Source organism: Vibrio kasasachensis, assembly GCF_050337565.1.
In the GTDB taxonomy this organism is placed as follows: Bacteria; Pseudomonadota; Gammaproteobacteria; order Enterobacterales; family Vibrionaceae; genus Vibrio; species Vibrio kasasachensis.
Map to the genome: position 1 here is coordinate 1 of NZ_JAKJTB010000025.1, position 57,671 is coordinate 57,671.

General features: G+C 43.9%; 55 protein-coding genes (1 of these 55 running past the window's edge). 33 read left to right on the forward strand and 22 right to left on the reverse strand.

Going from position 1 to position 57,671, the window contains the following annotated elements; genetic code table 11:
- The first annotated feature begins 636 nt into the window (after window positions 1-636).
- On the forward strand, window positions 637-1,188 hold the full coding sequence (locus L4C38_RS18590; protein WP_428799047.1) for a gamma carbonic anhydrase family protein: 552 nt from the start codon (window positions 637-639) through the stop codon (window positions 1,186-1,188).
- Here L4C38_RS18590 and L4C38_RS18595 read toward each other — a convergent pair.
- The 4 genes from L4C38_RS18595 to tsaC all read right to left on the reverse strand — a co-directional run bounded on the left by L4C38_RS18595 (window position 1,178) and on the right by tsaC (window position 3,843).
- Complete coding sequence (locus tag L4C38_RS18595; RefSeq protein WP_428799048.1) at window positions 1,178-1,444, reverse strand: DUF1488 family protein; 267 nt, start codon at window positions 1,442-1,444, stop codon at window positions 1,178-1,180. The genes L4C38_RS18590 and L4C38_RS18595 overlap by 11 nt on opposite strands.
- Window positions 1,444-2,277 carry a shikimate dehydrogenase gene (aroE, locus tag L4C38_RS18600; RefSeq protein WP_428799049.1) on the reverse strand — a complete coding sequence of 278 codons (834 nt, stop codon included), beginning with the start codon at window positions 2,275-2,277 and terminating at the stop codon, window positions 1,444-1,446. Before aroE ends, L4C38_RS18595 begins: the two co-directional genes overlap by 1 nt.
- A gap of 68 nt (window positions 2,278-2,345) precedes the next feature.
- Window positions 2,346-3,266 carry an oxygen-dependent coproporphyrinogen oxidase gene (gene hemF, locus L4C38_RS18605; protein WP_428799050.1) on the reverse strand — a complete coding sequence of 307 codons (921 nt, stop codon included), beginning with the start codon at window positions 3,264-3,266 and terminating at the stop codon, window positions 2,346-2,348.
- A 19-nt stretch (window positions 3,267-3,285) separates the two neighbouring features.
- On the reverse strand, window positions 3,286-3,843 hold the full coding sequence (gene tsaC / locus L4C38_RS18610) for an L-threonylcarbamoyladenylate synthase type 1 TsaC (protein WP_428799051.1): 558 nt from the start codon (window positions 3,841-3,843) through the stop codon (window positions 3,286-3,288).
- A 196-nt stretch (window positions 3,844-4,039) separates the two neighbouring features.
- Between tsaC and purE the strand changes: the two genes are divergently transcribed.
- The gene (gene purE / locus L4C38_RS18615; RefSeq protein WP_428799052.1) at window positions 4,040-4,525 is read left to right on the forward strand and encodes a 5-(carboxyamino)imidazole ribonucleotide mutase; all 486 of its coding nucleotides are present in this window, start codon (window positions 4,040-4,042) and stop codon (window positions 4,523-4,525) included.
- A 3-nt stretch (window positions 4,526-4,528) separates the two neighbouring features.
- Complete coding sequence (locus L4C38_RS18620) at window positions 4,529-5,662, forward strand: 5-(carboxyamino)imidazole ribonucleotide synthase (protein ID WP_428799053.1); 1,134 nt, start codon at window positions 4,529-4,531, stop codon at window positions 5,660-5,662.
- Window positions 5,663-5,727: 65 nt separating this feature from the next.
- On the opposite strand, the gene L4C38_RS18625 is transcribed toward L4C38_RS18620, so the two are convergent.
- Genes L4C38_RS18625 through L4C38_RS18640 form a run of 4 tightly spaced genes read right to left on the reverse strand, consistent with a single transcriptional unit; the run spans window position 5,728 to window position 8,766 of the window.
- Entirely contained in the window at window positions 5,728-6,306 is a 579-nt protein-coding gene (locus L4C38_RS18625; protein WP_428799054.1) for a DNA topoisomerase family protein, read from the reverse strand.
- 14 nt (window positions 6,307-6,320) lie between these two features.
- Window positions 6,321-6,797: a DUF494 family protein gene (locus L4C38_RS18630; protein WP_428799055.1), complete on the reverse strand. Its 477-nt coding sequence runs from the start codon at window positions 6,795-6,797 to the stop codon at window positions 6,321-6,323.
- 2 nt (window positions 6,798-6,799) lie between these two features.
- A complete protein-coding gene (gene dprA, locus L4C38_RS18635; protein ID WP_428799056.1) occupies window positions 6,800-7,909 on the reverse strand; it encodes a DNA-processing protein DprA in 1,110 nt (369 codons plus the stop codon).
- Window positions 7,906-8,766: a LysM peptidoglycan-binding domain-containing protein gene (locus L4C38_RS18640; RefSeq protein WP_428799057.1), complete on the reverse strand. Its 861-nt coding sequence runs from the start codon at window positions 8,764-8,766 to the stop codon at window positions 7,906-7,908. Before L4C38_RS18640 ends, dprA begins: the two co-directional genes overlap by 4 nt.
- Before the next feature lie 172 nt (window positions 8,767-8,938).
- On the opposite strand from L4C38_RS18640, the gene def reads away from it, so the two are divergent.
- From def to L4C38_RS18665, 5 genes are all read left to right on the forward strand, one after another.
- Window positions 8,939-9,448 (forward strand): peptide deformylase, encoded by a 510-nt coding sequence (gene def / locus L4C38_RS18645; protein ID WP_428799058.1) that lies wholly within the window; start codon window positions 8,939-8,941, stop codon window positions 9,446-9,448.
- Window positions 9,449-9,465: 17 nt separating this feature from the next.
- On the forward strand, window positions 9,466-10,413 hold the full coding sequence (fmt, locus tag L4C38_RS18650) for a methionyl-tRNA formyltransferase (RefSeq protein WP_428799059.1): 948 nt from the start codon (window positions 9,466-9,468) through the stop codon (window positions 10,411-10,413).
- Between the two features lie 104 nt (window positions 10,414-10,517).
- Complete coding sequence (rsmB, locus tag L4C38_RS18655; RefSeq protein ID WP_428799060.1) at window positions 10,518-11,798, forward strand: 16S rRNA (cytosine(967)-C(5))-methyltransferase RsmB; 1,281 nt, start codon at window positions 10,518-10,520, stop codon at window positions 11,796-11,798.
- A 150-nt stretch (window positions 11,799-11,948) separates the two neighbouring features.
- Window positions 11,949-13,325, forward strand: a complete 1,377-nt coding sequence (gene trkA, locus L4C38_RS18660; protein ID WP_428799061.1) for a Trk system potassium transporter TrkA — start codon at window positions 11,949-11,951, stop codon at window positions 13,323-13,325.
- A 12-nt stretch (window positions 13,326-13,337) separates the two neighbouring features.
- Complete coding sequence (locus tag L4C38_RS18665; protein WP_428799062.1) at window positions 13,338-14,783, forward strand: TrkH family potassium uptake protein; 1,446 nt, start codon at window positions 13,338-13,340, stop codon at window positions 14,781-14,783.
- Window positions 14,784-14,804: 21 nt separating this feature from the next.
- Here the strand turns inward: L4C38_RS18665 and trhA are convergent, their stop codons facing one another.
- On the reverse strand, window positions 14,805-15,461 hold the full coding sequence (gene trhA / locus L4C38_RS18670; RefSeq protein ID WP_428799063.1) for a PAQR family membrane homeostasis protein TrhA: 657 nt from the start codon (window positions 15,459-15,461) through the stop codon (window positions 14,805-14,807).
- A gap of 87 nt (window positions 15,462-15,548) precedes the next feature.
- On the reverse strand, window positions 15,549-16,346 hold the full coding sequence (locus L4C38_RS18675) for a sporulation protein (protein WP_428799064.1): 798 nt from the start codon (window positions 16,344-16,346) through the stop codon (window positions 15,549-15,551).
- Window positions 16,347-16,758: 412 nt separating this feature from the next.
- Between L4C38_RS18675 and L4C38_RS18680 the strand changes: the two genes are divergently transcribed.
- The 6 genes from L4C38_RS18680 (at window position 16,759) to L4C38_RS18705 (ending at window position 22,121) form a co-directional block, all read left to right on the forward strand.
- A complete protein-coding gene (locus L4C38_RS18680; protein WP_428799065.1) occupies window positions 16,759-16,926 on the forward strand; it encodes a hypothetical protein in 168 nt (55 codons plus the stop codon).
- 141 nt (window positions 16,927-17,067) lie between these two features.
- The gene (locus L4C38_RS18685; RefSeq protein WP_428799066.1) at window positions 17,068-17,334 is read left to right on the forward strand and encodes a YihD family protein; all 267 of its coding nucleotides are present in this window, start codon (window positions 17,068-17,070) and stop codon (window positions 17,332-17,334) included.
- A 303-nt stretch (window positions 17,335-17,637) separates the two neighbouring features.
- Window positions 17,638-19,056: a cytochrome c oxidase accessory protein CcoG gene (gene ccoG, locus L4C38_RS18690; RefSeq protein ID WP_428799067.1), complete on the forward strand. Its 1,419-nt coding sequence runs from the start codon at window positions 17,638-17,640 to the stop codon at window positions 19,054-19,056.
- A 56-nt stretch (window positions 19,057-19,112) separates the two neighbouring features.
- Entirely contained in the window at window positions 19,113-20,099 is a 987-nt protein-coding gene (locus L4C38_RS18695) for a serine/threonine protein kinase (RefSeq protein ID WP_428799113.1), read from the forward strand.
- Window positions 20,100-20,128: 29 nt separating this feature from the next.
- Entirely contained in the window at window positions 20,129-20,731 is a 603-nt protein-coding gene (locus L4C38_RS18700; RefSeq protein WP_428799068.1) for a thiol:disulfide interchange protein DsbA/DsbL, read from the forward strand.
- Window positions 20,732-21,149: 418 nt separating this feature from the next.
- Window positions 21,150-22,121, forward strand: coding sequence for a DUF2860 domain-containing protein (locus L4C38_RS18705; protein WP_428799069.1), 972 nt, complete (start codon window positions 21,150-21,152; stop codon window positions 22,119-22,121).
- 45 nt (window positions 22,122-22,166) lie between these two features.
- On the opposite strand, the gene L4C38_RS18710 is transcribed toward L4C38_RS18705, so the two are convergent.
- The gene (locus L4C38_RS18710; RefSeq protein WP_428799070.1) at window positions 22,167-23,690 is read right to left on the reverse strand and encodes a YifB family Mg chelatase-like AAA ATPase; all 1,524 of its coding nucleotides are present in this window, start codon (window positions 23,688-23,690) and stop codon (window positions 22,167-22,169) included.
- 489 nt (window positions 23,691-24,179) lie between these two features.
- Between L4C38_RS18710 and ilvG the strand changes: the two genes are divergently transcribed.
- The 6 genes from ilvG (at window position 24,180) to acuI (ending at window position 31,695) form a co-directional block, all read left to right on the forward strand.
- Window positions 24,180-25,826, forward strand: a complete 1,647-nt coding sequence (gene ilvG / locus L4C38_RS18715) for an acetolactate synthase 2 catalytic subunit (protein WP_428799071.1) — start codon at window positions 24,180-24,182, stop codon at window positions 25,824-25,826.
- A 1-nt stretch (window position 25,827) separates the two neighbouring features.
- Window positions 25,828-26,112 (forward strand): acetolactate synthase 2 small subunit, encoded by a 285-nt coding sequence (gene ilvM, locus L4C38_RS18720; protein WP_428799072.1) that lies wholly within the window; start codon window positions 25,828-25,830, stop codon window positions 26,110-26,112.
- 12 nt (window positions 26,113-26,124) lie between these two features.
- The gene (locus tag L4C38_RS18725) at window positions 26,125-27,069 is read left to right on the forward strand and encodes a branched-chain amino acid transaminase (protein ID WP_428799073.1); all 945 of its coding nucleotides are present in this window, start codon (window positions 26,125-26,127) and stop codon (window positions 27,067-27,069) included.
- 14 nt (window positions 27,070-27,083) lie between these two features.
- Window positions 27,084-28,925, forward strand: a complete 1,842-nt coding sequence (ilvD, locus tag L4C38_RS18730) for a dihydroxy-acid dehydratase (protein ID WP_428799074.1) — start codon at window positions 27,084-27,086, stop codon at window positions 28,923-28,925.
- A gap of 2 nt (window positions 28,926-28,927) precedes the next feature.
- Window positions 28,928-30,505: a threonine ammonia-lyase, biosynthetic gene (gene ilvA, locus L4C38_RS18735; protein ID WP_428799075.1), complete on the forward strand. Its 1,578-nt coding sequence runs from the start codon at window positions 28,928-28,930 to the stop codon at window positions 30,503-30,505.
- Between the two features lie 209 nt (window positions 30,506-30,714).
- Complete coding sequence (acuI, locus tag L4C38_RS18740) at window positions 30,715-31,695, forward strand: acrylyl-CoA reductase (NADPH) (RefSeq protein WP_428799076.1); 981 nt, start codon at window positions 30,715-30,717, stop codon at window positions 31,693-31,695.
- An 84-nt stretch (window positions 31,696-31,779) separates the two neighbouring features.
- Here the strand turns inward: acuI and L4C38_RS18745 are convergent, their stop codons facing one another.
- Entirely contained in the window at window positions 31,780-32,721 is a 942-nt protein-coding gene (locus L4C38_RS18745) for a LysR family transcriptional regulator (RefSeq protein WP_428799077.1), read from the reverse strand.
- A gap of 555 nt (window positions 32,722-33,276) precedes the next feature.
- On the opposite strand from L4C38_RS18745, the gene tusA reads away from it, so the two are divergent.
- Window positions 33,277-33,525, forward strand: a complete 249-nt coding sequence (gene tusA, locus L4C38_RS18750) for a sulfurtransferase TusA (RefSeq protein ID WP_428799078.1) — start codon at window positions 33,277-33,279, stop codon at window positions 33,523-33,525.
- Between the two features lie 76 nt (window positions 33,526-33,601).
- Here the strand turns inward: tusA and L4C38_RS18755 are convergent, their stop codons facing one another.
- The 3 genes from L4C38_RS18755 to L4C38_RS18765 all read right to left on the reverse strand — a co-directional run bounded on the left by L4C38_RS18755 (window position 33,602) and on the right by L4C38_RS18765 (window position 36,629).
- On the reverse strand, window positions 33,602-33,862 hold the full coding sequence (locus L4C38_RS18755; RefSeq protein WP_428799079.1) for a hypothetical protein: 261 nt from the start codon (window positions 33,860-33,862) through the stop codon (window positions 33,602-33,604).
- Window positions 33,863-34,085: 223 nt separating this feature from the next.
- A complete protein-coding gene (locus L4C38_RS18760) occupies window positions 34,086-35,759 on the reverse strand; it encodes an ABC transporter substrate-binding protein (RefSeq protein ID WP_428799080.1) in 1,674 nt (557 codons plus the stop codon).
- 315 nt (window positions 35,760-36,074) lie between these two features.
- A complete protein-coding gene (locus L4C38_RS18765; protein ID WP_428799081.1) occupies window positions 36,075-36,629 on the reverse strand; it encodes a TMEM165/GDT1 family protein in 555 nt (184 codons plus the stop codon).
- 433 nt (window positions 36,630-37,062) lie between these two features.
- Between L4C38_RS18765 and glyQ the strand changes: the two genes are divergently transcribed.
- Complete coding sequence (gene glyQ, locus L4C38_RS18770) at window positions 37,063-37,986, forward strand: glycine--tRNA ligase subunit alpha (RefSeq protein WP_428799082.1); 924 nt, start codon at window positions 37,063-37,065, stop codon at window positions 37,984-37,986.
- 2 nt (window positions 37,987-37,988) lie between these two features.
- Window positions 37,989-40,055, forward strand: coding sequence for a glycine--tRNA ligase subunit beta (gene glyS, locus L4C38_RS18775; protein WP_428799083.1), 2,067 nt, complete (start codon window positions 37,989-37,991; stop codon window positions 40,053-40,055).
- A gap of 58 nt (window positions 40,056-40,113) precedes the next feature.
- On the opposite strand, the gene L4C38_RS18780 is transcribed toward glyS, so the two are convergent.
- The gene (locus tag L4C38_RS18780) at window positions 40,114-40,473 is read right to left on the reverse strand and encodes a hypothetical protein (protein WP_428799084.1); all 360 of its coding nucleotides are present in this window, start codon (window positions 40,471-40,473) and stop codon (window positions 40,114-40,116) included.
- 321 nt (window positions 40,474-40,794) lie between these two features.
- On the opposite strand from L4C38_RS18780, the gene L4C38_RS18785 reads away from it, so the two are divergent.
- Window positions 40,795-42,042 (forward strand): valine--pyruvate transaminase, encoded by a 1,248-nt coding sequence (locus L4C38_RS18785; RefSeq protein ID WP_428799085.1) that lies wholly within the window; start codon window positions 40,795-40,797, stop codon window positions 42,040-42,042.
- 78 nt (window positions 42,043-42,120) lie between these two features.
- Here the strand turns inward: L4C38_RS18785 and L4C38_RS18790 are convergent, their stop codons facing one another.
- The 6 genes from L4C38_RS18790 to dnaA form a co-directional block, all read right to left on the reverse strand.
- On the reverse strand, window positions 42,121-43,410 hold the full coding sequence (locus L4C38_RS18790) for a carbohydrate-binding protein (protein ID WP_428799086.1): 1,290 nt from the start codon (window positions 43,408-43,410) through the stop codon (window positions 42,121-42,123).
- Between the two features lie 352 nt (window positions 43,411-43,762).
- A complete protein-coding gene (locus L4C38_RS18795) occupies window positions 43,763-44,197 on the reverse strand; it encodes an Hsp20 family protein (RefSeq protein WP_428799087.1) in 435 nt (144 codons plus the stop codon).
- 488 nt (window positions 44,198-44,685) lie between these two features.
- Window positions 44,686-47,103, reverse strand: coding sequence for a DNA topoisomerase (ATP-hydrolyzing) subunit B (gene gyrB / locus L4C38_RS18800; RefSeq protein ID WP_428799088.1), 2,418 nt, complete (start codon window positions 47,101-47,103; stop codon window positions 44,686-44,688).
- A 17-nt stretch (window positions 47,104-47,120) separates the two neighbouring features.
- A complete protein-coding gene (recF, locus tag L4C38_RS18805; RefSeq protein ID WP_428799089.1) occupies window positions 47,121-48,200 on the reverse strand; it encodes a DNA replication/repair protein RecF in 1,080 nt (359 codons plus the stop codon).
- 1 nt (window position 48,201) lies between these two features.
- Window positions 48,202-49,302 carry a DNA polymerase III subunit beta gene (gene dnaN / locus L4C38_RS18810; protein ID WP_428799090.1) on the reverse strand — a complete coding sequence of 367 codons (1,101 nt, stop codon included), beginning with the start codon at window positions 49,300-49,302 and terminating at the stop codon, window positions 48,202-48,204.
- Window positions 49,303-49,377: 75 nt separating this feature from the next.
- Window positions 49,378-50,784, reverse strand: coding sequence for a chromosomal replication initiator protein DnaA (gene dnaA, locus L4C38_RS18815; RefSeq protein WP_428799091.1), 1,407 nt, complete (start codon window positions 50,782-50,784; stop codon window positions 49,378-49,380).
- A 402-nt stretch (window positions 50,785-51,186) separates the two neighbouring features.
- Here dnaA and L4C38_RS18820 point away from each other — a divergent pair, with 402 nt between their 5' ends.
- The 9 genes from L4C38_RS18820 to mioC all read left to right on the forward strand — a co-directional run.
- Window positions 51,187-51,948, forward strand: a complete 762-nt coding sequence (locus L4C38_RS18820; protein WP_428799092.1) for an amino acid ABC transporter substrate-binding protein — start codon at window positions 51,187-51,189, stop codon at window positions 51,946-51,948.
- Window positions 51,949-52,019: 71 nt separating this feature from the next.
- The gene (locus tag L4C38_RS18825; RefSeq protein WP_428799093.1) at window positions 52,020-52,691 is read left to right on the forward strand and encodes an amino acid ABC transporter permease; all 672 of its coding nucleotides are present in this window, start codon (window positions 52,020-52,022) and stop codon (window positions 52,689-52,691) included.
- Entirely contained in the window at window positions 52,688-53,425 is a 738-nt protein-coding gene (locus tag L4C38_RS18830; RefSeq protein ID WP_428799094.1) for an amino acid ABC transporter ATP-binding protein, read from the forward strand. Before L4C38_RS18825 ends, L4C38_RS18830 begins: the two co-directional genes overlap by 4 nt.
- Before the next feature lie 228 nt (window positions 53,426-53,653).
- Window positions 53,654-53,788, forward strand: a complete 135-nt coding sequence (gene rpmH, locus L4C38_RS18835; protein WP_005378825.1) for a 50S ribosomal protein L34 — start codon at window positions 53,654-53,656, stop codon at window positions 53,786-53,788.
- Window positions 53,789-53,834: 46 nt separating this feature from the next.
- Window positions 53,835-54,158 (forward strand): ribonuclease P protein component, encoded by a 324-nt coding sequence (rnpA, locus tag L4C38_RS18840; protein WP_428799095.1) that lies wholly within the window; start codon window positions 53,835-53,837, stop codon window positions 54,156-54,158.
- Window positions 54,125-54,382, forward strand: coding sequence for a membrane protein insertion efficiency factor YidD (gene yidD / locus L4C38_RS18845; RefSeq protein WP_428799096.1), 258 nt, complete (start codon window positions 54,125-54,127; stop codon window positions 54,380-54,382). Before rnpA ends, yidD begins: the two co-directional genes overlap by 34 nt.
- Before the next feature lie 2 nt (window positions 54,383-54,384).
- Window positions 54,385-56,004 (forward strand): membrane protein insertase YidC, encoded by a 1,620-nt coding sequence (yidC, locus tag L4C38_RS18850; protein WP_428799097.1) that lies wholly within the window; start codon window positions 54,385-54,387, stop codon window positions 56,002-56,004.
- A 116-nt stretch (window positions 56,005-56,120) separates the two neighbouring features.
- A complete protein-coding gene (mnmE, locus tag L4C38_RS18855) occupies window positions 56,121-57,482 on the forward strand; it encodes a tRNA uridine-5-carboxymethylaminomethyl(34) synthesis GTPase MnmE (RefSeq protein ID WP_428799098.1) in 1,362 nt (453 codons plus the stop codon).
- An 87-nt stretch (window positions 57,483-57,569) separates the two neighbouring features.
- A protein-coding gene (gene mioC / locus L4C38_RS18860; protein WP_428799099.1) for an FMN-binding protein MioC crosses the window boundary here: on the forward strand, window positions 57,570-57,671 show its 5' portion. It continues 333 nt past the right edge of the window; 102 of the gene's 435 nt are visible here — the first part of the coding sequence; its start codon is at window positions 57,570-57,572; the stop codon falls past the right edge of the window.

Here is a 57,671-nt window from a genome sequence, read left to right on the forward strand (position 1 = left end):
CGTTCAATCTGAGCCATGATCAAACTCTTCAATTTAAAGTTTTTTCGGCTCAATGAATACTGACTTCAAAACTAATATTTATCCGAAGATAAACATGTAATTCTAAAGCTATTATCATTCCAACAGAATGATAATGAATTGACTGTGCCAAATAATTCCTTTCTACAAGAGAAAGTAGCTATTCGTATTGGTCACTCAGTTCATTGAACCCAATGTGTTTCCGAAGAAACAGTCATTGCCTAAGCAATAACTTATTGGATTATCATCAACGAGTGCCCACACAGATTGATAGGTTTATATTGTTAAAGAGCGTTCTTCTTTGTGACTCACATCACTTCGGAAGAGGCGGTCATTTTAGCGATTTCAAGTTTAGTGTCAACCACTTTTTTCAAACTTTTTTCAAGCAATTTGCTTGGCTAAAAAACCTTACTGACTCTGCTCTGGACTCTTTCGAATCGTTGCCGTGTCAGTGAGGTCGCATTATAGAGATCGACATCACATTGGCAAGCCCTTTTTGTTCTTTTTTTTGATTTTTCTATCGTTTGGGTATTTTCTAATCACTAACGCCTATTTCTTAAACTCTTCTTGGCAAAAGCAAGGCTATATTAGGCGGAAAACATCAATTAAGGAGTAACAATGTCTTCATTACGTAGCTACAAGGGTATTGCCCCATCCATTGGCGAACGCGTCTATATAGATAGCAGTTCTGTATTGGTTGGCGAAATTACTATTGGCGATGATTCTAGTATTTGGCCTTTAGTTGCCGCGCGTGGTGATGTTAACCACATATACATCGGCAAACGCTCTAACGTTCAAGATGGCTCTGTTTTGCATGTTACGCATAAAAACCAACAAAACCCTGAGGGGTATCCGCTTATCATTGGTAATGATGTGACTGTCGGTCATAAGGTCATGCTGCATGGCTGCATTATCAAAGATCGTGTTTTAGTCGGAATGGGCGCGATCGTTCTTGACGGTGTAATAATAGAAGAAGAAGTAATGATTGGCGCAGGAAGTTTAGTTCCGCCAGGGAAAGTACTAGAAAGTGGTTACCTCTATGTTGGTAGCCCAGTCAAACAAGCACGTCCTTTAAATGATAAAGAGCGTGCCTTTTTACTGCAGTCCGCAGCTAATTACGTACAGAATAAAGAAGACTACTTACATCAAGTAGCAGATATCACGCGATAAGCTCTATCATTCCTTGAGCGTTATACTCTTCATCTTCTATTAGTTGCTCAGCCTGCTCTTCTATTTCAAATCGATTCTGATCGAATACATCAAGGGCTTGCTGAGCACCATTAATCGTTTGGTCACTCAATTGACTTAAATAACTCACGCTAGCGACGCACTCAATTAAAGCACCAGACTGTTGAGCCGGAAACGTCACTGCATTAAGTTCTTCATTCCAAGTTTGGATATCGGGAAAGAGAATCGACTGATTCATTACATACCTTCTAAATTTTTTCTAAGCTCACGGAGGATCTGCTTTGTACCTGGTCTTAATCCACGCCACAACATAAAACTCTCAGACGCTTGCCCAACGAGCATACCTAAACCATCAAATGCTTGAATGACACCTTGTTCTAGTGCCCATAGGTTAAAGGTTGTTTTTCCTTTGCCATACATCATGTCATACACGCAAGTATGTGAAGCAAACACGCTAGATGATATTTCCGGTAGCTCACCACTTAGACTTGCCGACGTAGAATTGATGATAACGTCAAACGGACCTTCAACATCTGCTAAGGCAACCGCTTTGATTGGACCAAACGGCTGAAACATCGTTTCTAGTTGCTGAGCTTTGCTCAATGTTCGGTTGGTGATAATCAGTTGTTGCGGTTTTTGATCAAGCAATGGCTTGAGTACACCACGTGCTGCACCACCAGCACCAATCACTAGAATACGAGCTTCTTCTAATGGCACTTGATATTGCAGAAGATCTTGAACTAGACCAGCACCATCGGTGTTATCTCCCAAGATAATACCATCATCAAGCTTTTTCAGTGTATTGACCGCCCCTGCCAGTTCAGCTCGCTCAGTTAAGCGATCGGCAAATTGATAAGCATCTTCTTTAAAAGGTACGGTGACATTGCAGCCTCGCCCACCATGGGAAAAAAAATCGGCGGCAGTTTGGTTGAAGCCATCAACGGGTGCCAGTTCAGCGGTATAGCTCATTGATTGATTGGTTTGACGAGCAAACAGAGTATGAATAAATGGAGATTTGCTGTGATCAATTGGATTACCGAAAACAGCATAACGATCAATTTGTTGTGTCATATCCTTATCACCAAAAACAAAATAGGGTCTGTATTGACCCTATCACTATCTATATAAGGAGGAAAGCGTTACCACTCTCTTGGTTTGAGGTAGTTTTCATAGAGTTTTGCTTCCGCTGATCCCGGCTCAGGCTGATAACCATACTCCCAACGCGCCATCGGTGGCATTGACATTAAAATCGACTCGGTGCGCCCACCACTTTGCAAACCAAACAAGGTGCCTCGGTCGAATACCAAATTAAATTCAACATAGCGCCCGCGTCGGTATAGTTGGAATTGTCTTTCACGTACACCATATGAAGTGGTTTTACGGCGCTCAACAATCGGTAAATACGCTTGTGTGTACCCTTCACCGACTGCTTTTATATAAGCGAAGCATTTATCGAACTCCCATTGGTTTAAGTCATCAAAGAACAAACCACCCACACCACGAGTTTCATCGCGATGCGGCAAGTAAAAGTATTTATCGCACCAAGCTTTATGCTCGCTATATACCTCTTCGCCAAATGGGCCGCAGATTTCTTTAGCCGTGTTGTGCCAATAGGTACAATCTTCTTCAAATGGATAAAACGGTGTGAGATCGAAACCACCTCCAAACCACCAAATAGGCTCTTCGCCCTCTTTTTCGGCAATAAAGAAACGAACATTGGCATGAGATGTTGGTACGTAAGGATTATGAGGATGCATAACCAATGAAACCCCCATAGCCTCAAAACTACGCCCTGCCAACTCTGGACGATGTGCCGTTGCTGAGGCTGGCATCTCTTGCCCACTCACATGAGAAAAATTTACACCGCCTTGCTCAAACACCGCACCATTTGTCATTACACGTGTTCTTCCGCCACCAGCCAAACGCTCACCGGGTTGACGCTGCCAAGCATCTTGCTCAAAATTGGTTTTTCCATCAGAACGTTCTAGCTGAGCACAGATATCATCTTGTAATGACATTAAAAATTGCTTTACGGCTTGTTTATCAATTGCAGCTGGCATGTTGGCTTCCTTTTACTTGTTATCCTTGCCTAAGCACTTTTAGCGTTTTCGCATCACGAATTTCACTTGGCTTATCTCGCCCACTGGTTTCACCATGTAAAATCACCAATAGCCGATCGCCTAGCTGCGCTTGAACTTCTTGAGTGGTTAAGCATGGTGGGAAACCAGAAAGGTTGGCGCTGGTCGAAGTGAGTGGTTTCCCAAGTGCTAAGCACATTTTCTGCACCAAGGGATGATCAGTGACGCGCACCGCAATAGTATCAAACTGACCAGACACCCAATGAGAGACTCTATCACTGGCAGGCATAATCCAAGTGTATGGTCCTGGCCATGATGCTTTCACGGTTTCAAGCTGTTCTTGGCTGAGTTGAGATTCATCAATATAAGGCAGCAGCTGTTGGTAACTTGCGGCAATAAGAATCAATCCTTTTTCTACCGGTCGCTGCTTAAGCATCAATAATTTTTGAATAGCTTGCGGGCTATCTGGATCGCATCCAACACCGAACACCCCTTCCGTCGGGTAGGCAATCACTTCACCTTGTTGTAATGCACTCAGAGCTTGCTCAAAGTTATTCACTCACATTTCCTTTCTAATTTCTGTTAACATTTTTTCTCAGTGTACTAACAATCAAGCGCACAGCCTAAAGCAATTTTTTTATAAATTGTATCAATTCAATTTTTCCCTCGCGCAAACGTTTGCTTGGGGTGAAAATACTCGTATAATGCGGTCAAATTTACTTGCTCACCCCATAGGCAGCTTGAAGGAGTTTGAGATGAAAGTCGGAATTATCATGGGTTCAAAATCAGATTGGCCAACCATGAAACTTGCAGCAGAAATGCTCGACACATTTGGCGTAAGTTACGAAACCAAAGTGGTTTCTGCACACCGAACCCCTCAACTACTTGCTGACTATGCAACTAGCGCTAAAGATCGTGGCTTAAAAGTCATCATTGCAGGCGCAGGCGGGGCGGCCCATCTACCCGGAATGGCAGCGGCTTTCACTAGTTTGCCAGTGTTGGGGGTTCCTGTTCAATCTCGTGCATTAAAAGGTATGGATTCACTACTTTCGATTGTACAGATGCCAAAAGGAATCGCCGTTGGCACGCTCGCAATTGGTGAAGCAGGTGCAGCAAATGCGGGGATCTTAGCTGCACAGATCATCGGCACACACGATGAAGAAGTGATGGCAAAAGTTGAAGCATTCCGCGCTCAACAAACAGAAACCGTACTGGCAAATTCAAACCCAGCAGAGGAGTAATCCATGCATGTTTTGGTGTTAGGTTCAGGGCAACTGGCGCGTATGATGTCACTTGCCGGAGCGCCACTTAATATTAAGATTTCAGCTTATGATATTGGTAGTGGCAACATTGTTCATCCGTTGACTCAAACGGTGCTAGGTCGAGGCTTGGGCAGCGCCATTGCTCAAGCGGATGTGGTCACGGCCGAGTTTGAGCATATACCTCATGACATTCTCGATACCTGTCAACAAAGCGGCAAATTCCTTCCATCAACTGACGCAATAAAAGCTGGGGGTGATCGTCGCATTGAGAAGGCTCTCCTCGACAAAGCAAAAGTACGCAACGCAAACTATGCGGTGATCAATACCCGTGAAGATTTTGAGCTGGCGGTAGAAAAAGTCGGTATCCCAATGGTACTGAAGAGTGCTCTAGGTGGTTATGATGGCAAAGGTCAATGGCGTTTAAAGAATACCGCAGATATAGCGACCATTTGGCAAGAAATGTCTGAATGCCTTACCAGCAGCGACAATCAAGCAATTGTTGCGGAGGAGTTCGTGCCATTCCAACGTGAAGTTTCATTGGTTGGTGCACGAGGCAAAGACGGTTCAATTGCCGTTTACCCACTTGCAGAAAACGTTCATACCGATGGTGTACTTAGCCTATCCAGCGCGATCGCCGATCAAGCGCTACAAGATCAAGCACTACAGATGTTTACCGCTATCGCGGAAAGTTTAGATTATGTCGGTGTATTAGCGCTTGAATTTTTCGATGTCGACGGTGCTCTATTGGTCAACGAAATTGCACCACGAGTACATAACTCAGGACATTGGACGCAGCAAGGTGCTGAAATCTGTCAGTTTGAGAACCACTTGCGCGCGGTATGTGGTTTGCCACTGGGTAGTACAAAACTGGTTCGTGAAACCTCAATGATCAACATCCTCGGTGAGGACAGTTTACCCAACGAGATATTGGAAATGGCGGGTTGCCATATCCATTGGTACGGCAAAGAGAAACGCGCTGGTCGTAAAATGGGACACATTAATGTCTGTGGTGATTACCGTGGTGAGTTACAAAAGCGACTTTGCGCGCTTGCAAAAGTGTTGGATCAGCGAGCATTTCCAGCAGTACATGATTTTGCTAAAAGCTTTTCGAACTAATTTTACAAATTAGTGCCGCCTTATCAGCAGATAGAGAGTAAAAAGCGGCGATATACGCCGCTTTTTTATTCCGATTGAATGTGATTGCATTTTCTATCTGCGCACTGATATTTCGTACCACTCGCCAGCGTTTTTTCAACCAAAAGAGGGTAGCGACAAATAGCGCACTCTCCCATCACAGGTGGCTGATTAACAGCAAACTTGCACTTAGGGTAATTGTCACAAGCGTAGAACAACTTACCAAATCGAGTTTTCCGCTCTACCAAATGACCGTTTCGACATTCAGGGCAAGTAACCTGATCATTTTGTTGGGGTTCGTTTTGCTCAAGTGATTCAATATGATGACACTCTGGATAATGGCTACAGCCAATAAACATGCCATAACGACCTTGGCGAAGAACTAGTTCATTGCTGCACTGTGGGCAAGGTACACCCAACTCTTTGATTATATGCCCATCATTTTGATGTAATGGCTTAATATAATCACATTCCGGATAAAGGCTGCACCCTAGAAACGGACCATGCTTGCCATGACGAAGCTGTAACTCCCCCTCACGCTGCTCAGTCTGACATTTCGGACAGACCTGATGTTCAAGAGCGTGTTCATGGGCAGAAAATAATTGCTGATCTATTTTACTACTCATATACCTACAAAAATTTAATGGAGAAGACCTTGCTCATGGGTGTATAACAGCTCTTCCATAAGCGTGTATGCATTTTCATTGCCGGGCACGTTAAACAGCACCATCAATACAATCCATTTTAAATCATCAAGTTCAAAGTCATTTGTCTCTAAACCCATCACTCGATCTATTACCATTTCGCGAGTTTCTGTAGTAAGAACGCTGACTTGCTCCAAAAACATCAGAAAACCACGAGATTCTAGATCAAGACGCCTCATCTCTTGAGTTGTGTAGATACGCGTTGACGCCGCACCACTGACAGAAATAGCAGATTCAAGTTCACCTTGCTGCAACGCTGCCAATTCTTCTAGCCAGACAAGGGCTTTATAAATATCTTTTTGGTCAAAACCTGCTCGAAGTAATTCATCTTCAAGTTCATCTTGATTGACCTGTAACTCCGCATCGCTATGGATGTAAGTTTCAAATAGATACATTAGGATATCCATCATCATAGCTAGCCCCTCCCCTTACGAATATAGCCACCGGAAACTGCAACAACATGCCCTAAAAGCTCAAGCTCTAAGAGCTGCATCATGACTTCTTGCACTGGGATATGGGTCCTCTGTGCCAAAATATCAACAGGTGTCACATTTCTTCCTACGTTAGCTAGAAGCTTGGCAAATGGCAATTGTTCTTTCGGCTCTTTTTCCGCCAAGCTTTCATGTCTAGGTATATAACTATCAGACCAGCGTAATAAACTGTCTATTTCATTTAAAATATCTTCTACACCCTGCACTAAGCAAGCACCTTGTTTAATCAGTTGGTTGCATCCTCTTGCCTGAGGTGAATGAATTGAACCGGGCAATGCAAAAACGTCTCTCCCTTGCTCAGCGGCATAACGCGCGGTAATAAGAGAGCCACTTTTTTCCGTGGCTTCGATGACCAGAACCCCTAAAGACAAACCGCTAATAATCCTATTACGACGCGGAAAGTTACTCGCTTTAGGTAACGTTGCCGGATGAAACTCAGAAACTAAAGCTCCTTGTTGTTCGATCCGATCAGCTAATCCTTTATGCCGTGCCGGATAGACTTGCTTTAACCCACAGCCTAACACTGCCACCGTACAGCCGTTCGCATTGAGCGCTCCATCATGAGCATACCCATCAACCCCTAAAGCTAAACCACTAGTGACCACCAAGCCTTGCTCTGCCAAAGCGGCAGCAAAATACTTGGCACTATTAAGCCCATCAATGCTGGCATGGCGGCTGCCAACCATGGCAATTTGCGGGAAGCTAAGCGGCGCCAAATCACCTTTAATAAACAACACTGGTGGCGGGGACGGTATTTGCTTTAACAACGGAGGATAAGCGCTATCTTGCAACGTAATAATGTGATGCAGTGATGAAGTGGCTTTCCATTCAAGACACTGCTCTATATAGGCTTTATTCGGCTGATGAATAAAATTCACTTGAGTGGTACTTAACCCGACCGCTTGCAATCGCACGGGATCCCACTGCACGATTTGCTCTGGATCTGCTTTACTCAGTAGCTTTTGCAAGCCTTTAGCTCCCAGCCTTGGAGTAAAATAGAGTGTTAACCAAGCTGTTAGTGATTCAATCGTCATTTTGCTATCACCGCCGATTTAACTAACGTATCGCGCCCAATTGGCTGCCGACTTTCCGTAATCAACGCTAAGCTAAAGTGCTCATAAGATTGAATAACCATCAAACGCCCGACACGAGAGTCCGGAAACTGAAAATCATTATCTAAAGCCTGCTGAACCATTTGGGAGCCACGATCTGCAGGGAGCACTTGGCTACCTTTTTGATAAAGTTCAAAGACATGACCTTGCGCTAGGTCATCACGCGTACCTCGATCAATCACAACTACCTGATTATGCGCAGCATACTGAGCATCTTCTATTCCCCCCAAAATAGTAACCACACTTTGTGGCGGTGATGATTGCGGATAGAAACGTAAATTCAATGGCGATCTATCGTCTTTCAATACCGGCAAAGCGATATCGTCAACCAAGATTTCTTGTAACTGCTTAGTCACTTGCAAGCCCGACATCTGTTTGTTACTCAACTTTAACTCAGCCCAGGCAACTTGTTTAAGCACCACAACTTGGTATTCATCACGAGTATAAGTTTGGCTTAGATGAAATATTCCCCAGCTCAATTGTCGTTGCTTACCACTAATAAACAGTAACTCATCATCAGTAAGATACTGTTTACCATGGTTAGCACCCAATACGCGCGCCGCCCGTTGTAATTGCTTTGCCGTCAACAAGCGTGGGAATTCTAAATAAGGCAGTGATAGTGAATCTTGAGTCGCAGTCGAAGTTTGTTGCTCCAACACCCTAACTTTAGGGCTCAACTGGATCATCGGTTTGATGGTAACGGAAGTACTAGCAAAAGAAATGAGTGGTAAAACAAATACAAACAGTGCGATCCATGATTTCGACAATATCTGATACATAACTCAATCCTGATGTTCATTTTTCGGAAAACCAGATAAGAAAGGCGGTCACTTTATCGACAGAAAAGCACGTCAAAAAGCGTATTGATGCTGTCATTTGAAGTATAAAATGTCTAGAATTGAGCCAACGAGGTTTATCTCGATTCGGCACAAATCAATATTTCGAGTGTATATGTCTGTATTACAAGTATTAACATTCCCAGATGATCGCCTTCGCACCGTGGCAAAGCCCGTGGAAGCAGTGACTCCTGAGATTCAAAAAATCGTCGATGACATGATTGAAACCATGTATGACGAAGAAGGTATCGGTCTTGCTGCAACGCAAGTAGATGTTCATCAACGTATCGTGGTTATCGATATTTCAGAAACTCGCAATGAGCCTATGGTGCTTATTAACCCTGAAATCACCGAAAAACGTGGCGAAGATGGCATTGAAGAAGGTTGTCTTTCTGTTCCGGGCGCTCGCGCTCTTGTGCCACGCGCAGCAGAAGTCTCTGTTAAAGCGCTAAATCGTGATGGTGAAGCATTTGCGTTTGAAGCAGATGATCTATTGGCTATTTGTGTTCAGCACGAACTTGATCACTTAGAAGGTAAACTGTTTGTCGATTACTTATCGCCATTAAAGCGTAAGCGCATCCAAGACAAACTCACTAAGATCAAGCGTTTTAACGAGAAACAGTAACTCAGAAGGAAGCTACCTTGAGCAAACCTTTACGTATTGTATTTGCAGGTACTCCGGACTTCGCCGCCCTTCACTTGGCGGCGTTGTTGTCTTCGGAGCACGAAGTTATTGCTGCATACACTAACCCTGACCGCCCTGCAGGTCGTGGTAAAAAACTGACAGCAAGTGCCGTTAAGAACCTAGCACTTGAGTACAACGTCCCAGTTTTTCAACCAGAAAACTTTAAGTCAGACGAAGCCAAGCAAGAACTTGCTGAATTGAATGCTGACATCATGGTCGTCGTCGCTTACGGTTTGCTATTGCCTCAAGTGGTACTCGATACACCAAAACTAGGGTGCATTAATGTACACGGTTCAATCCTGCCTCGTTGGCGCGGCGCAGCCCCAATTCAACGCTCAATTTGGGCGGGCGATACAGAAACTGGCGTCACCATTATGCAGATGGATATCGGTCTTGATACTGGCGACATGCTAAAAGTGGCGACTTTGCCAATCGAAGCAAACGACACTAGTACCTCAATGTATGCCAAACTGGCAGAGCTTGGTCCCGTCGCGTTAGTTGAATGTCTGAATAACATTGCTGCAGGTACTGCTGTTCCCATCAAGCAAGATGACGAACTAGCGAACTACGCAAAAAAACTCAGTAAAGAAGAAGCTCGTATCGATTGGAATGACGAAGCAACACACATTGAACGCTGTGTTCGCGCATTTAATCCATGGCCAATGAGTCACTTTGACGTCGCTGAAAACAGCATCAAAGTGTGGCAAAGTCATGTGGCAGATCAAACCAGCGATGCACCAGCAGGTACCATTATTCAAGCGGATAAAACGGGTATCTATGTTGCGACAGGAAACGGTGTACTGGTACTGGAGCAACTGCAAGTACCGGGCAAAAAAGCCATGTCCGTCCAAGATATTCTGAACTCACGTGCGTCTTGGTTCGAAGTTGGTAGCCTACTCAGCTAATCAACAAATAAGCTTAACCATTACATACGCGTAATCGCAGTCGTTATTACTGTTAGTACATTTTAGGGGGCAGAGATGCTCCCATTTAATTTAAGGTATTCTCCATGAATGTTCGCGCTGCTGCTGCAAACGTCCTATTTCAAGTGGTAGACAAAGGTCAGTCACTGTCACACGCTCTTCCTGCTGCTCAAAAAACAATTCGCCCACGCGATCACGCTCTGCTTCAAGAGATCTGTTATGGCGCACTGCGCTATCTTCCTCGTCTTGAATCAATTACTAATGAGCTAATGGAAAACCCTCTAAAGGGAAAGAAACGTGTATTTCACCATTTAATATTGGTCGGTATTTATCAGCTAAGCTTTATGCGCATTCCTGCTCACGCAGCTGTTGCAGAAACAGTTGAAGGGACAGAAACATTACGCGGTCCAAGCCTACGTGGCTTAATCAATGCGGTACTACGTAACTACCTTCGTAATCAAGAGGAACTTGACGCGTTTGCCGTAAGCCACAACGCTGGCAAATATGGTCACCCAAGCTGGTTGCTTAAGATGCTGCAAGAAAGCTATCCAGAACAATGGGAGAACATTGTAGAAGCTAACAACAGCAAGGCTCCAATGTGGTTGCGCGTAAACCGACAACACCACACTCGTGATGAGTATCTAGCATTAATGGAAGAAGCCGATATTTCATGTAGTGTTCATGCGTACGCGGCAGATGCTATTAAATTAGACGCTCCTTGTGATGTCACCCTACTGCCAGGCTTTGATAAAGGCTGGGTATCAGTACAAGACGCCGCAGCTCAGTTGTCTATTGATTATCTTACGCCTAAAGATGGTGAACTCATTTTAGATTGCTGTGCCGCTCCAGGTGGTAAAACGGCACATATCTTGGAACACACTCGTGATACCGAAGTGGTGGCAATTGATAGCGATCCTACCCGACTAAATCGTGTTTATGACAACCTAGATCGTTTACAACTGAGAGCAGATGTAATTTGTGGTGACGCACGTTACCCACAAGAGTGGTGGCAAGGTGAGCAATTTGATCGCATCCTACTTGATGCTCCTTGTTCAGCAACAGGTGTTATTCGTCGTCACCCTGACATCAAATGGCTACGTCGTGCAACTGACATTGAGGCATTAGCTGAGCTTCAAAGTGAAATTCTTACGGCAATGTGGCAACAGCTTAAACCAGGCGGTACGTTAGTTTACGCAACTTGCTCTATCACACCGCAAGAGAACAAACTACAAGTGATCGCCTTCCTTGAGCGCACCAAAGATGCGCAACTACAAGACTCAGAGATCGACAACCCAGGCCGTCAGATTTTACCAGGTGAAGATGATATGGATGGCTTCTACTACGCGGTAATGACAAAGAAAGCCTAGCTTTGTCATAAAATTGAAACTTACTCTTTGTAAGTTTCAATTTTTTTTCAATATATTGGAATATGCTCTTTACCCAAAGATATGGCGTTTACTTTATTCGCCAATCAATATCAGATTTTGGGTATATCAGTAACAACATGAGATAAGAATATGAAAATCATCATTCTTGGCGCAGGTCAGGTTGGCGGTACGTTGGCAGAAAACCTTGTTGGTGAAAACAACGACATCACCATCGTAGATAAAAATGGCGATCGCCTGCGTGAACTTCAAGATAAATATGATTTACGTGTTATCAATGGACATGCTAGCCACCCTGATGTACTGCGAGAAGCTGGTGCACAAGATGCTGACATGCTTGTCGCAGTAACTAACACCGACGAGACTAATATGGCGGCTTGCCAAGTTGCCTTCTCCCTTTTTAACACACCAAATCGTATTGCTCGTATTCGCTCTCCTCAATACTTAGCTGAAAAAGAAGCGTTATTCCAATCAGGTGCCGTACCTGTTGACCATCTTATCGCTCCAGAAGAACTCGTAACCAGCTACATAGAGCGCCTCATTCAATACCCAGGCGCATTACAAGTCGTTAGCTTTGCCGAGCAAAAAGTCAGCCTAGTAGCGGTTAAAGCTTATTATGGTGGTCCTCTGGTGGGTAATGCATTATCTGCACTGCGTGAGCATATGCCACATATCGATACGCGTGTAGCAGCGATCTTCCGTCAAGGTCGCCCAATTCGTCCACAAGGTACCACCATTATTGAAGCCGATGACGAAGTCTTCTTTGTTGCGGCAAGTAACCATATCCGCTCTGTAATGAGTGAACTGCAACGCCTAGAAAAACCTTACCGTCGTATTATGATCGTAGGTGGTGGTAACATCGGTGCCAGCCTAGCAAAACGTTTAGAGCAGAATTACAGCGTAAAGCTGATCGAGCGCAACTACCAACGGGCAGAACGCCTTTCTGAAGAGCTGGAAAACACCATCGTATTTTGCGGTGATGCCGCCGATCAAGAGCTACTGGCAGAAGAAAATATCGACCAAGTAGATGTTTTCATCGCTCTGACCAACGAAGATGAAACCAATATCATGTCTGCTATGCTAGCTAAACGCATGGGTGCAAAAAAAGTGATGGTACTCATTCAACGCGGTGCGTATGTAGACTTGGTGCAAGGCGGAGTCATTGATGTTGCAATATCCCCACAACAAGCAACTATTTCAGCCCTGCTGACTCACGTTCGTCGCGCCGATATCGTCAACGTTTCTTCACTCCGTCGCGGGGCTGCAGAGGCTATCGAGGCTATTGCTCATGGTGATGAAACGACGTCGAAAGTCGTTGGTCGTGCCATTGGAGATATTCGATTGCCACCCGGTACAACCATTGGTGCTATTGTACGTGGTGATGAAGTACTTATTGCTCACGACCGCACAGTAATAGAACAAGATGACCACGTAGTAATGTTCTTGGTTGATAAGAAGTATGTGCCTGATGTTGAGGCATTATTCCAACCGAGTCCATTCTTCCTCTAAGGCGTTCTTTACATGGTTAATTTTCGTCCCGTACTGTTCGTTATAGGGTTAGTGCTGTCTAAGCTCGCCCTTTTTATGTACGTACCTACCATAGTGGCATTTGTTTCAGGCACCTCTGGCTTTATCGAATTTGGTCAGTCACTTTTAATCACTCACATTGTTGCTTTTGCTTGTTTAACTGTGGGTCGCACCGCTACCTTCAAACTCAGCGTGCGTGATATGTTTTTGATCACCAGTTTAGTTTGGAGCATTGCTAGTGCATTTGCCGCCTTACCCTTTGTGTTCATCAATCACATCAGCTTCACTGATGCCTATTTTGAAACAATGTCAGGCATTACCACCACCGGTTCTACTGTTCTAAGTGGCCTCGATAACATGGCGCCAAGTATTTTGCTTTGGCGTTCAATATTGCAGTGGCTTGGGGGGATAGGCTTTATCGTAATGGCGGTAGCTATTTTGCCAATGCTAAACGTCGGCGGTATGAAGTTATTCCAAACTGAATCATCGGATTGGTCAGATAAAAGTAGCCCACGCGCTAAAACTGTCGCCAAAAATATCGTATTGGTTTACCTCACCTTAACCGCGCTTTGTATGTTGGGCTTCATATTTTCTGGCATGAATGCGTTTGAAGCCATCAACCATGCGTTCACCACCTTATCAACTGGTGGCTATTCCACCTCTGATAGTTCAATGAACAACTTCTCGCACGGTGCACACTGGAATGCAGCGTTATTTATGTTTTTGGGTGGCTTACCTTTTTTATTATTTGTCTCCGCACTGACGAAGCGAAAACCAAGCATTCTGATTAAAGATGCTCAGGTCAGGGGGTTTCTCTACTTAGTCTTAGGCACTGGTGTAGTGATCAGCACATGGTTGGTACTGCGTAACGGCTACACAATACTCGATGCGGTGCGCGTCTCACTGTTTAACATCATATCGGTTGTGACAACAACTGGCTTTGGTCTTGAAGACTTCACTGCATGGGGGGCACTACCCGCCACACTGTTCGCCTTCTTATTAATGGTCGGAGCTTGTTCTGGCTCAACGTCAGGTGGAGTGAAAATATTTCGTTTTCAGATCGCTATGACATTGTTAAACAAACAAATAATGAAGCTAATTCACCCATCCGGCGTATTCATTCAGCGCTATAATCATCGCCCAGTTAACGATGATATTGTCCGTTCAGTGGTCGCTTTTTGCTTAACTTACTTCATTACTATCATTGTGGTGGCTGGTTGTTTGAGTGCTCTGGGGCTTGATCCTGTGACCAGTATTTCTGGCTCAATCACTGCAGTAGCAAATGTGGGGCCGGGCATGGGCAGCATCATTGGCCCAACCGGCAATTTCTCCCCCTTACCTGACGCTGCAAAATGGATTTTAAGCTTTGGTATGCTAATGGGAAGGTTAGAAATTTTGACTATTTTAGTACTTTTCTTCCCTGCCTTTTGGCGACGCTAGTTAAACGATTCAACGGAATCGTTAGATAGGTTGAACAAAATAATAAATAGCAAAGAAATGACAGGCGCATCCCGCCAATACAAACCCATGCCAAATCGCGTGGTTGTAAGGGATGCGCTTAGACACATAGAAAACCACCCCAAGCGAATAGATCAACCCGCCAAGCGCCAGCAAAGTTAAGCCACCCCATTCCACGTTCAAAGCCAGTTGATAGATCACCACTAACGATAACCACCCCATCATAAGATAAGTTATCAGTGATAATTTTTTAAATCGATATACGAACGCCAATTTCATAATGATGCCAATTAAAGCAATACTCCAAATGACGATCATCAAACCAATTGCCAATGGAGTGCGTAAACTGACCAATAGGAACGGTGTATAACTCCCTGCAATTAAGAGATAAATAGCGCAGTGATCAAAGGTTTTTAGAGCGCGCTTCGCGCGTTTATAGGGGATGGCGTGATACAAGGTTGAAGCAAGAAACAGCACGATAATGCTGCTTCCATAAATGCTCATACTCGTCATGGTGAGCACATCCGCATTATGCTCGACCGCTTTAGTCAGTAGCAACACCAACCCTACAATCCCAAAGACCATGCCAATACCATGAGTCATGGTGTTAGCTATTTCTTCTTTAACATTGTATGAGGTGGAATTTTTATCTACTGACATAACTGGCTACTCGGGATTGGACAAAGTCTGCATCCGAGTATGGCACATTAAGCTTACACGTGTAAGCTTAAAATAATAGCAGTTATATCAACACGTGGTTTCTAGATAGTCCAACACCTGTTGACCGGCCTCTTGAGGTGAAGCGGTTAGAGAAATCGTCAGCTCCCTCTTTAACTGACCCACACCTAGCAGCGACGCTAACATTCCTTTAGCACCTTCACGGTGCCTATCAACCTCAAACCATAACTTCAATTGCTGCTCTTCTCGAAAAGCCACCAGTTCAACTTCTCGCCAACGTCCATGATAAGGTCCTGTTGTAGGGACAAATTCGAACTCTTGAACAAATGGCAGGCTAAAGCCATCCACCGCTTCACATTCTACTTGGCGTATACGCATTCCTTGCGCTTCTAGTGCGGATAATATTCCATCCATCAACGGTTCAGGGCGAACGGTTAAAATATCGGTATCTGTTGGGTCTTTTGCCAATGCGATATCTAAGCCAGTATCCAACCAAACTTTTGAATCACCGATGGTCACCGGGGTATTCCACGGCACATCCAATTCCACTTCGAAATCACGCTTTTCTCCAGGGTGGATGGTAAAGGCATAAGGTAAATTCCATTTAGCCAAAACATAGCTTTGCGGCGCTCGACGTTTCTGAGTGGTTTGATGCTGGGCTTTATCGTGATTTACCGGCACTTCTTTGATGTAGCGGCAACAAAGTTTTAAATCAATATTATCTATAGCTTGCTCGGTCGCACCACCATAGACATGAATGGTCACATTTACTTTCTGACCAGGATAGAGCACTTCTTGCTGCAGTACCGAATCAACTTGAGCAGAGCCAATACCAAAACTGGCGAGGGTCTTTTTAAAAAATGACATATTACTCCTCCTTGAAACTTGGCTTAGTCAAACCAAACTGATGATCTCAATAATATTATTTGGTTTCTCCGTCTCATTTCCATAGACCATCTCATATTATTAACCTAGCTACCACTGCTAGTGATCAGGTTTTCACCACTCCGATACTAGCCTTTGTTCACAAACTCATCATAAAAACACTTTTATCCCTATAATTTATAGTGACTTATGCTTTTATTATAGTGATTAGATATCGACCAATTTCAGCCTGGGTGCTAACCTATCTTTGATATGTTCTTCATATCATAATCCCTATTCAAGCATTTGGATTGGCGAAGGCCAGAAAAGAGCCACCCTTCAGTAATGAAGCTTAACTCATGATTGGATAGGTCATTACGTTGGCAATGGATATGCCTGACAGTTAGGTAATTAGATGCGCCCAACAACAGTCAGGTTTTCGCACACAAACCGTAGTGCAACGCGTCGTCGCAGTGGTTTCACCACTGCGCTTGCCGCACCAAAAATTGCGCCTACTATGACTTTGGTAGAGAAAAACGCCATTCTGGTGACAACTCCACGCGAAGAAATTAAGGCGGCATAATAAAGAAGCGCAGTTACGCTGCGCTTTTTTCTTGCCTCATTTTTCTATCTAACGCTTTTCTTGCACTTTGTAGATTGCTATTCCCCATACCGATTTGTTACCTTTGTCCTAAAATCATTATAAATACTGTGGAGAAAGTAAATGAATTGCCATCGCATCGAAGAGTTAATTGAATTAATGGAGCCCGAGTGGCAAAAAGACCAAGAGCTCAACTTGCTTCAGTTTATTGTTAAGTTAGCTAATGAAGCTGGTTACCAAGGACAACTCGAAGAGTTGACCGATGATGTTCTAATTTACCACCTTAAAATGCGTAATAGCTCTAAAGATGAGATGATTCCAGGTTTGAAAAAAGACCAAGAAGATGATTTCAAAACTGCCATTTTGCGTGCGCGCGGTCTGATTAAATAACGCTCAACCCCTTTTAAAACAAGCAGCAATCAGCTGCTTTTTTATTATCTAACGTTAAATCCTCTGTTACTTCAGGTTTTTATTAAGGAAATAATTGTTAAAGGTTGATAGCGTTAAAGAAATGAATTTGTTATTCACTGTATACTTTCCCTTCTAATGATAATTTCAAAAGCAATGTCTGAAGTACAAAGCGCTCAAACAACATTCTAAGCATATTTTTTGTAGAGCACGACTTGGTTACTTCATTATTTAATATGAGCGCTACGACAGAAACTGCGCCATTGAAAGCCTAGAGGAAGCGTAATGAGTCAGGACAAAATCGACATCAAAGATGTGACTCCCAAAACTTATAACCCCAAGACCCATAAAGGGCAAGACGATCGTTTTAACCCAAACAATCGTATCTATGTTCGCGAAAGCAAAGGAACATTCCAAAAGCTTCGCCGCTATGGTGGCTGGTTCTTATTACTACTATTTGGTCTAGTGCCATGGCTACCCTTTGGTGAACGACAAGCAATATTGCTCGACATTGGTAACCAGCAATTCAACTTCTTTGGTACCACACTTTACCCACAAGATCTGACTCTACTCGCTACCTTATTTATAATTGCCGCCTTCGGTCTGTTCTTTATTACCACCTTCCTCGGTAGAGTTTGGTGTGGCTATCTATGCCCGCAAACGGTATGGACTTTTATTTACATCTGGTTTGAAGAAAAATTAGAAGGCAACGCCAACAAGCGCCGCAAGCAAGACTCCAATAAGCTCACAGCAAAGCTCGCCATGCGCAAAACACTGAAACATATTGCTTGGATAACCATAGCTCTCGCAACTGGGTTTACCTTTGTTGGCTACTTTGTACCAATCCGGGATCTGGTGGTGGACTTTTTTATTTTTGACGCTAGCTTTTGGCCGGTTTTCTGGGTTCTATTCTTTGCCGTTTGTACTTACGGAAATGCCGGATGGATGCGTTCAATTGTATGTCTACACATGTGTCCTTATGCCCGCTTCCAATCAGCCATGTTTGATAAAGATACCTTTATTGTTGGCTACAACATTGCACGCGGTGAAGATCGCGGTCCTCGCTCACGCAAGGCAGATCACAAAGCTCTTGGTTTAGGCGACTGTATAGACTGTAACTTGTGCGTGCAGGTATGCCCAACCGGTATCGATATTCGCGACGGATTACAATATGAATGTATTAACTGTGGCGCCTGTATTGATGCTTGTGATCAAACCATGGATAGGATGGGTTATGAGAAAGGTCTAATCAACTACACAACTGAACATCGCCTCTCTGGTCATAAAACCAAAGTAATGCGACCAAAACTGATTGGTTATGGCATGGTATTACTGGTGATTATCGGGCTATTCTTTGCGCAAATTGCGACTGTTGACCCGGTTGGCATGAATGTACTGCGCGATCGTTCTCAATTGTCTCGTGAAAACAGTTCTGGTGAAATAGAGAACACATACACCCTCAAGATAATCAATAAAACTCAGCAAGTTCAAAGCTATCAATTGAGCGTCACGGGTTTAAATGGCGTGTCTTGGTACGGAAAAACAACGGTACAAGTAGCGCCAGGCGAGGTCCTCACCTTACCAATGAGCCTTGGTATTAACCCTGAGAATCTCAGCTCTCCTGTTTCGACAATTCAGTTTATACTGTCTGACAGTGAACAATTTACCGTTACGGTAGAAAGCAGGTTTATCGAAAAGTTATAACCTGCTCAACCAACCAAGGATACGGAAAGGGCTCAGCAATGAGCCCTTTTATTTCTATGTCAGAGACAGCATTTAACTTTGAAGCGCTTACCCCCGATTTTATGTGGTATGCGATAGAAAGCATTGGAATTCGCGCCGAATCAGGTTTTTTGGCACTCAATAGCTATGAAAACCGTGTTTATCAATTTGTTGATGAAGAACGCCAGCGGTATGTGGTGAAGTTTTACCGACCTCAACGTTGGAGCAAAGAGCAAATCCAAGAAGAGCATGATTTCACACTCGAGTTACTTGAATCTGAAATCCCTATCGCTCCACCTTGCATAATCAATGGACAGACACTTCATGAATATCAAGGCTACCTATTTGCACTATTTGCCAGTGTTGGTGGTCGCCAATTTGAAGTAGATAACCTTGATCAGCTAGAAGGTGTCGGGCGATTTTTAGGTCGTATTCATAATGTCGGGTCACGTAAGTCTTTTATTCATCGCCCAACCGTCAGCTTAGAGGAATACCTCTATCAACCACGGGAAATCCTGCAACAGTCTCCATTCATTCCAATGCACTTAGAAAATGCATTTTTTAGTGATTTGGATCTTTTGATTAGCCGAATAGAGCAGAACTGGCAAAAACCCGATCAAATCTTACGCTTACATGGTGATTGCCACCCAGGCAATATTTTGTGGCGTGACGGACCTATGTTTGTCGATCTTGATGATGCTCGAAACGGTCCTGCCGTGCAGGATTTATGGATGCTGATTAGTGGTGATCGCGCCGACAAAATGATGCAGCTTGATATCATTTTAGACGCTTACCAAGAATTTAATGACTTCAATATGAGTGAGTTGAAACTAATTGAGCCATTGCGCGGTCTACGTATGGTGCACTATATGGCATGGTTGGCAAAAAGATGGCAAGATCCGGCATTCCCCATTGCCTTCCCTTGGTTTAATGACCCCAAATATTGGGAAGGTCAGGTATTGTCATTTAAAGAACAAATTGCGGCTCTCAACGAGCCACCACTATCACTAATGCCACAATGGTAAAGTTAGCAAAGCACCACATGGAGATAATAATGAAAAAGCTATTGGCACTATTTGCAATGTTAATGATGAGCTTATCGGTTCATGCCGCTAAGTTTACAGAAGGAGAATACTACAAAGTTTTAGATCACGAGTTAGCTAAAAAACCTGTCGTCTCTGAATTATTCTCATTTTATTGCCCGCACTGCAATACTTTTGAACCGATCATTCGTCAGCTAAAAGCACAACTGCCTGAGGGCGTAAAACTGCAAAAAAACCATGTATCATTTATGGGTGGTGCCATGGGTGAGCCCATGAGCAAAGCTTACGCAACAATGATTGTGCTAAAAATTGAAGACAAAATGGCACCGATCTTGTTCAACCGTATCCACACCATGCGCCAAGGACCAAAGAATTCTGAAGAATTACGTCAAATATTCCTTGATGAAGGTGTCGACGCGAAGAAATTCGATGCCGCTTATAATGGCTTTGCGGTAGATTCGATGGTACGTCGTTTTGATAAACTGTTTAACGACAGCGGTCTTTCGGGTGTTCCAGCGGTTATCGTGAATAACAAATATCTAGTGCAAGCAGACTCCATCACAAGTATTGACGAGTACTTCGCTCTAGTGAACTATTTACTAACACTAAAGTAACCACAGCAAAAGGAGCCTCGGCTCCTTTTTCCTAACTCCCTTTGTCGCTGTTCGTTCAATTTCCCGTGCTTTCATCCCCACAATCAACATCATTTCTTGCCCATCAGATCACACCAACAAAGATTACCTACAACTCTCAACTCTTGTTTGCACTATAAATTATCCATCACTTTTATTTCATTAAGAACTCTGGAACCAAAAAATACAATAAAACAAACGATTAGCATCTAAGTAGTGAGATTGATAAATATCTTAGATACGTCAATAAAAAATAATAGATACGCCAATATGAGAAATAAGGTTAAAATTCGCGCCTAATAAAAAATGATATGCAATTAAACCTACCCGTTGCTCGAGAAGTCGAGTGAATCGGTCAGATTAGTTAAGATCTGCCCAATTTGATGAGAATCTTGGAAAAATGAACGTAAAATACTCTCTAATTACACTAGCTCTAATTAGTGGCTCTGCATCAGCTCAGCTTGCTGAAACAGCTGGATTCGCTGGTGAAGTATCACTAAGTACTGGTTTTTACTCTACCGAGTCAAACCTAAACACAGATGACAGCAACAAAGATCTTAATGTAACTGATTCAGGCGCTCCAAATGATGCTGTTAATGGTGGTCTACTACTACCTCTAGGAAACATCTCTTACACTTTCGGCAGCGATCTAAACCAACAGTTCTACGCGGGTACGTCTCGTGAAGATATAGCAACCGGTACACTAGCATTTGAAATGGGCTACAAGTACCAACTTGCGTCTGGCATGATCATCGATGCGTCTATTCTACCAACTATCATGTCTGGTGAAGTATGGGCTAACCCATACCAAGCAACAAACCGTCAAACCACTGATGAAGATGGCAACGCATACCGCCTAAAACTTGAGAACATTGCGGGTTCTAAATTCTCTGTAGACATGGCGTATGCAACTAAAGACGTTGAAAACGATGTTTTGGGTGCAAGTGAAGAATCACTTCGCCGCGATGCAAATGCGTTCTACTTCAGAACTGATTACAAGTACATGGTTGATCAAACCACCATGCTTAAACCTCGCCTATCTTTCATCAGCTCTAATGCAGATGGCGACGCAAACTCATTCACAGGCTATGGCGTTGAACTAAGCTACTTCAAGTTCTTAAACCGTCATCAGTTTGCTTTAACTGCTGGCTTCAACACTCGTGATTACGATGCGGGCAACGTAGCATTTGGCAATACAACTCGTGAAGATGACGAAATGAGCCTATTCGCAGCATACGAATACGCAAACTTCATGGATTGGCAAGATTGGTCATTAATATCATTTGCTGGTTTCGGTAGCAGCGATTCAAACATCGATTTCTACGACAAAAACGAATACATGATGTCTGTAGGTATGAGCTACCAGTTCTAACCTCTGCTGAAACAAGACAAGAACCCACCCTTCACGGTGGGTTTTTTATACCGCTTGCGCATGCAGATGTTTGAGCAAACGATCCATAGCACGGTAACCTAATGCTTCAGCTAAATGAGTGCGCTGGATACGCTCCTCTCCTGCTAAATCAGCAATAGTGCGAGCTACTTTGATGATGCGATGATACGCACGAATCGATAAACCGAGCCGATGCAGAGCTTGCTCTAAAAATTGCGCATCACTTTTTTCAAGTGGGCAGTCCCGCTCAATCTCTCTACTCCCAAGCAATGCATTGGCTTTGCCGCCACGCGCTAGCATTAATTCTCTTGCCACTTTCACTCTACGTTTGACCAGTAGTGTTTCTTCTCCTCTGTCACCACCTTCGGCAAGGGTGCCTTTAGGCAGTGCTGGGATCTCGAGCGACATATCAAAGCGGTCCAAAAAAGGACCTGATAATCGACTTAAATACCGCAATGCAGCATGAGAATTAGCATGATATTTTTCCGTATCATAATGCCCGCTCGGGCTAGGATTTAGTGCTCCAATTAGCTGAAATCGAGCAGGAAAACGGGTTTTACCTTGGGCGCGAGAAATTATTATTTCGCCCGATTCTAGCGGCTCTCGCAATGCATCTAATACTTTTCGTTCAAACTCCGGCATTTCATCTAAAAACAGTAACCCATTATGCGCTAGAGATATCTCCCCCGGTTTAGGTACAGAGCCACCGCCAACTAACGCAGCCATTGAACTGGAGTGATGAGGCGAACGAAATGGACGTCGTTTCCAATTAAATTGATTTATCTCTTGCTGAGTCAACGATGCCACAGAAGCTGATTCCATCGCTTCGTCATCCGACATTTGTGGCAACAAATCACTTAAACGGGAAGCCAGCATGGTTTTTCCTGTACCCGGAGGACCGATAAATAACAGATTATGGTGTCCTGCGGCCGCTATTTCTAACGCACGCTTGCCCTGCTGTTGACCAATGATATCTTGCAGGTCCCTTTCGAGCAGATCGTTCGTTTGTACCGAATCTGTTTGATGTAAACTCAAACTTTTTTGCCCGCAGAGATCAGCGCAAACCTCGAGTAAGCTATGCGCCGATTTATGTATCTGTTTACCAACCAATGCGGCTTGATCACCATTAATATGCGGTACGACTAAACCCCGCCCTTGGCTTTGCACAACAAGTGCCGCAGGTAATACCCCTTTAACACCTCGCAATTCTCCCGATAACGCCAGTTCACCAAGAAATTCACGCTGACTAAATGCGCTAAGAGGGATTTGTTCAGAAGCCGCCAAAATACCTAATGCGATTGGTAAATCAAATCGGCCCCCCTCCTTAGGCAAATCTGCAGGGGCAAGATTAACGGTGATCCGCTTCGCTGGAAATTCAAAGCGAGAATTTATGATCGCACTACGTACTCGATCACGAGATTCCTTGACGGTTGTTTCCGGTAATCCCACCAAAGCAAACCCCGGCATACCATTGCTAATATGCACTTCAACTGTCACCAAAGGAGCTTCTACTCCCACTGATGCACGACTATAAACCACCGCTAACCCCATACGTCTCCTTATACGCTCCATCTATCCAAGCGCTTATTTTTATAGCACTATTGTTATATAGCGTGGTTAGTTGCTGAGATAATGTGAAAAAAGAATGAGTTTTTGCTTGTCAATTAACGGAAATATGTGATACCACTAGTAATAGAAAAGTCGACGTACCCATTGCGCGAACACAACGGTTAAGAATTAATAATGAACTTGAACGCCCGCTTACATTCACTGATTTCCCTGATTATCGTGGTCATTATCGGATCGCGCGGGGTCTAGTGGGCGAAAGATAGCCAAGAATTAGACAAACCCCCGCACTGAAAGGTTCGGGGGTTTTTTTTAACCAATTTGAATGTTTTTTAGGCAAGACACGGCAAGAAATTTAAAATAACAATCGCTCACCTTGAAGGATAACAAGCGAGCGATATCAGGAAGAATGGGAGCGCACATGAAGTGCAAACAACACAAGGAATGCTACGCAAGTAGCGAAGGAGGCGGACAATGACAGGTGCAGAATTAGTCGTTGCCGCGTTGCAGCAACAAGGGATCAAAACCATCTTTGGCTACCCTGGCGGTGCCATTATGCCAATCTATGACGCACTTTATGACGGCAATGTTGAACACATCCTTTGCCGTCATGAACAAGGAGCAGCGATGGCTGCAATTGGTATGGCTCGAGCTTCACAAGAAGTCGCCGTTTGTATGGCGACATCTGGTCCGGGGGCAACCAACCTAGTAACAGGGCTTGCCGATGCGTTTATGGATTCTATTCCACTTGTCGCCATTACAGGTCAGGTAGCTAGCTCGCACATTGGTACCGATGCCTTCCAAGAGATGGACGTAATCGGTATGTCTCTATCTTGTACCAAACACAGCTACTTAGTGACCGATATCAATGACCTCGCACCGACGTTGGCAGAAGCTTTCGAAGTGGCGAAAACCGGTCGTCCTGGGCCTGTTCTTGTTGATATCGCCAAAGATGTTCAGCTTGCACAAACACCAATCACACAACTCACACCATTTGTACCACCAGCAATGCCCATTGCCAGTAAAGAGGCAATAGCTAAGGCTCAGGCACTACTATCTGAAAGTTCACGCCCTGTTCTGTATGTAGGTGGCGGCGTTCAACTAGGTCATGCTACCGAATCGGTTCGAAAGTTTTTACGTTTAAACCCAATGCCAACCGTTAGCACACTAAAAGGGCTTGGAACTATTGAACGCCACGACCCTCACTACTTGGGGATGCTGGGGATGCACGGTACAAAAGCAGCCAATCTAGTAGTTCAAGAAAGTGATTTGTTGATTGCCGTCGGCGCGCGTTTTGATGATCGCGTTACGGGAAAATTAGACACCTTCGCGCCGAATGCTAAAGTCATTCATATTGATATCGATGCAGCAGAAATCCACAAATTACGCATCGCTCACGCGCCATTACGTGGTGAAATTCCAACCATTCTTTCTCAGCTTGAGCTGACTCATGACATCACCCCATGGGTGAAACACAGTGAAAGTTTACGCAGTGGATTTAAATGGCGTTACGACCATCCTGGAGAGCTTATCTATGCTCCAGCCTTGCTTAAGCAACTATCCGATTTAATGCCTGACAGCTCTATCATTTCGACTGACGTTGGTCAGCACCAAATGTGGGCAGCGCAACATATTCAACCGAGAGAGCCGCAAAACTTCATCACATCAGCAGGTTTAGGCACCATGGGGTTTGGCTTACCAGCCGCAATGGGTGCTGCCGTTTCGCGCCCTGACGACCAATCTATTCTAATCACTGGTGACGGTTCATTCATGATGAATGTACAAGAGTTAGGTACGCTGAAGCGTCGCCAAATCCCAGTGAAAATCGTGTTACTGAATAACCAACGTTTGGGAATGGTTCGCCAATGGCAATCATTATTCTTTGATGGTCGCCACAGTGAAACCATCCTTGATGACAACCCAGATTTTATCACCTTAGCTAAAGCATTTGATATTCCAGGTAAAACCATCACAACCAAACAAGAAGTTGAGCCCGCTCTAAAAGAGATGCTAGCAAGTAAAACATCTTATCTGCTTCATGTGTTAATTGATGAAGAACAGAACGTATGGCCACTCGTTCCACCGGGTGCGTCTAATAGTGAAATGCTGGAGAACACCTAAGATGGAAAGATATTTACTCGACATTAAGGCTGACGATAAACCGGTTTTGCTAGAGCGTGTTCTGCGTGTTATTCGTCACCGTGGTTTTATCATCAAACAAGTAGCAGCAACGCAAAACCATGAGAGCCACGTCGCTAGCGTTGAAATCATTGTAGATAGTGATCGCCCTATCTCATTTATTACTAATCAAATTGAAAAACTCTGGGATGTTCGTACTGTTGATGTCACACAAATCGCTCGTGATGAACTACCTAATAATAACTTACAACAAAGAATCTGTGCATAAGGAAGGCAACTAATGGCAACAAACACAGCAGACTACATTTGGTTCAACGGTGAGATACTTCCTTGGGCAGAGGCGAACGTTCACGTACTCACCCATGCAATGCACTACGGCACTTCAGTGTTTGAAGGCGTACGCTGCTATAACACCCCAAAAGGACCGATTATCTTTCGTCATCGCGAACACGCACAACGTCTAAAAAATTCCGCAAAAATCTACCGCTTCCCAATTCCATATTCGGTAGAACAAATCATGGAAGCGACTCGCGAAACACTACGCCAGAACAAACTCGACAGTGCCTACATTCGCCCACTCGCATTTGTTGGCAATGTAGGTTTAGGCGTTTGCCCACCAACAGACACTGAATTAGATCTCATCATCGCCGCTTTCCCTTGGGGATCTTACCTTGGTGAAGAGGCACTCGAAAATGGCGTCGCGGCTATGATTTCAAGTTGGAATCGCGCGGCACCAAACACCATACCAACCGCAGCAAAAGCTGGGGGCAACTACCTTTCTTCACTCCTTGTTGGTGGTGAAGCTCGTCGTCACGGTTATGCCGAAGGAATCGCTCTCAGTGTTGATGGTTACCTATCCGAGGGGGCTGGTGAAAACATCTTCGTCATCAAAGATGGCATTATTGCAACACCACCATCAACCAGCGCTATTTTACCAGGCATCACACGTGATTCGATCATGACCCTCGCTCGCGAAATGGGCTATGAAGTTCATGAAAGCAATATTGCCCGTGAAGCACTTTATCTTGCAGACGAAATCTTTATGACAGGTACAGCAGCAGAAGTTGTACCTGTCAGCTCTGTTGACCAAATTGAAGTCGGTTCAGGTAAACGCGGACCAATCACTAAACAAATTCAAGATGCATACTTTGGGCTGTTCAATGGTACCACCGAAGATAAATGGGGATGGCTTGATTACGTCTACCCACAAGATGCAGCCAAGTAGTAGAGGAAAAGGATATGCCTAAATACCGATCAGCCACCACCACCCACGGACGAAATATGGCTGGAGCACGCGCGTTATGGCGTGCCACTGGGGTAAAAGAAGAAGATTTTGGTAAACCAATTATTGCTGTAGTTAACTCTTTCACTCAGTTTGTACCTGGACACGTGCACCTAAAAGACATGGGTCAACTGGTTGCTGGCGAAATTGAAAAAGCAGGTGGCATCGCCAAAGAATTCAACACCATCGCCGTTGATGATGGTATTGCCATGGGTCATGGCGGAATGCTCTACTCGTTGCCATCTCGTGAGTTAATTGCCGATTCCGTGGAATACATGGTGAATGCACACTGTGCCGATGCGATGGTGTGTATCTCTAACTGTGACAAAATCACACCGGGGATGATGATGGCGGCAATGCGCCTCAATATTCCAGTGATTTTTGTCTCTGGTGGTCCAATGGAAGCAGGTAAAACCAAGCTTTCAGACCAAATCATCAAACTCGATTTGGTCGATGCGATGATCCAAGGTGCCGACCCAACCATATCAGATGAGCAAAGTGAGCAAGTCGAGCGTTCCGCTTGCCCAACTTGTGGTTCATGCTCTGGTATGTTTACTGCTAACTCAATGAACTGCTTGACCGAAGCGCTCGGTTTATCTCAACCGGGTAACGGCTCAATGCTAGCAACGCATGCTGACCGAGAGCAATTATTCATTAATGCTGGTAAGCGCATTGTTGACCTTACACGTCGTTATTATGAACAAGATGATGACTCAGCTCTTCCTCGCAATATTGCTGACCGAGCTGCGTTTGAGAACGCCATGGCACTGGATATAGCTATGGGCGGTTCAAGTAATACTGTGCTTCACTTGTTGGCATCGGCACAAGAAGGTGAGATTGATTTTGACATGGATGATATCGATCAGATGTCTCGCCGTGTTCCACATCTATGTAAAGTCGCCCCTTCTACCCCGAAATATCACATGGAAGATGTTCACCGCGCTGGTGGAGTGATGGCAATTTTGGGCGAGCTTGATCGCGCTGGTTTACTCAACAACCAAACTCGAACCGTACTTGGTTTAAGCATGCAAGAACAGCTCGCTCAGTACGACATTATGCAAACTGAAGACGAAGCCATACTGAAATTTTTCCGCGCGGGTCCCGCGGGCATTCGCACCACCAAAGCCTTTTCACAAGATTGCCGCTGGGATCGTCTTGATGATGATCGCGTTGATGGCTGTATCCGCACCAAAGAAAATGCCTTTAGCCAAGAAGGTGGCCTTGCTGTGCTTTCTGGCAATATCGCGCTCGACGGTTGTATTGTCAAAACGGCGGGTGTCGATGAAGATAGTCTGATATTCCAAGGACCAGCGGTTGTGTTTGAAAGCCAAGATACAGCGGTAGAAGGTATTTTGGGTGGACAAGTCAAAGCCGGTGATGTTGTCGTGATCCGCTATGAAGGACCAAAGGGCGGTCCGGGGATGCAAGAAATGCTCTACCCGACCACTTACCTCAAATCGATGGGTCTTGGTAAATCTTGTGCACTACTTACCGATGGGCGCTTCTCTGGCGGCACATCCGGTCTTTCGATTGGCCACGCATCACCAGAAGCAGCGAGTGGCGGGGCTATTGGTTTGGTTAATAATGGCGACATCATTGCGATTGATATCCCTAGCCGTAGCATCACTTTGCAAGTCCCAGAGCAAGAACTCGCTCAGCGCCGAGCAAAACAAGATGCCCTCGGCTGGAAACCCATTGATCGCCAACGCGAAGTCTCTTTGGCACTAAAAGCCTATGCCATCATGGCAACCAGCGCCGATAAAGGAGCTGTTCGCGATAAGAGCAAGCTAGAGGGATAAACATGACGGAATCCTTCCCTAGGCACGATCGAAAACCCACTGGCGCAGATTATCTGCGTCAGGTTCTGCGCGCGCCCGTTTATGAAGTTGCTATAGTCAGCCCACTGCAAGCTATGCCTAGGTTGTCGGCACGTATTGGCAACCAAGTTCAGCTTAAGCGTGAAGATCGCCAGCCAGTACATTCGTTTAAACTGCGTGGCGCTTACAACATGGTTTCAAGTTTAAGCGACGGACAAAAGGCTGCTGGGGTAATTGCAGCATCGGCAGGTAATCATGCCCAAGGTATGGCACTTTCTGGCACTAAGCTTGGCATTAAAACCACCATCGTAATGCCTAAAACCACGCCCGACATAAAAGTTGAAGCAGTACGAGGTTTTGGCGGTAATGTAATACTGCATGGCAACAACTTTGATGAAGCCAAAACAGAAGCTGAGCGCCTTTCCGCTGAGTACGGTTATACTTTTGTTCCGCCATTTGATCACCCTTTGGTGATCGCAGGGCAAGGAACCATCGGCATGGAAATGCTGCAGCAAAATGGTCACTTAGATTATATCTTCGTCCCTGTTGGCGGAGGTGGTCTTGCGGCTGGCGTAGCTGTATTGGTCAAACAGTTAATGCCTGAAATCAAAATCATCGCGGTAGAGCCGGAAGACTCGGCCTGTTTAAAAGCAGCCCTTGATGCGGGTGAGCCTGTCGTATTAGATCAAATCAGTATGTTTGCCGATGGTGTTGCGGTAAAACGCATTGGTGAAGAAACCTTCCGCTTATGTGAAAAATACATTGATGGTCACGTTACGGTTTCAAGCGATGAAATCTGCGCCGCGGTTAAAGATATCTTTGAAGACACGCGCGCTATCGCGGAACCATCAGGTGCATTAGCACTAGCGGGGTTGAAAAAATTCGCGGATAAACAACAATTGCGGGGCAAACAATTAGGCACTGTTTTGTCTGGCGCGAACACTAACTTTCACGGGCTTCGCTATGTTTCTGAGCGCTGTGAGCTTGGTGAGAAGCGCGAAGGATTACTCGCGGTTACCATTCCAGAGCACCAAGGTGCCTTCTTAGATTTTTGTCACTTAATCGGAGGTCGAGCGGTTACTGAATTCAACTACCGCTACAATGATGACTCATTGGCAAATATTTTTGTTGGTGTCCGTCTAAATGGTGGACAAGAAGAGCTAGAGCACATCATTCAAGATTTGCATACTGGCGGCTACCCAGTTGTTGATCTATCCGATGATGAAATGGCGAAGCTACACGTCCGCTATATGATCGGAGGTAAACCTTCCAAACCTCTTACCGAACGTTTATATAGCTTTGAGTTTCCAGAGTACCCCGGTGCCTTACTGAAGTTCTTAAGCACTTTAGGCACTCATTGGAATATTAGCTTATTTAACTACCGTAACCACGGTGCTGACTATGGACGTGTACTATGTGGTTTTGAGCTCAATGACAGCGACTTAACTCGCTTCTCTGCACATTTACAAGAACTCGGTTATCAATGCAAAGATGAAACTGATAACCCGTCCTATCAATTCTTCTTAGCTTCATCAAGCGCAAAGCAAGCAGTATGTGATTAGCACTCTACTTAACCATTTACTCAGTAATAGCAATAAAGCCAGTCTCGAGACTGGCTTTATTCTATGATTAATACATTGATTTTTAGCTATAAATGCAATTTACGCATAGATTAAATGCTAAAGTTTCATTTTTGTCATAACGCTAACGCGACTACACTATATTGGTAAATTTGGCACAGTTCATTTGCTGCACTCATGCGGAGATCCCTATGTTTAATGCTCTAATCCTAAATCAAGAAGAAAAACGTACTATCGCTTCAGTTGAACAGATCGACGAAGCACAACTACCTGAAGGCAATGTTCTGATTGAGGTTGATTACTCATCATTGAACTACAAAGATGGCCTAGCGATTACAGGCAAAGGCAAAATTATTCGTAACTTCCCAATGGTACCGGGTATCGACCTAGCTGGTACGGTGGTAAGTTCAGAAGATGACCGCTACAAAACAGGCGACCACGTCGTACTAACTGGCTGGGGCGTAGGCGAAAACCACTGGGGTGGCATGGCACAACGTGCACGTCTAAATGCAGATTGGCTTGTACCACTAGCCAAAGGGCTAGATAGCAAGAAAGCAATGATGATCGGCACTGCAGGCTTTACCGCAATGCTTTGTGTGCAGGCATTGCTTGATGCAGGTGTTAAACCAGAAGCCGGTGAAGTCCTTGTTACTGGTGCAAGTGGTGGTGTAGGTTCAGTTGCGGTGACTCTACTGGCTCAACTGGGATATAAAGTGGCGGCAGTAACAGGTCGTGTTGAACAAAATGGTCCTCTGCTAACCAAATTAGGGGCAAGTCGCATTATCGATCGTGTTGAGTTTGAAGAACCAGCTCGCCCACTTGAAAAGCAAATTTGGGCCGGTGCGGTTGATACTGTTGGTAGCAAAGTACTCGCGAAAGTATTGGCACAGATGGATTACAACAGCGCAGTCGCTGCTTGTGGTCTTGCTGGTGGTTTTGACCTACCAACAACAGTAATGCCATTCATTCTACGTAACGTTCGTCTACAAGGTGTTGACTCTGTTAATTGCCCAATTGAAAAACGTATCGCAGCTTGGGAAAAACTGGTTGAACTACTACCTGAAAGCTACTTCGAACAAGCATGTACTGAAGTCGATCTAGCTGATGCTCCAAAATACGCAGAAGACATCACTAACGGCCAAGTAACGGGTCGAGTTGTCATTAAGCTATAACGCTTAGCTGAAATGATGAAGAGCCAGCATAGCTGGCTCTTTTTGTTCCGCATATATCTGCAACTTCTAGTAGGACGCAGATAATTAATCTAAACCCATATCTTCAATCCGCTTAGCAATCAAGCGGCTGCACTCTTCTCGTACAATACCTCTTAACCATTCTTGAGCGGGTGAGTGCTCACAGCGTGGGTGCCAAATCAACGAATAATCAAACGGGGTAAATTGGAAAGGTAATGGCTTAACCACTAAGTCATACCGTTCAGAAACAAGGTAGGCTAAATCAGCAGGCACAGTAATAATCAATGGCATGGTATCAACAATCGCTAATGCAGCTTCCAGATGATAGGCACGTAGCACCATTCTTCGCGCAGGTAGATCAATCAGAGCTTGTTCAATTAACGCTTTAACACCATCACTGACGGCTATCATGGCATGCGGATAACCTAAATAGTCTTCGAGACTCATCTCTTTATCTGCTAAGGGGTGATGTTTAGACAATAAACAAAATACCCCTACCCGCCCAATAACCTCACTACGTAAAGGCTCAACAGCGCCAATTGGACGACAAATTGCCAGATCAGCCCCTTCATAGGTGAGCTGATCAGCTAGACGATCGTGATGTAAAGGTAAGAAGTTGAGCGAAACCAATGGTGCTTCTTGATAAATTCTTGGCAAAGCAAACGGCAAAATAGTCTGCATCGCATAATCAGTCGTAGCAATGGTAAATGTTTGTTGGCAAATTTGCGGATCAAACTCAGCCGGAGCGAGTAACTGACGCAAGGATTCCAATGGCACACCAAGTTGCGCATCAATCTCCAACGCTTTTTCTGTTGGGATTAACTGCTGCCCCTGACGAGTGAACAGTGGGTCATTTAACAAGCTTCTCAAGCGTCCTAGTACTCGGCTCATTGCTGACTGGCTCAAATTTAAACGTGTTGCAGCCTTACTAACGCTACTCTCTTCAATTAGTACGCGCAAAGCGACCAACAAATTTAAATCTCGGCGGTAAATGTCTTCTAATTCCACTGACTGCTTCCAAACAATGATGATTGCCTAAGTGTACTACAGCCAAGTCAATCAACACTGTATGCCATATCAAATGCACTCAAAGTCTTGAACATTGACACATTTTTCAAGCCACTTGGATTTATGTTCTAACTCATCATTTGTATTTATTTGATTTCTTTCATGGCATTTTTAGACAAATTGGACAAAAAAATCCCGCCTTTCGGCGGGGAAGCCCAAGAAAACTGGGGATAGTGTCGGAATGTGTGGTGTGGAAGTGCACTCATCATATGCATAAGCTAGTTTGTGCTCTCTCAAGAATTTTGCCACTGGCGCATCTCAACTCAAATCCCTACAATTGAAGCCAAGTTGCTTAACCATGGTATTTACTTCTTGGTTAGCTGAGCTGCAGTAAAAAGAGCACTCAACAAAACCTTCTCTTATTTAAGTTTGAAATGGCTTTGTTACCAAGTTGTTAATTAAATTAAAACAAAATGATCGTTTTGCCAAGTGATTATTGAATATTTTTTATCTACTAGTATTATCAACCGCCCCAAAGGCAATGAAGTGATGACCATGACATTCAATCAAGAACAGGCTACGTATACCTTAGAAGCCGAAGGACTACGCTGCCCAGAACCAGTAATGATGGTCAGGAAGACAATTCGTAACATGCAAAATGGCGACGTACTGCTAGTGAAAGCAGATGACCCATCAACAACTCGAGATATCCCGAGTTTTTGTCGCTTCATGGATCACCAACTGATCAGCGCTCAAACAGAAACGCTGCCGTATCAGTACTTAATCAAGAAAGGGTTAAGCTAAGGTCTGCGGCAACACGATAAGCTCCCCGCACAAACCATATAATGAAAAACGGCTGCCTCTTAAGGCAGCCGTTTTGCTATTCGTTATATTCAATCGTTCTAATTTCCGATTGCAACTTATGGATTTGCTTTTGCATCGCCCTCATTTCTTCGTGCATTGGAATGATATGAGCAACTCGAATCCAAGCTTCGACCGATAAACCAGCCAAAATAATTGCACCTGCCACCATCGGCAGCCACATATCGGTAAGCATCATACCTAGCAGGGTTAACACTAATCCAAAGGTGAATAGATAACTTTGATTTTTTGGGGTCATCCCCATGTATCGTGTCAGCATACTCTTGCCCTCCACCAATAATGGTTAAGGTTAAAGTAACATGACAAAGATGACACTAATATGTCACGGGTCACGCAATCCACCCGTTTTTCTCCGAGGGTTTGAAATCTACTCACTCCCACCATAACTCAAAACAATCTACGTTCAATCAAACCAGCTTGACTCTTACGCACATAAAAAAGGCTCTAATCACAGGATTAGAGCCTTTTTTGTTAAGGTAAAACTAGCTACGTGGTTTTAGATCTAGCACGTGTAGTAGGCGCTCTGGCGTACCTTCCCAAATCATTGGGCGACCTTTTGGATTTTCTTCCGTCCACCAGCCGGTAAAGCGCTTGGTGTTATATTGATAGAAGTTAGGGCCTGATAATACCGGTACCGTTACTTGGTTTTCCGCGATCAACTTTTGAATACTATGCGCGATTTTAAGTTGCTTTTGGCGATCAGCAGTTTTGTAGAAACTATCAAGCAATATATCTAGCTCTGCATTCTTCCAGTGATGCATCGCAAAGCGTGGCATCCCTTCTGACTCTTGTAAGCGTGAATGGTAACCACTATCCCAGTATTTATGCGGTGTTGGACCGTGGAAGTAGTTGGTGTACGCGATGTCATAATTAGCCTCAATCATCCTATCGTTGTAAATAGAAAAATCCGGTGTACGCGCTTTTACTTTAATCCCAATTTCATTTAGCTGCTCAACCGCAAGCATGACGGTGTTATTGAAGTCAGTCCAACCCTGTGGTGATTGAATAGAAAGCTCAAACTCAGCACCAGATGGCGATTCAATGAAACCATCGCCATTAATATCTTTATAGCCCGCTTCAGCAAGTAATGCTTTGGCTTTCTCTGGGGAATAAGTCATGAATGGCTTGTGCTTATTATGCACCGCTTCATCAGACCAAGTTTCAAATGCGTAGCCCAAACCAGAGGCAAAGTCATTCAATACAGCGTTACCGTAGTTCGCGATATCAATCAATGTTTGGCGATCAAGAGCCATAGAAAAAGCGCGACGAAAATCAATATCCGTCAGCACTTCATGCTTCACTTTGTCTTTTGATTCATAGTTAAACACAAAAGCTTGCGTACCTGCTGGCGGGAACCAGTAGCCATGATCGGGTGATACATTAAGGTAAGTTTGGTCAATATCCGGAACAAACGAGCCGCCCCAATCAATGCGAGAGTTAATCAACTCACCCAGCACTTGGTCGTTATGGTTCATTTGCGGAATACGTAGACAATCAACATCTAGACTCGCGTTATCCCAGTAATGTGGGTTACGACATTGCAAAAATAATGTAGTCGTGAATCGTGGAATATCGGTAAATGGTCCGGTACCAACAGGGTTCGGGTTCATAAATACTGCTGGATCCCCAACTGAATTCCATTGGTGCTCTGGTACAACTGGGACTTGTACAATTTCATAACTGATATTGGTGTTTACTTCCACCAAATGGAAGCGAACTTGGTAAGGACCCAGCTTCTCTACCGACTTAACTTTGCTGTTAATACCGCGATCATCAATGCTTGTGTTAGCTTTAACTAAGTTGAAGGTAAACACCACATCATCTGCATCGAACGTTTCACCATCTGACCATTTCACGCCTTCACGTAAATCAAACGTGATACTGAGCAGATCTTTACTCAATTCATAATTAGTAGCAAGACGGAACTCAGGCACATTGCCCTTTAGCTCATTAAAAACAACTAACGGTTCAAAAATAAAATCACGTGCCGTATGCAGACGCGATACTGCATAAGGGTTAAAGTTACGAATAAGAGAAGGATTATGGTTGGGAATGATGGTTAATTTCGACATATCATCCAGATCTGCAGCGACTACAGAGTGGGCAGATAGAGTCAGTGCAGAAGCAATCACCGCAGAGAGTACAGTTGTTTTCATGATATTACCTTATCAATGGACATGCACACAAAGTAACCAGTTCACCCCACCGCATCAATACGCACAAAATTCATTACAAAACAATAAGTTGCACCATTGTTAACATCTAATCAGTATTTGATAGGTGAACAACGTATTTTTAGCTCTTTGCTGCGCACATTCTCGATATAGATCGAAAATAAAGCACCTAAATGTCGGATAATTACACCAATTACTAATCTTTCATATCATGAGATAAGTAAACAAAAATGCGAGCAAATTAAAACTCTCTCATTGCTCGCTCTAAGATATACAGTTAACCACTAAGCCGCGGTATCAAATAAAAGCCGCCACCAACGCCAAACCAACAAATAGCACAGCGCTTATCTTACGTATAAAAGCCAAAGGTAATTTGTCTGCTGACATTTTTCCCATCAACACAACGGGCACATTGGCAACCATCATTCCCAACGTTGTTCCCACTATCACCATCATCAAAGCATCCGCATACTGTGCGCCGAGAATAGACGTGGCAATTTGAGTTTTATCGCCAATCTCAGCGATGAAAAATGCCATAAAACTGGTCAAAAAAGCACTGCGACCAGAATACTCTTCTTGCGCATCAAGCTTATCCGGTATCAAAACCCAACCAGCCATTAGTAAAAAGCTTATCGCGATCACCCACTGTAAAATATCAGGAGAAAGGTAGTCAGCAATCACAACACCTAACCAAGCGGCTAAGGCATGATTAACTAACGTGGCGAATAAAATTGCTAAAATAATAGGAATTGGTTTCCGGTAACGACTGGCTAATACCAACGACAAAAGCTGGGTTTTATCGCCGATCTCTGCGATCGCAACTGTAGTTAAAGATAGAACTAAAACGCTCACAACATGCTCATATAGGGCGGGGATTATTATTTTATAACCATAGACAAACCTCATGCCCCACCCGGTTCATGATGATTTGTCTAAGGTCTTGCTAAGCTCACCTAAGTTGGTAAGCCTTGAACGCCATGGTGATTTTGCACCAATTATGTTGACGAACAAACTCACTCACTAGGCTGTGAATAAGTAAGCTACTCCCCAAAGACGGCGCAATTCTAATCAGAGCGATGTCTATCTGCAACCTCTCACTTGTAAGCAAAAATCACTCATTTAATTCAATTTACCCAGATTAAAGATAAATATGCGCGTAATTAGGCAAACTTAGCCATGATGGCTATGAAATAAGCAAGATTGCCTCTACTCCCATCTACAATATCTGGGTATACTTGATTGTTATATTTTTTTAATCATTCAGAAGAATCGCGCGAACCTGACTATGCAAAAATACGATATCAAAACCTTCCAGGGAATGATCCTCGCGCTGCAGGATTATTGGGCTCAAAATGGTTGTACGATTGTTCAACCGCTAGATATGGAAGTAGGTGCTGGCACCTCTCACCCAATGACATGTCTACGCGCACTTGGCCCAGAGCCAATGGCGACAGCTTATGTTCAACCTTCACGTCGTCCGACCGATGGTCGCTACGGTGAGAATCCGAACCGTCTGCAGCACTACTATCAATTCCAAGTAGCTCTTAAACCTTCTCCAGATAATATTCAGGAGTTGTACCTAGGCTCACTTGAAGTTCTTGGTATCGATCCACTTGTTCACGATATTCGTTTCGTAGAAGACAACTGGGAAAACCCAACTCTTGGCGCTTGGGGCTTAGGTTGGGAAGTTTGGCTAAACGGCATGGAAGTAACTCAGTTTACTTACTTCCAGCAAGTCGGTGGGCTTGAGTGCAAACCTGTAACAGGTGAAATCACTTACGGTATCGAACGTCTAGCAATGTACATTCAAGAAGTTGATTCAGTTTACGACTTGATATGGAACGTTGCACCAGATGGTTCAAATGTCACATACGGCGATATCTTCCATCAAAATGAAGTGGAACAATCAACGTACAACTTTGAACATGCAGACGTCGATTTCCTATTCAGTTTCTTCGAACAGTGTGAGAAAGAGTGTAAGCAGCTACTAGAACTTGAAAAGCCGCTACCACTACCAGCATACGAGCGCATCTTGAAAGCAGGTCATGCTTTCAACCTGTTGGACGCACGTAAAGCCATCTCAGTAACTGAGCGTCAACGTTACATCCTTCGTATTCGCAACTTGACTAAAGCAGTTGCAGAAGCGTACTACGCATCACGTGAAGCTCTTGGCTTCCCTATGTGTAAAAAGAACAACGAGGAGAAGTAACAATGGCGAAGAATTTTCTAATTGAACTCGGTACCGAAGAGCTACCGCCGAAAGCACTTCGCTCTCTAGCTGAAGCATTTGCAGCCAATTTTGAAGCTGAACTTAACGCAGCTGAACTGTCACACGAAGGTGTGAAATGGTACGCAACGCCTCGTCGTCTTGCTTTGAAAGTAGCAAACCTAGCTGAAAGCCAAGCAGACAAAATCGTTGAAAAACGTGGTCCTGCGATTTCAGCGGCCTTTGATGCTGAAGGTAACGCAACTAAAGCCGCACAAGGTTGGGCTCGTGGTTGTGGTATTACCGTTGATCAGGCAGAGCGTATGGTTACCGATAAAGGTGAATGGCTACTGTTCAAACAAGCGGTAACGGGTCTTCCAGTACAACAGCTTGTGGTTGATTTTGCAGCGAAAGCTTTAGCAAACCTACCAATCCCGAAAGCAATGCGTTGGGGTAGTTCAGAAATTCAGTTTATCCGCCCAGTGAAAACACTGACGATTCTACTTGGTGACGAGTTGATCGAAGGTGAAATCCTTGGTATCAGTTCTGCCCGCACCATTCGTGGTCACCGCTTTATGGGTGAAAAAGAATTCACTATCGATTCAGCTGAGCAATACCCAGCGATCCTTGAAGAGCGCGGCAAAGTAATGGCTGATTACGATGCACGTAAAGCTATTATCCTTGCTGATTCACAAAAAGCAGCAGCGGCTGTTGGCGGTGCTGCGGATCTTGAAGATGACTTAGTAGAAGAAGTGACGTCTCTGGTCGAATGGCCTGTAGTACTAACGGCGAAGTTTGAAGAAGAGTTCCTAAAAGTGCCTTCTGAAGCCTTGGTTTACACCATGAAAGGGGACCAAAAATACTTCCCTGTTTACGATGAAAACAAGAAGCTACTACCAAACTTTATCTTCGTTTCTAACATTGAGTCAAAAGAACCTCGCCACGTTATCGAAGGCAACGAGAAAGTCGTTCGTCCTCGTCTGGCTGATGCAGAGTTCTTCTTCAACACTGACCGTAAGAGCCCATTAATCGATCGTTTACCGCAACTAGAAACGGCGATTTTCCAAAAGCAACTTGGCACAATCAAAGATAAGACTGATCGTATCACTGAACTTGCTGGTTACATCGCTGAGCAAATCAATGCTGACGTTGATAAATCTAAACGTGCGGCTCTGCTTGCGAAATGTGACCTAATGACATCTATGGTATTCGAGTTTACCGATACTCAAGGTGTAATGGGCATGCACTACGCAACGCACGACGGTGAAGATGAGCAAGTTGCACTCGCGCTTTACGAGCAATACATGCCTCGCTTCGCAGGTGATGAACTACCATCTAACGGTGTGTCATCAGCGGTTGCAATGGCAGACAAGCTAGACACTATCGTAGGTATATTCGGTATTGGTCAAGCACCAAAAGGTTCTGACCCATTCGCTCTGCGTCGTGCTTCTCTAGGTGTACTGCGTATCATCGTTGAGAACGGCTACAACCTAGACCTTGTAGATCTCATTGCAAAAGCAAAAGTGCTACTTGGTGACAAGCTTACCAACGTAAATGTTGAAACTGACGTTCTTGAATTCATGCTGGGTCGTTTCCGCGCATGGTATCAAGATGCTGGCTTCAGCGTTGACATCATCCAAGCGGTACTAGCTCGTCGTCCAACTAAACCTGCTGACTTTGATCAACGTGTTAAAGCAGTTTCTCACTTCCGTGAGTTGGACGCAGCAGAAGCACTTGCAGCCGCGAATAAACGTGTAGGTAATATCCTAGCGAAATTCGATGGTGAGCTAGCGTCTGAAATCAATCTTGCACTTCTACAAGAAGATGCAGAGAAGGTATTAGCAGAAAACGTTGAAGTGATGACTGAAGCACTAGAGCCAGCGTTTGCAACAGGCAACTACCAAGATGCCCTTAACAAATTGGCTGATCTGCGTGAACCTGTCGATGCATTCTTTGACAACGTAATGGTTATGGCAGATGACGAAGCGCTTAAGACCAACCGTCTAACGCTACTGAATAACCTACGTAACCTATTCCTGCAGATCGCAGATATATCTCTACTGCAAAAGTAACAGAGTTCTAAAACAGCAAAGGGAAGCCAATGGCTTCCCTTTTTACTAGATAGATTATTTACTGATTTTTTTGTAGGCAGCGATCGTAGTCAAAATGCTCTTCTCGCCCACCTGTACCTTTAAAGCCGATTTTAATCACAAAACCATGCTCTAAATAATCAATCATAGTTTCACACGCCCACTGATTACTTGAGGATTTTATCACCGATGTCCGCCAGCGGTAGCCATTCTTAATCCATTTATAATAGGTAATGTAACCATCATCAGTGACTTCTATATCTTCAATGTCGGCAAACTGCTGTTGAACAATATCTATGTCCTGAGCAGAAGCAAAAGGTTGAATGGTGTGATAGTCATTGGATTTACAGCCAACCATCGTAAAGAGGATAGTTAAAAACAACCAGTTAATACGATTCATAAAGCCTACTGTGTTTGTAAAAGTTCCTTATATTATCAGCACTTAAATCAACGCATGTAATCATACGAATCATTTGCAAAACAAATCACAGGATCAATTACAACCAATTGTACTCTTTGCGTTTTCCCTCACTTATCCCGTTCCACCTTTAGTATTTCCTCTCCAACAAAAATCCAATAAAGCAATTTTCTTTAATTGTGAGCAAATTTGTGCTTTGCGTCTCATTGCCATTACGGTATGTTGAAACATTACTCGATTGGTCAGCCAAGCACTGACGCCATACACACGAAAGCAAACGCAATGTATTAGGTTTAACAAAACATGCAATTCTCAAAATTTGGTGAAAAATTTAATCAGTATTCCGGTATCACACAGTTGATGGACGATTTGAATGATGGGCTACGTACGCCTGGTGCCATCATGCTTGGAGGGGGAAACCCAGCCGCCATTCCTGCTATGCTCGATTACTTTCACCAAGCCAGCGAGAAAATGTTAGCCAATGGCGAATTAGTCGCAGCACTCGCTAATTACGATGGTCCACAAGGCAAAGACAGCTTTATTAAAGCACTGGCTAATTTATTAAAACAGACTTACGGCTGGGATATTAGCGAAAAGAACATCAGCCTATCTAATGGCAGCCAAAGCGGATTTTTCTACTTGTTCAACCTACTGGCAGGTAAGCAACCTGACGGATCACATAAAAAAATATTACTGCCACTCGCACCGGAATATATTGGCTACGGTGACGCTGGTATTGATGAGGATATTTTTGTTTCCTACCACCCAGAAATCAAATTACTCGATGACGGTCTATTCAAATACCATGTCGATTTTGAACAGTTAAAAATTGATGACTCGATTGCCGCTATCTGTGCTTCACGCCCTACCAACCCAACCGGAAACCTACTGACAGATGAAGAAATTCATAAGTTAGATAAACTTGCTCGCCAACATAATATTCCATTGATCATCGATAATGCGTATGGCTTACCATTCCCAAATATCGTTTTTGAAGATGTCGAACCATTTTGGAATGAAAACACTATCTTGTGTATGAGCCTATCAAAGTTAGGGCTACCGGGGGTTCGTTGTGGCATTGTTATTGCCAGTGAAGAAGCAACTGAAGCGATGACTAATATGAATGGTATCATCAGCCTAGCGCCAAGCAGCGTTGGACCAGCGTACGCCAACCATATGATTGAAAATGGTGACTTACTGGCTCTGAGCAATGATGTGATCAGACCCTTCTATAAGCAAAAAGCATTACGTGCTGTCGATCTTCTACAACAGGCAATTAGCGACCCTCGCTTTAAGATTCATAAACCAGAAGGTGCCATCTTTTTATGGTTATGGTTTGATGAGTTGCCAATTACCAGTATGGAACTATACCAGCGCTTGAAAGCACGCGGAGTCTTAATTGTACCGGGTGAATATTTCTTTATTGGTCAGGAAGATGATTGGGAGCATGCTCATCAATGCTTACGTATGAACTACGTGCAAGATGACGAGATGATGCAAAAAGGTATTGCGATTATTGCTGAAGAGATAAAAATTGCATACGCCATGTAAGTAAAAAACCACCTGCTTAGTAGGTGGTTTAGGATTTAGCGCTCATTAACGAGCGCAATTAATTTTTTAAACAAGAGCTTAATTAACTAATTTGGTGAATAACGTTGGTTGTGTATCTGGCGTCCAATCCGCTTGAGATACATGGTTGACATCAACAGTGTAACGGTCACCCATATAGCTCACGACGTCATCTTGAACATAATCCACATTCAATGTCCATACTGTCGTTGGCATACTATTTACCCAAAGAGTAGATGTCGCCGATGGAGCCCAATCAGCTTGCGCAACATGATCAATGACTGCCTTATAAGTAATATCTTGGTGTGTCACATAGTCAGCCTCTAGATAAGTTTTTCCTACTGCCCATTCAGGAGCATAGTTATCTATTGTGTCGAAAACATACCCTGCATCTTTAGCCAATTGAATAAACTTAGCTAATTTAGGTAAGTTCAGTGTTGCACCCTGACCACGTTTTCCATCTTCAAATAAAAACTCATGAGTAAGGACAATTACCTTATCAGCATGTAGTGATGTGCCACATGGAAAATTTTGTGTCTTGGAGTTAATTGGTTCAATCGTTGTCGGTGCACACGAATTTAGCGCAGCATCTACATACCCTAAAAAAATATCAGCTTCAGTTAAACTATTTGCTGGCATTGGTATACCCCAGTTCTCTGGCGCCCAATCAAGATCCCAACCATGGAGTCGATAGTTTTTATCTGCAAGTACATTCGCAATTGCAATCGCTGTTTTAACACTATTCGATGGGTTATCAATATTACATACGTAGCCTGGCTCCCAAGGCTTAAAATCATCAGAGGTAGCACACAGACCATCCCCTTTATAGTTCTTTGTAACACGCCAGCCATTGGTATAAGGCAATCGAGCCAGCTCACTACCTTTGTAATTAGGGTAAGAATTGATGTTTGGCATGTATGATTCAATCACGGCGACGTTTTGATCGAAGGTGGCGGAATCAATAGCTACATCTTGGTAAGAGTCGATTTGATGGTTGCCTGTCGCATTACAGGCAGCAGCGCTATTGTCACCATTCTCATCCACGCAATTATGAACCATATGACCATAGCTATGGTTACCAACAACATGACCAGAATCAAGAAGGTACTTCAATGATTCTAGTGCCTTATCTTCATTCTCATCCCCAATTCCGTCTAAATGCCAAGCATTCACATAGAATGTTCCTTTCACTCCCCCCGCATTTAGTACATCAATGACAGGCGCTGTCGCATTTATAGGTCCATCATCAAAAGTAAGATAAATAGTACCTTTTGGGGCTGCTAGAACTGACATGGAACTAACTAACACAACGGTAGACGCTGTCAACAAAGCCGATTTTTTTAACTTCATTCGATATCCTTATTCATTAATTTACAAAGTGTTACTTTTTGTTCTAAGTAAATTATGAAATGGTTAAAAAATGAGCGCCATTTGATGTAGGCAATTACACCGTTTGATAAGAATTAGATGCGTAGCAACTCACCTTAAATAACAACCAATAAACAACAACAAACAGCAAAAGAAGATCAAAGTAGCAGTGTTCAAAATGTCATTAATGTCTCATTTTTGAGTATTTCAATTCAACAACGAGACTATTTATACAATGAGAGTTTCAACGATTTTAGTGAGGTATTAATAAATATTAGGCTAGAGGGCGCCTCTCTATAGAAAGCACCCTCCCTTTAAGCAGATAATAAACGTATCAATTTTCTAACAACTGACTGCCATTTATTGCAATTTTACGTGGTTGCATCGCTTCTGGAATTTCTCGCTCTAAATCGATATGTAGCAAGCCATTTTCCATGCTTGCACCGATGACTTTGACATAATCCGCTAGTTGGAATTTACGCTCAAAATCGCGTTCAGCAATACCTTGGTATACATAGGCTTTGCCCTCTTCCACTTTCCGCTCACCTTTTACGATCAGCATATTTTCTTTTTGAGTTAGGTCGAGTTGGTCTTCAGCAAAGCCCGCTACCGCCATTGTTATGCGGAAATTATGCTCGTCTTTTTGTTCAATATTGTATGGAGGGTAACCGCCAGAGGTGTTTTTTGTTGATGACGCTTCCATCATATTGAATAGACGATCGAAGCCAATTGCGCTGCGGTATAAAGGAGTGAAATCTACTGTTCTCATAATGCTATCCTGTTCATAAGCAATAGTCTTAGCCGTGAGAGTATCTGTGAATCGATTAACGACTCAATCTGTATTACAGATCAACGACTAAGGGATCCTCATCCATTCCTCTGACTTGTTGTTTAAGTGCGGGGACATGGTGATGAATCAAATCAAATTGTCAGCGGCATCCGTTATCCTCTTCTGAGCGATACTTTGCCAGCCAGTTCCAAGGTCCAATTATTGGCATCCTCTTCTTTACTAGATATGTGGACTCGCTAAATCCCTTTCAAGGGATGTATCAGGAAAATATTTAAACTCACAATTTCCCCCTTATAACGCAAAAAAGCACCACCCAAAGGCAGTGCTTTTAAAAATAACTCAGAAATATTTAATTGCTTCGAGGCTAAGTTAGTTTGCATTAGTTCAAGCAAGGCGCACGCAGCATACAAGTGTATGTGAGTACGCCGAACGCAGAAATCATGCGAAATAACAACGCATCGCAGTGATTAAACGTCTAGGTTAGCTACTTTAAGCGCATTCTCTTCAATGAAGTGACGACGCGGCTCAACTTGGTCACCCATTAGAGTGGTGAACAACTGGTCTGCACCTACTGCATCTTCGATTGTTACTAGCATCATACGGCGGCTTTCAGGGTCCATCGTGGTTTCCCAAAGCTGCTCTGGGTTCATCTCACCTAGACCTTTGTAACGCTGCAAGCTTAAACCACGACGAGACTCTTTAATCAACCAATCTAGCGCGTCAACAAAGTTTGATACAGCTTGAGTACGCTCACCACGCTTAATGTAGGCACCGTCTTCAATCAGACCATCTAGAGCTTCTGAAAGATCCGCTAGCTTGCTGTACTCTTTCGAGTTCAGAAGATCTGCACTTAGTCCGTATTCGTAAGTCACACCGTGTGTACGTACAACAATCTTAGGTAGATTAATTCCTAACTCTGCGTTCTCTTCAACTTCAAAGTTATAGTGGCTTGCTCCAACTTCTTTCGCGTTTAGCTGATCAACCAACACCTGAGTCCAAGCAGCAACAGTTGTCGCATCTTGGCATTGTTCCGTTGTTAGACGAGAAACATAGAGCAATTCATGCACTAGAGCGCGTGGGTAGCGACGACTCATACGATCCACCAGCTTAATACCCGCATTGTATTGCTTAACTAGATTCTCTAACGATTCACCGCCAAGTGCTGGAGCTTCAGCATTCACATGCAGAGCTGCGTTATCAAGTGCTAGTGATACTTGATACTGGCTCATTGCATCTTCATCTTTGATGTACTGCTCTTGCTTACCTTTCTTCACCTTGTAAAGTGGTGGCTGAGCAATGTACACATAGCCACGCTCGATAAGTTCTGGCATTTGACGATAGAAGAAGGTCAATAGTAGCGTTCGAATGTGCGAACCATCGACGTCGGCATCGGTCATGATGATGATGTTGTGGTAACGCAATTTGTCTGGGTTGTACTCGTCACGACCAATACCACAACCAAGAGCTGTGATTAAGGTTGCTACTTCTTGCGAAGACAGCATTTTATCAAAACGTGCTTTCTCAACGTTTAGGATCTTACCTTTCAATGGCAAGATTGCTTGGTTCTTACGGTTACGCCCCTGCTTGGCTGATCCGCCAGCAGAGTCTCCTTCCACAATGTAAAGTTCAGACAGAGCAGGATCTTTTTCCTGACAGTCAGCAAGTTTACCAGGAAGACCGGCTAGATCGAGAGCGCCTTTACGACGAGTCATTTCACGTGCTTTACGCGCCGCTTCACGAGCTCGTGCCGCGTCGATGATTTTAGAACACACCATCTTCGCTTCGCTCGGGTTTTCTGCTAAGAATTCATTTAGTTTCTCACCCATAGTCGACTCTACCGCCGACTTAACTTCGCTAGAAACTAGCTTATCTTTCGTTTGGCTTGAGAATTTAGGATCGGGTACTTTTACTGAAACAACCGCTGTTAGACCTTCACGCGCATCATCACCTGACGTTGAAGTTTTCGCTTTCTTAGAAAAGCCTTCTTTGTCCATGAATGTGTTTAGGGTACGCGTAAGAGCAGCACGGAAACCAGCTAAGTGAGTACCACCATCGCGCTGTGGGATGTTGTTAGTGAAACAGTAGATGTTTTCTTGGAAACCATCATTCCATTGCATGGCGACTTCAACAGAAGTGCCATCTTCACGCTCTGTGTTGAAGTGGAATATTTTTTCGTGGATCGGTGTTTTATTGGTATTTAGATGTTCAACAAATGCTTGGATACCACCTTCATATCTGAAGTGGTCACATTTATCTTCTTCGCGCTCATCCGATAGTTTGATTGACACGCCTGAGTTCAGGAATGATAGCTCGCGTAGACGCTTAGCTAAAATATCGTAGTGAAACTCAACATTAGTGAAAGTTAAGTCACTTGGCCAAAAACGCAGCATAGTACCGGTTTTTTCAGTATCGCCTGTAATTTTCAATGGCTCTTGAGGCACACCATGGCGGTACGTTTGGCTGTGGATATGACCACCGCGGTAAATAGTCAGTTCAACTTTTTCAGACAACGCGTTAACAACTGAAACACCTACACCGTGCAGACCACCCGATACTTTGTATGAGTTGTCATCAAATTTACCACCCGCGTGCAGAACGGTCATGATTACTTCAGCTGCAGAAATATTCTCTTCTTCGTGAATTTCGGTTGGGATACCACGACCATCATCACTTACTGAAACCGAATTATCTTCATGGATTGTAACAATGATGTCTTTACAGTGACCTGCCAACGCTTCATCAATTGAGTTATCTACCACCTCAAAAACCATGTGGTGTAGGCCGGTGCCATCATCCGTGTCGCCGATGTACATACCTGGGCGCTTACGTACTGCATCCAGACCCTTCAGTACTTTAATACTCGATGAATCGTAATTTTCAGACATGAATTATCTTCCACTATTTATACTGGTTCTATTGTGCCATGTTCCACATGGAACATCTTGCCATTTTCGTCGATCATATCGTCGATCTGGCTTTCCGTTATAGAACTTACAAAAACTTGAGCCCCCGTCTTTTTCAAGCAATCAGCTAATCGCTTGCGACGTTGACTATCTAATTCCGATGCAAAGTCATCAATAAGGTAAATGCATTGCTTCCCGGTCATTTCCGTTAAATGTTGTCCTTGCGCGACGCGCAATGCACACACCATCAACTTAAGTTGACCACGTGATAGCACATCTTCAACTGGTGTTCCGTTTACCTTGATGCGTAAATCCGCTTTGTTCGGTCCACCAAAGGTGTAACCTAACGCTCGGTCGCGTTCAAAATTTTTCTCGAGGTATTCTTGGTAAGACGTTTCTTTGTCCCAACCTCTATAGTACTTCAATTGAATATCAAATTCTGGCAAAAATGTATTGCATAGTTGCTCAGCTTTAGCGCTCATTTGCTCAATATAAAGAGCACGCCATTGGCTTATACTCTCAGCCAAATGCGCCGTTTCTTGATCCCAATAACTGAGTTCTTGATAACTACGCGCCGTTTTTAGTAGTGCATTACGCTGCTTGCTGAGTCGCTTAAATCGACCCCAAGCATTGTAAAAAGCAGACTCGGTATGAAACACACCCCAATCAATAAAAGCGCGGCGATATTTCGGGCCTTCAGTCAGTAAATCAAACCCTTCTGGATGTATCAACTGCAAAGGCAAGACCTGTGCAAGCTGAGCCAACTTTTGCCCAGACTGACCGCCTATTTTAACCTCTGTCGTGCCATCACGCTGCTTATTAATTCCAATAGGTAGCTCAAATTGATCCGAGTTCAAAAAACGACCATGTACAAACAACTCGTCACATTCATTTTTGATCACTCGTCCAGTTAAACTGCTCTTAAAGGAGCGACCATGACCAAGCAAATAGATAGCTTCAAGCACACTCGTCTTACCGCTACCATTTGGTCCGATAAGAAAGTTAAAGCCTGCTGATAGTTCAATATCACAGGCTTTAATATTGCGAAACTGCTGAATGATAAGACGAGAAAGCGGCATACTAAAGTCGAATCGGCATCACCACGTAGAGAGCACTGTCGTCATCGGCATTCTCAATTAATGCACTCGCATTTGCATCGGACATCGAGATTCGAACTCTTTCGCAACGCAGAGTGTTTAGTACATCAAGTACATAACTAACATTGAATCCAATTTCAATCGCATCGCCATCAAAGCTTACGTCCAACATCTCTTCTGCTTCTTCTTGCTCAGGGTTGTTGGCGGTAATGCGCATTTCACTGTCTGCCAAATTAACGCGTACACCACGAAATTTCTCATTTGAAAGAATCGCAGCCCGAGAAAAAGCTTGGCGCAGTTCATCACAATCTGCTTCTAGAGTTTTAGTGGTCGTTTGTGGCATTACGCGGCGGTAGTCAGGGAATCGACCATCGACTAATTTGGACGTGAATACAAAGTTATTCACTTCAGCACGCACATTTGAACTACCTATTTGCAAAACGACTGGCTGCTCTGGAGCATCCAATAGCTTCACCAATTCTTGAACACCTTTACGCGGCACTATAATTTGCTTGTTAGCAAATTCAGCCCCAAGCTGAACTAGAGATACAGCCATACGGTGACCATCTGTCGCCACACTACGCAGTGTCGTCGCATCAATTTCAAACAGCATACCATTGAGGTAGTAACGTACATCTTGGTTTGCCATGGAGAATTGAGTTTTTTCTATCAAACCACGAAGTTCTGCTTGAGTGAGTGATACTTCAACTTCACTTTGCCAATCTTCAATATTTGGAAAATCATTTGCAGGCAGTGTCGCCAAAGAGAAACGGCTACGACCAGAACGAATTTGGACGCGATCCCCCTCTAGAACAAAAGTGATCACTGAATCATCGGGTAAACCTCGACAAATATCGAGGAATTTACGCGACGGCACAGTAATGCTGCCTGCTTCGAAATCCCCTTCGAGCGTCACACGACTAATCAATTCTACTTCCAAATCTGTCGCCGTCATTGATAAGGTATTGCCTTCAACCTTGAGCAATAAGTTACCTAAAATGGGCAGCGTTGGACGCCCACCTAAAGCACCCGACACCTGTTGGAGTGGTTTTATCAAATGACTGCGTTCGATGGAAAATTTCATAATGCGCTCTTGTGTGAATTCGTTATAGCTTTGCGTTGACTAGCCAATACTAGCTACTGGCTAGAATACCGCGAATTAAGAAGAAAGGGTACGAATCAAGTTAGAGTAATCTTCTTTGATGTCGTGGCTCTCTTCACGCAGTTGAGCAATTTTACGACACGCATGCAGTACGGTCGTATGATCACGACCACCAAACGCATCGCCAATTTCTGGCAAGCTGTGGTTAGTTAGCTCTTTTGCCAATGCCATCGCTAATTGACGAGGACGAGCCACCGAACGTGAACGACGTTTCGATAACAAGTCTGCCATTTTAATTTTGTAGTATTCTGCGACGGTTTTTTGAATGTTATCGATCGTAACTAGCTTTTCTTGTAGAGCGAGTAGATCACGTAGAGCTTCACGCACAAAATCAATCGTGATTGGGCGACCGGTAAAGTTCGCGTTGGCGATAACTCGGTTTAGTGCACCTTCAAGTTCACGAACATTTGAACGCAGACGTTTTGCAATAAAGAATGCCACTTCATCCGCAAGATGAATCTGGTGATCTTCTGCTTTCTTCATCAAGATAGCGACGCGAGTTTCCAATTCTGGTGGTTCAATCGCAACGGTTAAACCCCAGCCGAAACGAGATTTCAGACGATCTTCAACACCATTAATCTCCCTTGGATAACGATCCGAAGTCAAAATAATCTGTTGATTACCTTCAAGTAATGCGTTGAAAGTATGGAAAAACTCTTCCTGAGATCGCTCTTTATTTGCAAAGAACTGAATATCATCAATTAGCAATGCATCAACACTACGGTAGTAACGCTTGAACTCTTCAATTGCATTGTTTTGCAGTGCTTTAACCATGTCTTGTACAAAACGCTCAGAGTGCATGTAAACCACTTTAGCATTCGGCTTGTTATCGACAATTGCGTTACCCACGGCGTGCAAAAGGTGCGTTTTACCTAAACCTGTTCCGCCGTATAAAAATAGGGGATTGTAAGCCGCTCCGGGATTATCTGCGACTTGACGCGCCGCCGCCAAACCAAGTTGGTTGGATTTACCTTCAACGAAGTTATTGAATTTGTGTTTCGGATTCACATTCGAGCGGTGATTAATGTTTGCCATCGCTTGAGCATCATCATCCCACGTTTTGTGCACCGGCTTGCGCGCTTGCAGTTGTGCCGGAGCCGAAGACTCAGCAGCAACATCAGCTGGTGTGCGTTTTGGGGTAGGCGCAGGTGCCACGACACGACGACTACCAACTTCAAAACGTAAGTTAGGGATATCGTTACCGCAGAACTCTTGCAGTAGGCGATTGATACTATTTAGATACTTGTCACGAACCCAATCCAAGACAAAGCGGTTAGGTGCAAACAAAGTGAGAGTATTGTCATTAAGCTCCGCTTGTAACGGACGTACCCACATACTAAATTCTGTAGCTGGTAGCTCTTCTTGAAGCTGTTGCAGGCATTGCAACCAAAGCGAAGATGACACAGAGACCCCACTCGAGATTATTGTTCGGAAAAGAGGGAGGATTTTACCTGTTGATAACCAAGATCTCCAGCTATTGATCGATGATCCGGTGAATAAGATCTAAGTTATTCACAATTTTCTCGCCATTATTCGACGGATCATCACACCTCATCCCTTCCTTACCCACAAATTGATCCACAATAGCGGCTTTTTTACGAGATCCTGCTTTTGGTGATAACTCTGTGAATGAACGTTTTTTTTATCAGCTTATCCACAGCGTTAGTTAAATGCACAAAAAGGGACTTTATACACTGTCTAAATAATAAACTTATTACTAAGCTGTCTAGGTTATCACTCTTAGTTATTTATCTAACTAAGCTCTCATATGTAGTATTTGCAACTATAAAACCATGAGGATGTAATATGAAAAACTGGATAAAAACAGCAATTGCTGCCATCGCCCTTTCCACAGCTGCTATACAAGTTTCAGCAGAAAGCGTCATTGATGATATAAAAGTTGGTATGTCCGGTCGTTACTTCCCATTCACTTTTGTTGAAAAGGATAAACTGCAAGGATTTGAAGTTGATCTTTGGGATGAGATAGGCAAACGCAATGGCTATCAAGTCGAATACGTAACAGCTAGCTTCTCTGGTCTGTTTGGTCTTCTTGAAACTGGGCGCATCGATACTATTTCCAATCAAATCACCATCACCGATGCCCGTAAAGCAAGATACCTATTTGCTGACGCTTATGTAGTCGATGGTGCACAAATCACCGTACGTAAAGACAATGATTCAATTAAATCAATTGAAGACTTAACTGGCAAGACTGTTGCAGTAAACCTAGGCTCAAACTTTGAGCAACTGCTACGCCAATACGATAAAGATAATCAGATTAACATTAAGACTTATGACACAGGCATTGAACATGATGTCGCTCTCGGGCGTGCAGATGCGTTTGTAATGGACCGTTTATCAGCTCTTGAACTGATCAAAAAAACAGGTTTACCACTCAAACTAGCAGGCGAACCATTTGAGACCATTCAAAACGCTTGGCCATTTATTGATAATGCGCGTGGTAAACAGCTACAAAGCGAAGTAAATAAAGCACTTGCTGATATGCGCGCTGATGGCTCTTTAAAGATCATCTCTGAAAAATGGTTTGGTGCAGATATTACTCACTAAGATCCATCGATCACTTGTTGTAACTGTAAAGGTGGAATCCTATTCCACCTTTTCTTTTCTGGATAAAAACTATGGGATTCGATTTTAATTACATGTTGGAGCTGATGCCGATTCTACTCAGGTATCTCGGCACCACCATGGAGATGGCGACGTGGGGAATGGTATTTGCACTAATTTTGTCCGTCGTATTAGCCAATATTCGAGTTTTTCGTATTCCCGTATTGGACCAGCTAAGCCAACTCTACATCAGTTTCTTCCGCGGCACCCCACTGCTAGTGCAGCTCTTCTTGTTGTACTACGGCTTACCGCAAATTTTTCCAATCATGGTGGGAATAGATGCTTTCACTGCTGCAATAATCGGTTTAACCCTGCATTTTTCTGCCTATATGGCAGAGAGCATCCGCGCGGCGATTATCGGCATTGATCGCAGCCAAATGGAAGCCAGTTTATCGGTTGGTATGACTACTCCTCAAGCTATGAGACGCATTGTTCTACCTCAAGCAACGCGTGTTGCACTGCCATCATTGATGAACTATTTCATCGATATGATTAAATCGACTTCACTTGCATTTACCCTTGGTGTGGCAGAAATTATGGCGAAAGCTCAGATGGAAGCATCATCTAGCTTCCGTTTTTTTGAAGCTTTCTTAGCTGTAGCGCTAATTTATTGGGGTGTAGTGGTCATTTTAACTCGTGTACAAATCTGGGCTGAAGCCAAATTAAATAAGGCGTATCTGCGATGATAAAGCTAAATAACATCCATAAACGTTTTGGTGAAACAGAAGTATTAAAAGGTATCGATCTCGAAATTAAACAAGGCGAGATCATTGTTATCATCGGCTCAAGTGGCACAGGTAAATCAACGTTACTACGCTGCGTGAACTTTCTTGAACATGCCGATAAAGGTCAAATTACTATTGATGATGTCTCAGTAGATAGCGAAAAACACTCTCAAGCAGAGGTATTAGCATTACGCCGAAAAACTGGGTTTGTGTTTCAAAATTATGCGCTATTTTCTCATATGACTGCGAAACAAAATATTGCCGAAGGTCTGATGACCGTACGTGGATGGAAAAAAGCAGATGCGCTCGCTCGCTCGCAACAAATCCTAGACGACATTGGATTAAGCGATAAAGGCGACAGTTACCCCGCAGCACTCTCGGGAGGTCAACAGCAACGTGTAGGGATAGGTCGCGCTATGGCGCTACAACCAGAACTGTTGTTATTTGATGAGCCAACATCCGCATTGGATCCAGAATGGGTCGGTGAAGTACTGAGTTTAATGAAACAGCTCGCAACTCAGCATCAAACCATGTTGGTAGTCACTCATGAGATGCAATTTGCTAAAGAAGTGGCTGATCGCGTGATCTTCATGGCTGAAGGAAATATCGTCGAACAGGGATCGCCTCGGGATATTTTTGACAATCCACGCGATCCAAAACTGAAGAAATTCCTCAATCAAGTAGGAATTGAGTAAAGATCCAACATTAGGATCGTCAGATCCTTGAGGTTTTGCTCACACTGCGTATAATCGCCCGACGCGGAATTTCATACACATGAGTCGTTGACACAATTTGTGAGTGTGATTACAATTCCGCCTCTTTGTTGAGAGGCGTCGGTCGTCCTCTATATATATAAAGAAGACTACATGCCCACGCCGGGTTAACTAAAGAACCTAAAACTACTGATCAGTAAGGTAATTATCATGAAACGCACTTTTCAACCTACAGTTCTAAAGCGCAAGCGTACTCACGGCTTCCGTGCACGCATGGCAACTAAGAACGGTCGTAAAGTAATTAATGCACGTCGTGCTAAAGGCCGTGCGCGCCTGTCAAAATAATAATTAGATTATTTTGAATACGTACGCGTTCAATCGGGAGTTACGTTTGTTAACTCCCGAGCATTATAAAAAAGTCTTCCAGCAGGCTCACCGAGCAGGCTCACCTCATTTCACCATCATTGCACGTAATAACGACCTATCTCATCCTCGATTAGGTTTAGCTGTTCCGAAAAAACAAATCAAAACAGCTGTTGGTCGCAACCGCTTTAAGCGTCTAGCGCGTGAAAGCTTTCGTCACAATCAACATAATCTTCCAAATAAAGATTTTGTTGTTATTGCGAAGAAAAGCGCACAAGATTTAAGCAATGATGAAATGTTCCAATTATTTGATAAGCTATGGCAACGACTGTCTCGCCCATCACGTGGCTAGCAATCGGAGTAGTCCGACTTTATCAAGGTCTTATTAGTCCGCTTATCGGACCACGGTGTCGTTTTCACCCAACATGCTCAACTTATGCTGTAGAAGCTCTAAAAGCTCACGGTTTTGTAAAAGGATGTTGGTTATCTAGCAAACGTCTATTAAAATGCCACCCTCTTAATGAAGGGGGCTTCGACCCCGTTCCACCAGTTCAAAAACAAGACAGAGATAATTAACGATGGATTCTCAACGTAATATCCTGTTAATCGCATTGGCCTTGGTCTCCTTTCTACTTTACCAGCAATGGAATGTAGCTAAGAATCCAGCACCGCAAGCGATTGAACAGGCTCAAACAAGCAGTTCCCTACCTGCACCATCTTTTGCCGATGAGCTTGACCCAGCGCCATCTCAACAGGCAACAGCGAAAGCTATTACTGTAACAACGGATGTGTTAACTCTGTCTATTGATACGGTTGGTGGTGATATTGTTCAAGCTGACTTAAATAAGTACAGTGCGGAATTAGATTCAACAGCACGTTTTGAACTACTTAAGAATGAGGCTGGTCATCAGTTCATTGCTCAAAGCGGTCTTGTTGGTCCCCAAGGTATCGACCTTAGCAGTACTAATCGCCCAAACTATGCAGTTAGCGCAGATAGCTTTGATTTAGCCGAAGGTCAGGATGAACTACGCATCCCAATGACTTTCGCTGCAAATGGCATTGAGTACACGAAAACATTCATTCTAGAACGTGGCAGCTACGCTGTTAACGTTGAATATAATGTCGTCAACAACTCGGGTAATAACGCAACTTTCGGTATGTACGCTCATCTACGTCAAAATGTCATGGATGATGGCGGTAGCATCACAATGCCGACTTATCGCGGCGGTGCTTACTCAACAGAAGATACCAACTACAAAAAATACAGTTTTGACGATATGCAAGATCGTAACCTGTCTATCAACCTGACGAACGGTCAAGGTTGGGCAGCTATGATTCAGCATTACTTCGCAACGGCGTGGGTTCCTCGTGATGAGCTAGGTACCAATCTTTACACTCGCGTAATTGGCAACCTTGCGGACATCGGTGTTCGTATGCCAAATAAAACTATCGCGACTGGTGATTCGGCTGAAATGACAGCAACACTTTGGGTTGGTCCTAAACTCCAAGACCAAATGGCTGAAGTTGCACCTCACCTAGATCTCGTTGTGGATTACGGTTGGTTATGGTTTATCGCTAAACCGCTACACTGGTTGCTATCAACGATTCACGGTTTCGTCGGTAACTGGGGTCTGGCTATCATGCTACTGACATTCGTTGTTCGTGGTGCTATGTACCCACTAACGAAAGCTCAGTACACCTCAATGGCTAAAATGCGCATGCTACAACCTAAGTTGGCAGCGATGCGTGAACGTATTGGCGATGACCGTCAACGTATGAGCCAAGAGATGATGGAGCTGTACAAGAAAGAGAAAGTGAACCCACTCGGTGGTTGTTTACCTCTAATTCTACAGATGCCTATCTTCATTGCTCTATACTGGGCACTCATGGAGTCTGTTGAGCTACGTCACTCACCATTCTTCGGTTGGATTCACGACTTATCAGCGCAAGACCCGTACTACATCTTGCCGCTATTGATGGGTGCGTCGATGTTCATGATTCAAAAAATGAGCCCTACAACCGTAACTGACCCTATGCAACAGAAGATCATGACCTTTATGCCGGTTATGTTTACAGGTTTCTTCCTGTTCTTCCCATCAGGTCTAGTTCTTTACTGGTTGGTATCAAACATTGTAACTCTTATCCAACAGTCTCTGATTTACAAGGCTTTGGAGAAGAAAGGCTTACACTCCAAGTAAGTTTAAATCCAAGACAAAGGCGACCAAAAGGTCGCCTTTTTTATTGGAGCTGATTACAATTCAGCTAATCGCATTATTTAGGCTCGCACTGAGCCCTTAAATCACAGGCACACTTTATGACTACAGATACCATTGTCGCCCAAGCTACTGCGCCCGGTCGTGGCGGTGTCGGTATTATTCGCGTCTCAGGTCCTCTTGCTGAAAAAACAGCAATTGAATTAACAGGTAAGTCACTACGTCCCCGCTATGCAGAATATCTGCCATTTTGTGACGAAGCAGGTAACCAGTTAGACCAAGGCATTGCACTTTATTTCCCGAACCCAAACTCTTTCACCGGTGAGGACGTCCTTGAATTGCAAGGTCACGGTGGTCCCGTTGTGATGGACATGCTAATCAAACGAATCCTAAAAATTGAAGGCATTCGCACAGCACGCCCAGGTGAGTTTTCTGAACGTGCATTCTTGAATGACAAACTCGATCTCGCGCAAGCAGAAGCCATTGCTGATCTCATTGACGCAAGCTCTGAAGAAGCGGCTAAGTCAGCATTACAATCACTGCAAGGCGCTTTCTCTCGACGTATCAACACACTTGTAGAATCACTTATCCATCTGCGTATTTACGTTGAAGCCGCAATCGATTTTCCAGAAGAAGAAATAGATTTTTTGGCGGATGGAAAGGTATCTAGCGATCTACAATCCATAATCGACAACCTCGCCGCCGTAAGCAAAGAAGCTAATCAAGGTGCGATTATGCGCGAAGGCATGAAGGTCGTTATAGCTGGTCGCCCAAATGCCGGAAAATCAAGTTTACTAAATGCTCTATCAGGTAAAGAGTCGGCAATTGTGACTGATATTGCAGGGACAACTCGTGATGTACTACGTGAGCATATCCATATTGATGGTATGCCATTACATATTATTGATACCGCAGGTCTACGTGAGGCGTTGGACGAAGTAGAAAAAATAGGTATAGAGCGAGCTTGGGATGAAATAGCACAAGCTGATCGAGTACTATTTATGGTCGATGGCACCACCACAGATGCTACCGATCCTAAAGAAATTTGGCCTGATTTTGTTGATCGTCTACCGGATAATATTGGTATGACAGTGATCCGCAATAAAGCGGATCAAACCAATGAAGGGCTTGGGATCTGCCATGTCAATTCACCAACCTTGATTCGTCTATCAGCCAAAACAGGTGACGGTGTAGATGCACTGCGAAATCATTTAAAAGAGTGTATGGGCTTTGCTGGTGGGCATGAAGGGGGCTTTATGGCTCGTCGTCGTCACCTAGAAGCTCTTGAACGAGCTTCTGAGCACTTAGATATTGGTCAACAACAGTTAGAAAGCTATATGGCAGGAGAGATTCTTGCTGAGGAATTGCGTATCGCTCAACAACACCTCAACGAGATCACCGGAGAGTTCAGCTCCGATGACTTACTCGGACGGATTTTCTCTTCTTTCTGTATTGGTAAATAATTAAATACTATGCGCACTTAAAGTGCGCATTTTCTTATCAACTGCATCGTCTGAATGCATCAGCAATTATAAGGAACAAAAAATAGCATGATTCATATCATCACAGGCAGCACCTTAGGTGGCGCCGAATATGTGGGCGATCATCTGAGTGATCTGCTGGTAGAAAAAAACTTGGAAACGACCATCCAC

What these genes read in the sequence shown, in the direction of transcription:
- ccoG (WP_428799067.1), top strand. Translation starts at nt 17,638, where the DNA reads ATGAGTCAGGACAAAATCGACATCAAAGATGTGACTCCCAAAACTTAT.
- yidC (WP_428799097.1), top strand. Translation starts at nt 54,385, where the DNA reads ATGGATTCTCAACGTAATATCCTGTTAATCGCATTGGCCTTGGTCTCC.
- trhA (WP_428799063.1), bottom strand. Translation starts at nt 15,461, where the DNA reads ATGTCAGTAGATAAAAATTCCACCTCATACAATGTTAAAGAAGAAATA.
- gyrB (WP_428799088.1), bottom strand. Translation starts at nt 47,103, where the DNA reads ATGTCTGAAAATTACGATTCATCGAGTATTAAAGTACTGAAGGGTCTG.
- L4C38_RS18630 (WP_428799055.1), bottom strand. Translation starts at nt 6,797, where the DNA reads ATGATGATGGATATCCTAATGTATCTATTTGAAACTTACATCCATAGC.
- aroE (WP_428799049.1), bottom strand. Translation starts at nt 2,277, where the DNA reads ATGACACAACAAATTGATCGTTATGCTGTTTTCGGTAATCCAATTGAT.
- glyS (WP_428799083.1), top strand. Translation starts at nt 37,989, where the DNA reads ATGGCGAAGAATTTTCTAATTGAACTCGGTACCGAAGAGCTACCGCCG.
- L4C38_RS18640 (WP_428799057.1), bottom strand. Translation starts at nt 8,766, where the DNA reads ATGTATCAGATATTGTCGAAATCATGGATCGCACTGTTTGTATTTGTT.
- L4C38_RS18590 (WP_428799047.1), top strand. Translation starts at nt 637, where the DNA reads ATGTCTTCATTACGTAGCTACAAGGGTATTGCCCCATCCATTGGCGAA.
- ilvG (WP_428799071.1), top strand. Translation starts at nt 24,180, where the DNA reads ATGACAGGTGCAGAATTAGTCGTTGCCGCGTTGCAGCAACAAGGGATC.
- hemF (WP_428799050.1), bottom strand. Translation starts at nt 3,266, where the DNA reads ATGCCAGCTGCAATTGATAAACAAGCCGTAAAGCAATTTTTAATGTCA.
- L4C38_RS18675 (WP_428799064.1), bottom strand. Translation starts at nt 16,346, where the DNA reads ATGTCATTTTTTAAAAAGACCCTCGCCAGTTTTGGTATTGGCTCTGCT.
- ilvD (WP_428799074.1), top strand. Translation starts at nt 27,084, where the DNA reads ATGCCTAAATACCGATCAGCCACCACCACCCACGGACGAAATATGGCT.
- L4C38_RS18760 (WP_428799080.1), bottom strand. Translation starts at nt 35,759, where the DNA reads ATGAAAACAACTGTACTCTCTGCGGTGATTGCTTCTGCACTGACTCTA.
- yidD (WP_428799096.1), top strand. Translation starts at nt 54,125, where the DNA reads ATGGCAACGACTGTCTCGCCCATCACGTGGCTAGCAATCGGAGTAGTC.
- L4C38_RS18725 (WP_428799073.1), top strand. Translation starts at nt 26,125, where the DNA reads ATGGCAACAAACACAGCAGACTACATTTGGTTCAACGGTGAGATACTT.
- purE (WP_428799052.1), top strand. Translation starts at nt 4,040, where the DNA reads ATGAAAGTCGGAATTATCATGGGTTCAAAATCAGATTGGCCAACCATG.
- L4C38_RS18825 (WP_428799093.1), top strand. Translation starts at nt 52,020, where the DNA reads ATGGGATTCGATTTTAATTACATGTTGGAGCTGATGCCGATTCTACTC.
- def (WP_428799058.1), top strand. Translation starts at nt 8,939, where the DNA reads ATGTCTGTATTACAAGTATTAACATTCCCAGATGATCGCCTTCGCACC.
- L4C38_RS18705 (WP_428799069.1), top strand. Translation starts at nt 21,150, where the DNA reads ATGAACGTAAAATACTCTCTAATTACACTAGCTCTAATTAGTGGCTCT.
- ilvA (WP_428799075.1), top strand. Translation starts at nt 28,928, where the DNA reads ATGACGGAATCCTTCCCTAGGCACGATCGAAAACCCACTGGCGCAGAT.
- trkA (WP_428799061.1), top strand. Translation starts at nt 11,949, where the DNA reads ATGAAAATCATCATTCTTGGCGCAGGTCAGGTTGGCGGTACGTTGGCA.
- L4C38_RS18830 (WP_428799094.1), top strand. Translation starts at nt 52,688, where the DNA reads ATGATAAAGCTAAATAACATCCATAAACGTTTTGGTGAAACAGAAGTA.
- L4C38_RS18700 (WP_428799068.1), top strand. Translation starts at nt 20,129, where the DNA reads ATGAAAAAGCTATTGGCACTATTTGCAATGTTAATGATGAGCTTATCG.
- mnmE (WP_428799098.1), top strand. Translation starts at nt 56,121, where the DNA reads ATGACTACAGATACCATTGTCGCCCAAGCTACTGCGCCCGGTCGTGGC.
- L4C38_RS18755 (WP_428799079.1), bottom strand. Translation starts at nt 33,862, where the DNA reads ATGCTGACACGATACATGGGGATGACCCCAAAAAATCAAAGTTATCTA.
- rsmB (WP_428799060.1), top strand. Translation starts at nt 10,518, where the DNA reads ATGAATGTTCGCGCTGCTGCTGCAAACGTCCTATTTCAAGTGGTAGAC.
- L4C38_RS18620 (WP_428799053.1), top strand. Translation starts at nt 4,529, where the DNA reads ATGCATGTTTTGGTGTTAGGTTCAGGGCAACTGGCGCGTATGATGTCA.
- acuI (WP_428799076.1), top strand. Translation starts at nt 30,715, where the DNA reads ATGTTTAATGCTCTAATCCTAAATCAAGAAGAAAAACGTACTATCGCT.
- L4C38_RS18695 (WP_428799113.1), top strand. Translation starts at nt 19,113, where the DNA reads ATGTCAGAGACAGCATTTAACTTTGAAGCGCTTACCCCCGATTTTATG.
- L4C38_RS18680 (WP_428799065.1), top strand. Translation starts at nt 16,759, where the DNA reads ATGCGCCCAACAACAGTCAGGTTTTCGCACACAAACCGTAGTGCAACG.
- L4C38_RS18785 (WP_428799085.1), top strand. Translation starts at nt 40,795, where the DNA reads ATGCAATTCTCAAAATTTGGTGAAAAATTTAATCAGTATTCCGGTATC.
- rpmH (WP_005378825.1), top strand. Translation starts at nt 53,654, where the DNA reads ATGAAACGCACTTTTCAACCTACAGTTCTAAAGCGCAAGCGTACTCAC.
- L4C38_RS18820 (WP_428799092.1), top strand. Translation starts at nt 51,187, where the DNA reads ATGAAAAACTGGATAAAAACAGCAATTGCTGCCATCGCCCTTTCCACA.
- L4C38_RS18595 (WP_428799048.1), bottom strand. Translation starts at nt 1,444, where the DNA reads ATGAATCAGTCGATTCTCTTTCCCGATATCCAAACTTGGAATGAAGAA.
- dnaN (WP_428799090.1), bottom strand. Translation starts at nt 49,302, where the DNA reads ATGAAATTTTCCATCGAACGCAGTCATTTGATAAAACCACTCCAACAG.
- L4C38_RS18795 (WP_428799087.1), bottom strand. Translation starts at nt 44,197, where the DNA reads ATGAGAACAGTAGATTTCACTCCTTTATACCGCAGCGCAATTGGCTTC.
- ilvM (WP_428799072.1), top strand. Translation starts at nt 25,828, where the DNA reads ATGGAAAGATATTTACTCGACATTAAGGCTGACGATAAACCGGTTTTG.
- glyQ (WP_428799082.1), top strand. Translation starts at nt 37,063, where the DNA reads ATGCAAAAATACGATATCAAAACCTTCCAGGGAATGATCCTCGCGCTG.
- L4C38_RS18780 (WP_428799084.1), bottom strand. Translation starts at nt 40,473, where the DNA reads ATGAATCGTATTAACTGGTTGTTTTTAACTATCCTCTTTACGATGGTT.
- L4C38_RS18625 (WP_428799054.1), bottom strand. Translation starts at nt 6,306, where the DNA reads ATGAGTAGTAAAATAGATCAGCAATTATTTTCTGCCCATGAACACGCT.
- L4C38_RS18685 (WP_428799066.1), top strand. Translation starts at nt 17,068, where the DNA reads ATGAATTGCCATCGCATCGAAGAGTTAATTGAATTAATGGAGCCCGAG.
- recF (WP_428799089.1), bottom strand. Translation starts at nt 48,200, where the DNA reads ATGCCGCTTTCTCGTCTTATCATTCAGCAGTTTCGCAATATTAAAGCC.
- L4C38_RS18710 (WP_428799070.1), bottom strand. Translation starts at nt 23,690, where the DNA reads ATGGGGTTAGCGGTGGTTTATAGTCGTGCATCAGTGGGAGTAGAAGCT.
- L4C38_RS18790 (WP_428799086.1), bottom strand. Translation starts at nt 43,410, where the DNA reads ATGAAGTTAAAAAAATCGGCTTTGTTGACAGCGTCTACCGTTGTGTTA.
- tusA (WP_428799078.1), top strand. Translation starts at nt 33,277, where the DNA reads ATGACATTCAATCAAGAACAGGCTACGTATACCTTAGAAGCCGAAGGA.
- dprA (WP_428799056.1), bottom strand. Translation starts at nt 7,909, where the DNA reads ATGACGATTGAATCACTAACAGCTTGGTTAACACTCTATTTTACTCCA.
- L4C38_RS18665 (WP_428799062.1), top strand. Translation starts at nt 13,338, where the DNA reads ATGGTTAATTTTCGTCCCGTACTGTTCGTTATAGGGTTAGTGCTGTCT.